Below are 57,671 nucleotides of genomic sequence, written 5' to 3' on the forward strand. Positions count from 1 at the left end.
TGTTTAACGGGATATGTACACCACTTTTTAGTTGCAGATACTGTTCTGTTACTGACCACACAGTAGTGTTGACCGTTTTAGGTCCTTCTTTGGTATTAAAAGTTATGTCTGCTTTTGACTTGAATTCATTACCTAACCTTTGGGCAGAATTTAATTTATTTCTCAATTCTTCGGTATGGTTCTGTTCTGCAGGTATGATTTTACTGATTTCGATAGATTCTTTGGCAATTAATTCCCCTAACATAAATATAATGGCTGTTCGTTTGCTTAAATATGCACTAAATTCCTAGATATATCAATATATAAAGAAAGAGTTACACAAATATGATGTTAAAAAAAAAGCCCGCTAGGCGGGCTTTAAGTTATTTTTTGATCTTGGGTTTATCTTCAATCATTCCTACAAATTCCTTGTCATTTTCGAAGTTTCCAAGTACTGAAAGGGTAAGGTTATTTTTAGTTCCTGTGGCACCAGATAATCGATTAGCAGAAATCACTCCTTTAATTCCAGGAGCAATAATATTTACTGCCTTGGCCAAATAGCCGTCTAAGGGATTGCCCCAATCGTAATCACCTAAATCTGTACCTCCATCAACATCTGGAACCATCCCTGTATAATATTCGCCCTGACCGGCAGAATTCTTACTTTCAAAAAGCGAGAGGTAAACATCATATTTGTTCTCTAAACGGAATGGAAAGAAACCTATTGGCTTACCGTAGGTGGTCTTACCCACAAGACTAACAGTCATTTTAGGTTTTAGATTATTGATGACCAGCTCGCTTGCAGAAGCTGTTCTTCCAGAAACGATAAATACAATATTAGTAACCGTTTTAAGATCGCCTTGTTTACTGAAAGAATTAGTATTGCCTGCAACAGAATAATCAAGATCAGCATAAGTGACAATTTTACCATCTGATCCGTATCGCAACTTGTCATTATCATCTAAAAGTGGCTGATTCTTTAAGATACTAGGATCTGTAGTCCTTCTGTTTCTAAGGTTATTATTGTAATATTCTACATACATGGTACCCGTTGCACTTGAAGGGGCTATAAGATTTGTTAAAGTTTCTGCTGTGCTCACATACCCCCCACCATTGTAACGAAGATCAACCACAAGATCTGTAACTCCCTTTGCAGCGAAGTCATTAAATACTGAAGTTAATGCAGCTATAGAATTGGAAGCGTTAGAAAAACGGGCATAAGCAATGTAGCCTATCTTGTGTGTGCCGGCAGTTAAAATATTACTTTTATAAATAGGACTGCTCTTATAGCTTGCTTTAGTTAGTGTTACATCGAAGGCCGTACCGTCAGTTTTAAAACCCTTTAGTGTAATAGTAGTCGGATTTGCGTAAATAGTTGAATTAATAAGCGTTCTTTCTGAGGAAGAAATATCGCCATTGTTTACTGTTCCTACTTGAGTACCATTAATTTCTGTGATATAGGCACCCCTTGTTAAGCCAGCCTTAAAAGCTGGAGAATTTTCAAAAACGGCCTGGATGTAAAGCTTGTAAGTTGTAGCGTTAATTCCAACTGCGCTAATGGCATAAATTCCAACATCATTGCCGTTACCCTCCAAATCAACAGATGCCTGAGTTTGTGGTACTGAAGCAATCGGCTTCGGATTAATAGTAGAGATATCTTGAATAAAAGAATATTTAGGATAGCTTGAAGTGCTCACATAATCTGGCTTTGCGGCTGCCTTAACCAAACTAAACAAATTACTTTCCAGGTTTAACAAAGTACTACCAGATGTATTGTACTTCCTGGGTTCAAAAGCATCATAAGTTGGTAGTGATTCATTCCAAAAGTAAATCTCTTTGGCATAAAGAAATAAGGAGTCATTGCTGAGCTCCATCCTATTGGTTGTAGGCGTTTGCTTTAGGTTAGATCCTATAGTGGGCATAGGCGGCGCTGTTGGGCCCGGTGTTTTATTCTTTTTACAGGCAGATAACATTACGAATAATGACATTGCAGTAAGAAGTACCCAGTTCTTGAAGTGTATGTTTTTCATTTTATGGTTGAGTTTTTTTTAGACTAAATGAGGAGGTAGTTAAATTAGTTATCCTAAGCAGATTAAAGTGTAATTTACAGGTTTGATTAGGTATAAACGTAATTAATTTATCAAAAGTTCGCTCACATTAGAATATTTTATTTCGGCGGTGAGTGCTGCATTAAGATCAACCTCATCTACTCCAATAAAAAAGGTACGTTTCTGATCAAGTTTATGCTTATTGATGATATTGATCAGGCCTGAAAAAGTAGACTGTTCTTCGGTTTCTTCGATGAAATATACCACCAGGCTCTCTGCTAATTCTTGCCAGTTTGTTTGCCTGATTTTGTTCAGCTGTTGCTCTGGATTACCATTTAACAGCAGGAATATTGATTTGCCGGAATTCTTTATTTCTATCAGAAAATCAAGCATTTGAGGAAACAACTCCAGTTTTAAAGGAAGGCGTGCGCCCGTAATCAAAAGATCAAAGTTTAACTTGTATTTTTCTGGGATGTCCCATTTAACTGCTGTTCGCTCAAAAATACCTTCCGCACCATATTTTTCGAAATCTGCTTTCATGAATTGAAGGATTTCGGTCGCTGGTTTCTGCTCAGCATATTCTATAAAGTTTGCAAACAAGTAGTACACTTGGAGTAGAAAATCCTTTTCTGGGTACAACACTTCATCAAAACCAAAGATAAAGGCATCACCTTTGGTTAGAAATCTCTCAAAAGTCATGTTTATTATTAAATTGTAAGGGGTTCAGGTGAGCTAATGATTTTAATATTAAACTCTTCAAACAGTATTTTAGACTTCTGCACTTCTTGTAGTTCAATAGCATTTAATGGTAATATGGCATCTGCTGCTTCGTCCAGGCAGCAGGTCAATAAGTTATGAGCAATTATGTCATTATTCTGGACGCCCAGTGAAATGAAGCGATATGCCTTGGAAGGAAAAGAAGGCATCTCGCCATAATCTGCAAGTACGATACTATCTTCAGGAAAAAACTTGATCAATTTTAGGGCTTTAGCTGATTTGCCAGCTGTAATTAATATTTTCAAATCTTAATAAGTATAATCAAATCTTAAATAATTAACCCGTCTTTCATGGTAACCACCCTATCGCTGATTTTTGCCAGTCCTTCGTTATGAGTTACGATTACGAATGTTTGATTAAAATCGTCACGCAGTTTTATAAAAAACTCGTGAAGAGCGTTTGCATTGGCAGAATCAAGGTTTCCGGATGGTTCATCTGCTAAAATAATGGCCGGCCTGTTTATTAATGCCCTAGCTACGGCTATCCGTTGCTGTTCGCCACCTGAGAGTTGGTTGGGCTTGTGATTTGCACGATCCCTTAATCCGAGCAGATTTAATAAGTCCATAGCCCGCTCTTCCGCTTCCTTTTTAGGAACACGGGCAATAAAAGCTGGTATGCAAATATTCTCCAACGCAGTAAATTCAGGAAGCAAATGGTGAAATTGAAATACAAAACCGATATTTGTATTTCTGAATAAACTTAGCAATTCGCCACTGAGCTTGTTAATTTTGGTACCATTCAATGAAACTTCCCCTTCATCTGGTTTATCCAGTGTTCCAAGTATGTGCAGCAGCGTACTCTTGCCTGCTCCTGAAGCACCAATTATGCTAACGATTTCTCCTTTTTCAACCGTAAAATCAACTCCTTTTAAAATGGGCAAATTCCCATAAGCTTTTTTAATACCCGTGGCTTTTAGCATAAATGCAAACTTAGTGTTTTTAAAACCAATCTGAAATTGTAGATTTGATCAAATTTTTTCAGCAAATGAATATCCACGAATATCAAGGTAAAGAAATACTTAAAAGTTTTGGTGTAGCCGTACAAGAAGGCATAGTTGCAAACACCGTTGAACAAGCTGTTGAAGCTGCTAAAAAAATGAAAACCGATTACAATTCGGACTGGGTGGTGATTAAAGCACAGATCCATGCTGGAGGTAGAGGTAAAGGCGGTGGTGTAAAACTAGCTAAAAACCTTGATGAGGTGAAGGAACGTGCAACTGCAATTCTAGGAATGCAATTGATAACTCCTCAAACTGGCCCTGAAGGTAAAAAAGTAAACAAAATATTGGTTGCACAGGATGTTTATTATCCAGGCCCTTCTGAAACTAAAGAATTTTATGTAAGTGTAGTTCTAAACCGTGCAAGCGGTAGAAACATCATTATGTATTCCACAGAAGGTGGGATGGATATTGAAGAAGTTGCAGAACATACTCCACACCTTATATTTAAAGAAGAGATTGATCCAAAAGGTGGGCTTCAGGCATTTCAGGCAAGAAAAATCGCCTTCAATTTAGGTTTAAGCGGTGGTGCATTTAAAGAAATGGTGAAGTTTATTACTGCATTATACAAAGCATACGACAATACAGATTCTGCAATGTTTGAGATCAATCCTGTATTGAAAACTTCGGACGATAAGATCATCGCTGTTGATGCTAAAGTAGATCTTGATGAGAATGCGTTGTTCCGTCATCCTGACTATGCTGCAATGCGTGATAAACTGGAAGAAGATCCAACTGATGTTGAAGCCAGCGAATCAAACCTAAACTATGTAAAGCTTGACGGGAACGTTGGCTGTATGGTAAATGGCGCCGGACTTGCTATGGCAACAATGGATATCATTAAAATTGCAGGTGGTGAGCCCGCTAACTTTTTAGATGTTGGTGGTACTGCTAATGCACAAACAGTTAAAGCCGGATTTAACATCATCCTTAAAGATACGAATGTAAAAGCCATCTTGATTAATATATTTGGTGGTATCGTTCGTTGCGACAGGGTTGCGCAAGGTGTAATTGATGCTTACAAAGAAATTGGTGATGTACCGGTTCCTATCATTTGTCGTCTACAGGGAACGAATGCAGTGGAAGCAAAGAAATTAATTGACGAGTCTGGCTTAAAAGTATTCTCTGCAATTGCTTTAAAGGACGCAGCTGCATTAGTTACTCAAGTTTTAGCCTAAAATTTTAAAATATTTAATAAATAAGCTGCCTTATGGCGGCTTTTTTTGTTAAATAGCCTTTTAAAAATAAGGGTTAAAAACAAAAGGCCTACAACTATCCAATTGTAGGCCTCTCTAACCAAATATAAATTAAACGAGCAATACAAACATAGGATTTTTTTTATAAAAAACACTTAAAACAATATTTATTTTAACAAATAACATTAATTATTTCAATTATAAACTTTAAATAGACATATAAATATATAATAACCATTTTATGTAGATATAATCTATGTTATTCCTTTGTTTATATTATAATAAAGTTATTATCAACATTAAATTATAAAATTATGCTACTATTAAATAAAAATATCAGTATAATTCACATTAAATTGAAATATAATCAAGTTTTATAAGATTTATTTGAATAATACCTAGCTTTAGTTATAATGCATAACGACTTAGGAGGATTGGCAAGGTAGATTTGCACTTTAAAATAAATAAATATGAAAACAGCATTAGTAACGGGAGCAAATAAGAGTATTGGCTTTGAAACCGCCAAACAACTATTAAAAAAAGGATATTATGTCTATCTGGGTTGTCGCGACCTTGACAAAGGCAAACAAGCAGTCGTCCAATTGCAGTCCGAAGGCTTGGGAAATGTAGAGCCTATTTTAATCGATGTTAACAACCCAGTATCCGTAAGGGCAGCGAAGAATTTTCTAGAAAGTAAAATCTCAGTGCTAGACGTGTTGATTAACAATGCGGGTATTGCAGGAAGCTTTCCACAGAATGCACTAGAAACAGATGTTGCAACGTATCGAAATGTGTTTGATACTAATGTATTTGGGGTGATAGAGGTAACTCAAGCCTTTATGGGTCTTCTTAAAAACTCAAGGGAACCTAGAATTGTAAATGTCACCTCAGGTCTGGGGTCACTTACGTTGCATTCAGATCCGTCATGGAAATATTATCCGATTAAGCCGGTTGCCTATTTGGCGTCCAAGGCAGCACTGAATGGTTATACAATTGCATTGGCCTATGAGCTTAGAGATACTTTATTTAAGGTTAATGCAGTTGATCCGGGTTATACTTCAACTGACTTCAATCATCATAGCGGTCCTGGAACAGTTGAAGATGCTGCCGCCAGAGTTGTTAAAGCAGCTACATTGGATATGAAAGGGCTGACTGGCCAGTTCTATAGTGACGACAATTCACCTGAAACAGGAATAAGTCCCTGGTAATTCGTTTGATTCGGGCTTACGCCGGTATTATATTTAACTCATAATGATCTTAAGGCAATCAGTACTAAACCAAGAACTGATTGTCTCAGAAAACACACCTAAAACACCAAAGCGAATAGTAAATAAATTGCTGCCATTTCTTATTTCAATTTCTTATTTTTGACCCGCTCCACTAAAAAGTTATGATTAAAAGAGAAAAAGTAAAGCACCTATTAGAGACTACAGAATTTGATAGAGAAGTTACCGTTATGGGGTGGGTTCGTACCTTCCGCAACAACCAATTCATTGCCATAAATGATGGTTCATGCATGGGCAATATTCAGATTGTGGTAGATTTTAATAATACCGCGGAAGAATTATTGAAACGCATTACAACAGGCGCTGCGATTTCAGTAAAAGGAATTGTTGTAGAATCCCTGGGTAAAGGACAACGTGTTGATATTAAAGCTACAGCTATTGAGATATTGGGCGACAGTGATCCAGAGAAATTCCCATTGCAGCCTAAAAAACATAGTCTCGAATTTTTAAGAGAGATTGCTCACTTACGTTTCCGCACCAATACATTTAATGCAGTATTTAAATTAAGGCATGCGCTCGCATTTGCCATTCACAAATTCTACAATGAGCGAGGATTTGTTTATATGCATACCCCTATCATCACGGCATCCGATGCGGAAGGTGCAGGTGAGATGTTTAAAGTGACCACGCTTGATTTTGATAACGTTCCGCGTACTGAAGATGGTAAAGTAGATTTTTCTGAAGATTTCTTTGCCCGAGCAAGCAACTTAACCGTTTCAGGACAACTGGAAGGTGAACTTGCAGCAATGGCTTTTGGACAGATTTATACATTCGGACCAACATTCAGGGCCGAAAACTCCAACACTACTCGTCACCTTGCCGAGTTTTGGATGATTGAACCGGAAGTAGCTTTTGCTGATCTGGAAGACAACATGCAGCTTGCAGAAGATATGCTGAAATATGTGATTGAGTATGCATTAGAAAACTGTAAAGATGAACTAGAGTTTTTAAATACTCGCCTACTAGAAGAAGAAAAATCTAAACCACAAGCAGAACGATCAGAACTTTCACTACTGGAGAAATTAAACTTCTGTCTCAACAATGATTTTGAACGCTTAACTTATACTGAAGCGATTGCGATCCTTAGGTCTTCTAAACCAAATCAAAAGAAACAATTCAAATACCTAATAGATGAATGGGGAGCAGACCTACAATCAGAACATGAGCGCTTTTTGGTAGAGAAGCATTTTAAAAAGCCTGTAATACTAACAGACTACCCGGCAGACATTAAATCGTTTTACATGCGCCAAAATGAGCCTGATGCCCAGGGAAGAAATACAGTAGCGGCTATGGACATCTTGTTTCCCGGTATTGGGGAAATTATTGGAGGTTCACAACGTGAAGAACGTTTAGATAGACTTACGAAAAGAATGGAAGAAATGCACATCCCTCAGGACGAGCTTTGGTGGTATTTGGATACCCGAAAATTTGGATCTGCACCTCATGCAGGATTCGGATTGGGATTTGAGCGTTTGGTGTTGTTTGTTAGCGGCATGACCAACATCAGAGACGTAATCGCTTTCCCACGTTTCCCTAAAAACGCTGAATTTTAAATATTAGATTTTTAAAGAACGTTATATCATGCGGCTTTCTCAATTTGAGGAGGCCGCATTGTTTTCAAGACTATCGTTAAAAGAATTGGCATGAGAATAGTCTATCAGCGATACCTTATAGTCTGTAGGTGCAAAACTTGCTGAGGTACTTAAAGCCATTCCCAACTCAAATCTTATTGGATAAGGAGATTGCAACAAACTACCTTCTGGTATATAGGGAAACGTTTCCATGTAAGACTGCATTACGTTGGTTGCCACCCTCCTGTTTATGTAAGCCCTTGTAAGCTCGTAGGTATGATGCAAACCCGCAGCACCCAATAGCTCTACGGCACTGGCCACAGTTAAGCGATGGAAATTAAATACCCTTACTTTTTTATCTTCTACAACCAGACCTTTCATTAAACTGGGATCTTGTGTTGCTACCCCGGTTGGACAAGTATTACTATTGCATTCCAAAGCCTGTATACAACCAAGTGCGAACATCATCCCCCTGGCAGAATTGCATAAATCAGCGCCAAGTGCAATGTTTTTTACCAGGTCGAATCCTGAAGCAACCTTACCCGAAGAGATAATTTTAATATGCCTTTTAATATTGAAGCCTGTAAGTACGTCAAAAACGAATGCAACAGCTTCTCTTAAAGGAATACCCACTGAATTGGAGAATTCCTGAGGAGATGCACCGGTACCACCTTCGCCCCCATCTACCGTAATAAAATCTACATGAATGTTACTCTCCACCATCGCTTTGCAAATGGCAAAAAACTCGCTGCGCCTGCCAATGCAAAGCTTAATACCTACCGGCTTTCCGCCAGATAAGTCTCTTAACTTTTTCACAAACCGCATCATTTCCATTGGCGTTTTAAACTCTGAATGTGAAGGTGGAGAGATTACATCAAAACCTTCTTTTACCAGTCGTATTCTTGCAATTTCAGGTGTTACTTTTTTGGCTGGTAAAATACCTCCGTGACCAGGTTTAGCGCCCTGAGATAATTTAATCTCGATCATTTTTATTTGTTCAGCTTTAGATTTATCTGCAAAGGCTTCATCATTAAAGCTTCCATCATGATGTCTGCAACCAAAATATCCTGTACCAATCTGCCAGATTAAATCACCACCCGGGTTTGAATGGTAATCACTAATTCCCCCCTCACCTGTATTGTGCGCAAAGCCGCCCATTTTTGCTCCTCCGTTTAAGGAAAGAATCGCATTCTGACTTAAAGAGCCAAAGCTCATTGCTGAAATATTATAGATACTGGCAGAATAGGGTTGTGAACAGTCCGGCCCACCTACCAAAACCCTCGGATTTTCATCTAATTCATGGTGACTAATTGCCGCTATGCTATGGCTTAGCCACTCGTACCCATTTTCGTATACATCAAGTTGGGTACCAAAAGGTATGGTGTCGTTTTCCATCTTTGCACGCTGATAGATCAATGACCGGGCTAGCCTGCTAAATGGCTTCCCATTGGTATCACTCTCTACAAAATATTGGTACACTTTAGGCCTCAGGTCTTCCGCAAAATACCGAAGTCGTCCAATTACAGGATAATTCCTAACAATACTATGTTTGGGTTGGTATAGATCGTAAATGCCTAGTAAAACTATTGGAAAGGTAAAAATAGCAATCCACCACAACGGTGGATAGATAAGTCCAAGTAAAATGGTAAGGGCGACTAAAAATGCAGCTATGGCGATAAATGCTTTTCTCATACTTGTTAATTTAATAAAAACATAGCAATAGCGCAATTATAATCCAGTTTCGGCTCAAGATTTGTGTAATTTTACATATGCTTATCAAAATCTATCCGGAGAATCCAAATCCTAAAGCAATTGAACAAATTGTAGAGGTATTAAAAAAGGGAGGAATCATTATCTACCCGACTGATACCGTGTATGGAATGGGTTGCGACATCACCAATCAAAAGGCGATAGAAAGGATTTGTAAGCTAAGGGGCATTAAACCAGAGAAAGCCAATTTCTCTTTCATTTGTTCAGACCTGAGGCACATTTCAGATTATATTAAACCAATAGATACCATAGTTTTCAGGGTATTAAAAAAAGCACTACCAGGCCCGTTCACTTTTATATTTAATGCCAATAACAACGTACCTAAGCTATTAAGCTCAAATAAGAAAACTGTAGGCATCAGAGTGCCTGACAACAACATCGCACGGGAGATTGTGCTGCAACTTGGTAATCCTATTCTATCAACCTCCATCCATGATGATGATGAGGTTATTGAGTACTCTACCGATCCGGAATTGATCCATGAAAAATATGAGAATAAAGTAGATCTAATTGTAGATGGCGGTTATGGAGATAACGAGCCATCTACTGTAGTCGATTGTACTTCAGGCGAATTTGAGATCATTAGACAAGGCAAAGGCGACCTCGAAAGTGTGATCGGTTAAGCCTCCCATCAAATTATCCCTTAAATTTCTTCATAAAGTCTTTAACGCTACCGCTTAAGTTATTTCCATCCAGGCTCTTTACAAAAGCACTCCCTACTATTGCGCCATGCGCAAACTTACATGCCTTATCAAAAGTTTCTTTGCTGCTGATACCGAAACCAATAATACTTGGGTTTTTAAGTTTCAGATCTGCAATTCTTGAAAAATAAGCCTCCGTTTGATCTGAAACCTGTAAATTCTGACCAGTTGTAGCGGATGAAGATAACAAATAAATGAAGGCATTGCTTATTCCATCTATCTTTTGAATACGTTCTGGCGAAGTCTGCGGAGTAACCAGAAAAATGTTACTTAAACCATATTTGGCAAATATTTCTGCATATAACTCCTCGTATTCCACCATAGGAAGATCAGGCACAATACATCCATCAACTCCTACTTCTGCACATGCTTTACAAAAATTTTCTACACCAAATTGCAGCATTGGGTTTACGTACCCCATTAAAAGCACAGGAATAGTAACTGTTTTGCGCAAGTCTTTTAGCTGTTCAAATAAAAGCTTTAAGTCCATTCCATTATCCAGCGCCTGCTTGCTGCTTGCCTGAATAACAGGTCCATCTGCAACAGGATCGGAATATGGGAAACCGATTTCCAGTAAATCTGCACCACTTTGTTCCAATTCCTCTGCAATAACCATTGTATCACCTAGATTAGGATAGCCTGCAGTATAATAAATGGAAAGTATATTTTTCTTCTGTTCGAATAAATCTTTTAATCTGCTCATTTTATAAGTTGAAATATTTCATGTAAGTATCCATATCCTTATCACCGCGGCCGGATAAACAAACGACTACGTTTTCATTGCCTGTAAAAGTCATCTTTTCCAGGTATGCCAATGCATGCGCACTCTCAATGGCAGGAATGATTCCCTCCATTTGCGTTAAAAGAAGACCTGCATGTAGCGATTCATCATCTGTGATAGATACGTATTGCCCGCGTCCGGTCTTGAATAAATGTGCGTGCTGAGGACCAATACCGGGATAATCCAACCCTGCGGAAACAGAATGTGGCTCAACCACTTGCCCGTCATGCGTTTGCATTAAAATACTTCTGCTACCGTGCAAGACACCCTCTTTACCCAGTGTAGTAGTTGCAGCAGAAAACCCACTACTAACGCCTCTGCCCGCTGCTTCAACAGCAATTAGTTTTACCTGCTCATCATCCAGGAAGTGATAGAACATACCCATCGCGTTGCTCCCGCCACCCACGCAAGCCAAAACATAATCAGGCTGGTCACTTCCAGTTTGTTCAATGAGCTGTTTTTTCGTTTCCTCAGAGATGATCGATTGGAAAATACCTACCATATCAGGATACGGATGCGGACCAACAACAGACCCAATAATATAGTGGGTATCTATAGGATTATTGATCCAGTCGCGCATGGCCTCATTAGTTGCATCTTTTAATGTTTTACTACCTGAAGTAGCTGGCACAACCGTAGCACCTAGCATTTTCATCCTGGCTACGTTAGGAGCCTGACGTTTGATGTCTACTTCACCCATATAAACCACACATTCAAGTCCTCTTAAAGCACACACCGTAGCTGTGGCTACACCATGCTGACCCGCCCCGGTTTCAGCAATGATCCTTTTCTTACCCAATCGCTCTGCAAGCAGAATCTGACCTACTGTATTATTAATCTTGTGGGCACCGGTATGGTTTAAATCTTCTCTTTTCAAGAATATATTTGCATTGTACTTTTTAGAAAGTCTTTTGGCCAGGTAAAGCGGCGAAGGCCTGCCTACATAGTCCTTTAACAATTGATGAAATTCCTTTTGGAAATCCTCATCCCTAATAATTTTCAGGTAGTTCTGTCTAAGTTCTTCTACGTTTGGATAAAGCATTTCAGGAATATATGCTCCGCCGAAATCCCCGTAATAACCCTTTTCATTTACAAAATAGCTCATAACTGTGTTTTAAAATACTTTAATTTATCAAAATCTTTTATCCCCGGCTCCAATTCAAACCTGCTGTTTACATCTATGGCATAAAAACGGGCATCATTTATATTGTTCAATTCGTTTACATGATCTTCACCGATGCCTCCACTCAGAAAATAGGGGACATCAAGTGTGTATTGCTGTAGCAAGCTCCAATTAAAAACCTTACCAGAACCCCCATGATCCGGCGTTTGTGTATCAAACAAGAAGTAGTCAACTACACCAACATAAGCTTCCAGGATTTTAAAATCGAACGATTCATCTATACCAAAGGCTTTTATTATGAGTAACTCTGGTATAGCTTTACTGCTTAGTTCTGCACAATAATTTATAGATTCTGATCCATGTAACTGAACACCTGTTAGCTTAAACAGCTCTACAATGCGCAATACCTCGTCCAAATCTTCATTCACAAATACGCCTATCCTATCTATATTTTGTGGCAGGCCCAATACCTCTGCAGATGATAAGTTCCCAGCGTATCTTTTTGATTGCTTGTAAAATATAAAACCCATAAAATCAGGCGCTAATCCTGATATTTCAAGAATATTAGCTGGGTCTTTCATCCCACATATTTTAAGCCTGGCCTTCACTATGCAATTAATTTTTTGAAACTATTTAAAGCCAGCTTATTCATTAGTGATTCTTCCGCTTCGTAGAAGCAGTCGCCAAAAGTTTTACTGCTATCAATTGTATTAATAGCCAGTGCGGCATTACATAACACTACATTTCGCTGTGCATCAGTAGCATTTCCATTTAAAACATTTTGGAATATGGCTGCAGAAGACTCAACCGTATCCCCTCCTTTAATCTCACTTTCATTAATCTCAGAAAAACCAAGATCTGCTACCGTCATCAGCGCTTCGCCAGATTTGCTGAATGTTTTAAAATCACAAGTCAAGGAAACCTCATCAAAACCATCAACAGCATGAAGAATCGTATAGTTTTTATCCGTATCCTGGTAGAGATAAGCATATTGCCTGGCCAGTTCCAGACTAAATACCCCTACAATTTGATTTTTTGGCTGTGCAGGATTAACCATTGGACCCAACATGTTAAAAAACGTTTTAACACCCAACTCTTTGCGAATTGGTGCAACCGTCTTCATTGCCGGATTAAACAAAGGCGCGTGGATAAAGCAGATTCCTGCGGTATCTAAGCTGCGCTTTAAGGTATCCTGATCATTTGTAAAGGTATACCCAAGATATTCAATAACGTTCGAAGAGCCACATCCAGAAGAAACACCATAATTGCCATGTTTAGCTACTTTATAACCAGCCCCTGCCACAACAAAGGAGGCAAGAGTAGAGATGTTGAATGTATCCTTACCATCACCACCAGTACCACAAAGATCAACCAACTCAAAGTCAGACAAGTCCAGTTTTAAACAAAGATCAAGCATGGCATCTCTAAAGCCCTGCAGTTCCTGCACGGTAATATTCCGCATACCATAGGCTGTAATAAAAGCAGCTATTTGAGAGTGGTTAAATTCGCCCTTGGCGATGGATGTTAATATTTTTTGCGCTTCTTCCCTGCTAAAGGTCTTGTTTTCAAATAGGTGATTGAGTATTTTTTTCATTGTCTGTCTGGTTCAATTGGTAACTTCTGTAGGAGGTTTTAAAATTCCTGTAAAATAAAAAAGGTTGCCTTAAAGCAACCCTCAAAATATTTTATATAAAATATAACGTTCAAAATAGGGTTACACTACGCTGCTGCGTTGTGCCACCACCAATTATTAAGTCCGTTTGTTAATTTCATCATTGGCAAATATGGAATTGTTTTTGCAAAGCAGCAAATCTTTCCTAAAAAAAATTAATAATTAACAGCGTTTTATAAAATCAAGTGTGTAATCATACAACTTATTACATCCAAAGATCATTTGGGTTATCATCCCTACATGCTTTTTACGAGGAATCACGTGCATTTCAACATTTACGTTGTTGGTATTAAGGATTTTATTTAACCGCTCAGATTGTATTTGTATGGCAGGATAGGTTTTTTCACCATAGAATATAATATGAGGATTATGAATATTGTTTACATAATTCAGCGGAGAACCTGCTGTCCAAACCTTAGGGTCTTTACTAAAGGTCCTTAAAAAATCATAATAGCTGTTATCCTTCTCTGCCATCGTCAGGTATTCATGCATATCCAGTCCGAATGGATCATCTAAAATAACTCCTTTGATCGGATTAGCTACTCCAGCTGTTTTAAAGTATTGCGGATCAGCATTGATTAGTTCCGCTAGCTGACCTCCTGCTGAGTGCCCCATAAGAAATATCCTTTTGGGGTTGCCACCATAATTACTAATGTTGTTGGTTACCCATTTTACCGCATTGGCACAATCGGCCGCCATCTGCTTATATTGATTATCAGGAGCCAAACCATAATTAATTGTTACGGTAACTACCCCTTTGCGTGCAAAATTTCTGCCCAACCACCAATAAATATCTTTTTTACCACTGCTCCAGGATCCTCCATGGATAAATATGATTACATCTTGTGCCGTATCTACTTTAGTTTTGTGATAGATATTTAACTGCCTTCTAATGTCATTGGTTGCGGAGGTGTAGCTGATGTTCTTTTCAACTTTCACCTTTGCCGATAAGGCCGATAGCTGACCCAAAAAGGCAAATAGCATAAACGTTAATGTAAGTTTCATTTATTATTTAATTAAAGCATTCTTCTCTTTACTGAAGTGATTGAATACCAACTTATCTGCCAGTGCAGGCAGCAGCTTATTTAGCCAAACAGTTAATTTGCCCTGTCCTGTAATTAACAGTGTACGTTTTCTGTTTACAATCCCTTCAGCAATAATAACAGCAACAGCTTCAGCTGTCATCATTTTACCTTCATCCATACTTGTTTCGCCATGCGAGGAGCCATCATTGGCCAACGCCGCAGAGCGGATATTAGAAGTGGTAAAACCAGGACAAGCCACCATTACATGCACACCAGTTTTTAAAAGTTCTGTCCTCAATGATTCCATGAAACCATTCATAGCAAACTTAGAAGCAGAATAACCAGTCCGGCCGGGCAACCCTCTGTAGCCAGCTATAGAAGATACGCCAATTATACTGCCTTTGGTTTTTAGAATTTCTGGTAAAGCATATTTTGTACAATAAACCGTACCCCAAAAGTTAACATCCATTAAATTTTTAAGCACACTAATGTCGGTATCATTGAACAGTGCACGCATAGACAAACCTGCATTATTTAAAAGAATATCAATGTGCCCAAAAGTATCAGTAGCCTGCTTAATCAGCAATGCACAATCGCTTTCTTTACTTACATCTACCTGTACAGCAATAGCTTTGATCTGGTATCTCTTTTCAAGATCGGCTGAAATTTCACAAAGGGTAACAAACTGACGTGCACCCAGTATTAGGTTTGCACCACGTTTTGCAAATTCTTCTGCGCATGCCTTACCAATACCTGATGATGCACCGGTAATGATGATTACTTTATTCTTAAAATTCATGCTCTTATTTAATTAATGAGTTTTCATAAGGAACCCTGGTAACAATAGATCTGCCCAGGGTAATCTCATCTGCATATTCCAGTTCGCCGCCAAAAGCGATTCCCCTGGCAATAGTGGTAATTGGTATTTGAAAATCTTTTAGTCGCTTGTACAAGTAAAACAGCGTAGTATCTCCTTCCATTGTGGCGCTAAGTGCCAGAATAACTTCTTTTACAGGTGTAGTGGCCACACGCTGAACCAGGGAATCTATAAAAAGATCTGACGGACCTACTCCATCCATTGGTGAGATCAACCCACCCAATACATGATACACTCCAAAGAACTGTGAAGTATTCTCTACCGCCATTACATCTCTCGTATCCTCTACCACGCAGATCAATTCTTTATCGCGCTTATTGGCGGTACAGATCTCACAGGTATTATGATCTGAGATGTTGTGGCAAACTACACAGTGCTTAATTTCCTGCCTAAGCCTGATCATCGTATTTCCAAAATGGGATACTTCTTCCTTGTCTTTACCCAACAGGTGCAGCACCAATCGAAGCGCAGTTTTTTGTCCCACACCCGGCAGCTTAGCAAATTCACTTACAGCGTCTTCAAGTAATTTAGAAGAAAAGTTCATCTTACAAACTTAAATAAAAGCACTTATTTAATAATATGATTTCTTACATTTAAAAGCTAACAGCATCCTATGAGTCCGGCTATACTATTATCATTCCTTATCGGGTATTTTTTGATATTGATTATCATTGCTTTTGCAACCTCAAAGAAATCATCTGATAACTCTACATTTTTTATCGCTAACAGGAACTCCAAATGGTATCTGGTTGCATTTGGGATGATTGGCACAGCATTATCAGGAGTCACATTTATCTCTGTACCTGGCGAAGTTGGTGCTCCTGCAGGAAACCAGTTCCAGTATTTCCAGTTCGTATTAGGCAATGCCATAGGTTTCATCATTATTGCTACCGTTCTATTGCCTCTATACTACAGGATGAAACTCACTTCAATATATAGCTACATTGAGCAACGATTGGGCTTTTACAGTTACAAAACCGCAGCCTCTATATTTTTAATTAGTCGCACTATAGGCTCTGCCTTCCGTTTATACCTGGTTGTGATCGTATTACAGCGCTTCATATTTGATAGTTATGGAGTTCCTTTCTGGGCCACGGTAATGATCTCTTTAATCTTGATCTGGTCATACACCTTTAAAGGAGGATTGAAAACAATTATTATAACTGATACATTGCAAACGTTCTTCCTTGTGCTATCTGTATTTTTAACCCTTTACTTTATTTGTAGCAGTCTGGACTTAGATATCCCAAGAACCTTTGAGACCATCAAGAACAGCGGGTATTCCAAGATTTTCTTTTATGAAGAATTCCTGACCAGCAATTTCCATTTCAGCAAGCAATTACTGGGTGGTATTTTTGTAACCATTGCCATGACGGGACTTGATCAGGATCTGATGCAAAAGAACCTGAGTATGAAGACCATTGGTGAAGCCCAAAAGAACATGTTTACTTTTACCGCTGTATTTGTTGTGCTCAATATCTTTTTTTTAAGCGTAGGTGCTTTGCTTTACATTTACGCAACAAAGAACGGAATTGCAATACCTCTTGATCACCTTACCGGAAAGCCCCGTACTGATTTTCTATTTCCTGAGATCGCTTTCAACCACCTGGCGCTAATACCAGGTGTGGTGTTTATGCTTGGCTTAACGGCAGCAACATTTGCGACAACAGATTCAGCCCTTACAGCCCTTACCACCTCTTTTTGTGTTGATTTTCTGCAAATGGATAAGGGAACGGATACCAATTCAAAAGCATCCGTAAACACCAGGCACTTGGTACATGTTGGGTTCTCCATACTGATGTTTTTAGTGATTATTGTATTTAACGTATTGAACGATGAGTCTGTAGTTAAAGGTATTTTTAAGGTAGCATCCTATACCTACGGACCGCTGCTTGGGCTTTACAGTTTTGGCCTTTTTGTAAGGAACCGGGGTCTGCATGATAAACTGGTACCTTTTATTTGTCTGGTTTCTCCAGCAATATGTTACGTATTAAATGAGTATTCGGCACAGTTATTAGGAGGATATAAGTTTAGTGTAGAACTGATTTTAGTAAATGGCCTTATCACCTTTATCGGATTATTACTGATCAGTAAGAAAACAGATCTGCAAACCAAATTTTAATTAGAAGTGTATAAGAATGACTAGTGAAGAGAAAATAAGAAGTGCATTTGAGAATAAGAACTGGCAGGAAATTAAAGTTACAGATTCCTGGCAAATCTTTAAAATAATGGCCGAATTTGTGGACGGCTTTGAGAAACTTGCCAAAATAGGACCATGTGTATCTATTTTCGGTTCTGCAAGAACAGCGGAAACAAGTAAGTACTATGAGATAGCGGTAGAATGTGGCAAGCTTTTAACCGATCGTGGTTATGGCGTAATTACTGGCGGCGGACCAGGGATTATGGAAGCTGGTAATAAGGGTGCGCATACTAATGGAGGTAAATCTGTCGGTTTAAATATTGAGCTTCCTTTTGAGCAGTTTCACAATAAATATATCGATCACAACAAGTTACTTGAGTTTGATTATTTCTTTATCCGTAAGGTCATGTTTATGAAATATTCTCAAGGGTTTATTGTACTGCCAGGTGGTATGGGTACCATGGATGAAATGTTTGAAGCCATTACATTAATTCAAACCGGAAAAATTGCACGCTTTCCAATCGTACTGGTGGGCAAAGATTACTGGGGCGGACTGGTAGACTGGATTACTAAAACCATGTTGCATACAGAGCACAACATCCATGAAGAAGATTTGAATCTTTTTAGACTGGTGGATACCGCAGAAGAGGCCACAGAGCACATCTTCAGGTTCTACGATAAGTATGTATTGAAACCTAACTTTTAAGCTAGAAATGTGTTACGCCACCCGATACTACCAGTTTCATGGCATCGGCAGCGCTCATTTCCAACATCTTAATCTTATCGTTTTTAACTACATACACCTGCCCGGCAAAGGAGTAGGAGAATGGAAAATAAACAATAGATTCGCCAGGCAAACCAATGGCGGTTAGGTCATTTTGTGTTAGAAAACCTATTCTTTTTAAATCGCCCTCCACTTCAACCAATACAGGAGTATTGAACTTTTTCTCATCGCCAACAAAGGCTTCAGTCAGGTCTTTTATGGAAGAATAGATAAACTTTAAAATAGGCAACCTGTCCAGCACACGCTGAAACCAGTTGTACATGGGTTCAGTAACAAAATTGGTTACAAAAATACCTGCTGCAAGTATAATGGAGATTACAAGCGCTAATCCCAGTCCGGGGATATTCCTGCTGGCACCGGTTTTTGGATCAACACCCAGAATGTTGTTTACATTTAACCAGCTATCAACTGTGGTAACTGCCCATATCACAATGAAAACACTTAATGCAATTGGCAGTACGATCAATAATCCCTTGATCAAATAATTCAATATTCCCCTCCCAATTCTGTTCATGCTGCAAACTTAGAAAAATTTAACTTGGCAGGGAAAGCCTATTCATAAAAATACACACGCTTTACGCGCTGAGATATATTGGTAAGAATTTCATAAGGAATGGTATCAATTTGTTTGGCCAGCTGTGCAATGGTCAGTTCTCTATTAAAAACAATAACCTCATCGCCAGTCCTCACCTCAATACCGGTTACATCCAGCATGCACATATCCATACAAATTACCCCTACGGTTTTGGCTGGCTTTCCGTTAATAAGCATATGCCCTACCCCATTACCAAACCTGCGGTTGTATCCGTCTGCATAACCAATCTTTACTGTTGCAATTTCACCGCCACCAGGAATCATGCCTTTGCGACTATACCCAACGCTTTCATTGGCATTAATGTGTTTAACTTGGGTAACTGTAGTTTTCAATACCGCCACGGTTTGTAAAGCACGGGCATTGGATAAGCCACCATCAAAGCCGTATAAACCAATCCCAATTCTTACCATATCAAGCTGCGCATCCGGATGTCTTGTTATGCCTGAAGTATTGGATATATGTCTGATAAAGGAATATTTCAGTTCTCCTTCGATGGTATTTGCCATAGCTGTAAACCGGGCTATCTGGTATTTGGAAAACTCATCATGCTCAAGACTTTCGCTGCCTACCAAGTGTGAAAATACAGAGGCTACCTTTAGCTTTTTACTCTCTTTAAGCGCATTAATTAAGTCAGATATGTCAAGCTCTTCGAAACCCAGTCTGTGCATTCCAGTATCCAATTTTATATGAATGGGGTAATCATATTCATTATCACCCAAATACCCGCTAAAGCTATTCAGGATATCCAGGCTATAGATTTCAGGTTCCAGTCGGTGTTTAATGATGGCATCAAAGCCTGAGGACTCCGGACTCATTACCATGATTGGCATAGTAATTCCGGCTTTCCGTAATGATACACCCTCATCTGCATAAGCAACGGCCAGGTAATCTACTTTGTGGTACTGTAGCAAATTGGCTATTTCGAAACTGCCACTCCCATAAGAGAACGCTTTAACCATTGCCATTACCTTAACACCCGGCTTTAATTTATTGCGGTAAAATTGCAGATTGCCAGATAAGGCATTTAAGTCTATTTCCAGAATGGTGTCATGTATTTTTTGAGATATAAGGGCACTTATCCTTTCAAACTCAAACCTCCTGGCCCCTTTTACTAAAATGGTTTCATTACTAAAATGAAGTGACGGGAAATTGTCTATAAAAGATTGTGTGCTATCAAAAAAAGTGGCATCTAATTCAAATAGCTCGGCACAAGCAGAAATATGCGGACCAATGCCAATTAACCTGCTTAGGTTCTTTTGTTTTAGCAAGGCTGCAATTTCCTTATATAACACCTCATCAGTCTTCCCCGTCTCTACCAGATCTGACAAGATCAATGTCTTTTTTACATGCTGATTTTGCAGATTTAAAAAATCTAGCGCAATGGCCAAAGAAGAAGTATCGGCACTATAAGAATCATCAATTAAAGAACACTGATTAATCCCGGTTTTAAGTTCCAGCCGCATGCTTACTAAAGAAAGTTTCTCCAGGCGTAGGTCTGCATCTTTAGGTGTATATCCAAGTGCAAGTAGTGTTGCCCAGCAAATGATACCGTTTTCAACAGATGCCTTATCTCTAAAAGGAATTAGGCATTCTATTTCATCGCCTTTAAAGTTTGCACGAATGTAAGTTCTGCCATCAATAGGCTCTAAAAAGAGAATCTGAAGATCTGCCTTTTGCTTCAGGCTCCATGAAAACTTCGTTTTACCCGGCAGGTCGGCTTCTTTAATTCCAATGGTATAATCCGGACTATAAATCAACAATTCAGCATTATCGAAAAGCTTTAGCTTTTCAGTAAGCTTTTCATAGTGAGAATTAAAGCCTTCAGCATGTGCTTCACCTATATTAGTTAAGATGCCGATAGTTGGTTGTATGATGCACGCAAGCGCTTCCATTTCGTTGGTCTTTGAAATCCCTGCTTCAAAAATGCCAAGGGTATGGTCTTCTTCTATTTGCCAGACAGAAAGTGGCACTCCTATTTGTGAATTAAAGCTTTTAGGACTTTTAACGATATTAAAATCAGTCGCCAGCAATTGGTATAGCCATTCCTTAACAATGGTTTTACCATTACTTCCGGTGATGGCGAAGGTTTTTAAGCTGTATTGCGATCTGTTATATGCAGCCAAAGTTTGCAGTGCATCCAATACGTTACTAACCAGGATTACATTTGCTTCAGGAAACTGACTTAAGTAAGCTGCATTACTGATTACAAAATTCTTAATGCCATTGGCGTAAGCATCTGCCAGGTATTCGTGCCCATCTCTTTTTGCTACAAGGGCAAAAAACAAGGACTCTTCAGGGTCTATCATACTCCTGGTGTCAATAACCAGCTGACTAATCACCGCATCTTTTACTAAATTAAATGACTTTGGTTTTAATAGCTCAGCAATCCGTTTAATGCTATACGTGGCGTGACTCATAGACCAAAATTAATCATTTTGCTTTTATTGTGAAGGTATACGATCCTGAAAGAATTTTAACAGCCTCCAAATATGGTTTCCCGGGAACCTGCTTTAAGGATATTCGTTTTCCATTGCTAGTGATGATTGGATTTCCTTCGCTAACCGGCAGATAAACATTGGCCACCATATTGGCAGGTATGTTAACCGCTAAACTATATTCTTTAGCCGTATTTTTAACCAGAACCTTTACCCCACCCCGTATTGTCGGTACCAGCGCTTCTACGTAACTTAACTTTCCGACCTGTGGCTTTATAGTTATTTCACTACAGCCAGGCGTAAGCGGCTCAACTCCAATCAATTTTCTTGATATAATATTGGCAGGCGCTGCCCCCCAGGCATGATTCCAGTCTTGATTGGGCTTAAATTTGTTATCCCATGCTTCTAGTGTAATGGTAGATCCAACCCTTATCATATTGTACCAGCTCCTGATATCGCCAGAGCAAAGCAAAGACAAAGCATAATCTGCAGATCCACCTTCATATAAAGATTCCATTAAAAAATGTGCACCATACACGCTGCTGGCCATCCCCCTGGATTTAATAAAATCCACCACTTTTTGCAGTTGCTGATCTGGTACTAAACCAAAATCCACAGCAAACATATTGGTGTGTAACGAAGAATGACCTGTTGTATCGCCATCCTTATACAAACCAGTTGCGACGTCAAAAAAGGTTTGGTTATAAATGAGTTTAAGCTTTTGGCTTGCAGCATGATAAAAATCAGCATCTGCTTTATGATTCAGTGTTACAGAAATCTGCTCCATTAAGGTTAATGCCTTATAATGAAACGCATTGGTAACTGCATTATAATTACTAAACTTAAAACCATCCGTTTCACTTATTGGCCAATCTACAATGTCTCTTATTTTACCATTAAACTTTATTGATGCAGAGAAGGCTGGGGTTTGCAGACCGGTTGTTGTAGAGATTAGCCCATTTTTCTCCATGAGCTGCATTAATGTTCTATTTTTTAGAACTTCATAATTCGCTGCAAGCGATCTGCTATCGCCAGTATACAGATAGTCATTCCAGGCTATGATTAGTGCCTGCAAAATCCACTCTGTTGGCCATGTAGGTTTTTGAAGTAAATATTCTGATGTGGTACGCGCCATACTAAATTCTTTATCGGCAGCATAATGGCCTAACTGATTGATCAGTGCATCTGCTTCATAAGGAATCCGCTCCCTATCGCCATCCACATAAACACCAGCAAAAGAAGTGGCTTTCATAGAATATTTTGAAAGCTCCCAAACCTGATTTAAGGTATCGTTATTACTTTTAAAATAAGCAGCCTTATCATTAAAAGGATAATGAACCATGTCTCGTGTTACATACTGACCAGGTATTTTGTTACTATAACCTTCAATTGCTACATACCTAAATGGTAAAACTTCTCCAATATAATCCGGCATTTTTATAGCCGCCGGACCAGCATTTCTTTGGTCGGGCTCAATTTTTACAGGATACAAATGAGTTCCTTTAGCTAAAACAACCACCTGACTGCGGTAACGTATGGTGCCACCGGGTTTTGCGCTCACTTTGTTGCCCAATAGATTCTCACCCATATGTATGATAACAGAATCTGATCCTTCTGCTGAAGATAACTTTACGGTTAACTGGCTAAACGCATCCTTTTTGAAATCAAATAACTGGTAATTTGTTTGTTTAGAAGCTATCGGTGTAGCGTATTGCCTGGTTTTAACCAACAGCTCTGACGAAGATTTGTAGTTTTCAATATTGGAGCCGGTAGAAAATGATTTTATATCAGACCACAGACTTTCTCCATCTTTATTGGTAAAAATTTTTACTTTAAAAAAGTAATTGGTTGAAGGTTTTAATGCTGATCCCGTATAAATAACAGAAACAGAGTTATTACCCATAACCCTCCCGCTATTCCACACATCATCTTTACCCTCCGATAAAGCTTCTTTAGAAGTTGATAAAATGATCTGATAAGCAATTTGTACAGTTCCTTGTTGCTTACCGGGAACAATCCAACTAAAAGAAGGATATTTTGATAGTACAGTTGGTTTAGGTAGTTCTTTATTGACAGTGGATGATGCATATAAAAGGTCTATTAATAGTCCATCAGGCTTACTCTGAGCGTATCCAGCATAAATCAGGCTAAAAATTAATAAGAAACTAGCAACAATTACTTTCATTCTAAATATTTGGTAAAGCAATGAATGTGATGAAAATTATGAAATTTAGCTATACGATCATCCCCAATTGTAGGTATTGATATCAAATCCTTCTAGATAGGATATCTTCCAAATTTGACCCACTTTAATTGCACTTGCTTTGTAAAAAAAAACATCACCCCAAGTCCAACTAAAAGTAACATGGTCTTTTTGCGATTTGATATCAGTTAGCGTTATTTTATCAAAGTAATTTTCTGGACTATCCTGGCAATTACACCAGTCATCAGCATCTTTACTGAAACTAGCGATCTCTCCATCTCTCCATGAAGATTTCCCAGACAGGAGTTGACTGTTCATTTTAACAGCAATAGCACGATAATTGGCAAGAAAAGATTCGCTAAAAAAGCCTGTTTTTCTCAACTCAATTATCGCTCTATCATTCTCTTTTAAATCGATATGTGAATATAATTCAGCTGAGGGTTTGGCTTTTAAAGGTTTAAACCCCTCAGCATGTATTTTCACCTCCTCATGCCACTTGTATAGTTTCCTAATTAGTTTTGTCAGTTCGACTTTAGCGTTTGGAGTAGTAGTTGTTTTAGTTTCTTTCGCACTACAAGAAAGTGCAACAAGTATTAGCAAAAAACAGGAGGTAAATAGCTTAAAATTCATAGGCGTTAATTTTAATGGCATTGTAAATAAATTTGTTGAGCTATAGCGACAGTTATTTTGTATAAAGATGGAAATTAAATTCATCAAATATTAATTTTTGCAGTCTTTCATATTCTTCTGAGGCGTTTTTTGGATAAGGATTATATGTATTGAATCTGAACTGGTTATATTTCTCGTTCTCTTTGACTTCTACAACGAACAATGTAAATGGTTGGTGCAAAGGAATTTCAAGACTCTCTTGGTCTTTTTGACCGAATAGTTTTAACGAGTCAATTTTACTTCTAAAAACAGCAAACCCACTTTTTGGATATAGCATGCTTTGAGCTACCTTAACTTTGCCTTTTTTTAAGCCAAATACTTCCAATAGCGTTGCTTGATTTCCAAATACACTATCAATGGAAACTGTTATTATTCTGTCGACGGAAGTAGATAAGTTGAAAGATACTTTAAAGGTGAAATCAGAATTCGATGACTTCACCGGAAAACCGCTATTGCTAGAGTATATAAAGTTTCTAAAAGGCATTACATGCTCCTTATATGAACTACACCCGAATAGCAAAATAACAGTCAATATGCTAATTAAGTGAATTATTGGTTGCTTCATGGAATAGGCATATTTGGTCTCAAATTTTACAGCAATTAGCAAAGAGAGAATTTCGAAGTATGAATGGAAAAACAGTTACTAATATAATAGTTAGTTGCGTATGTATCTTATCGCAAAATAAGAAATAATAACTCCAAGCTCCTACCAAATCAAAGTATAACTCTGAAATATTTTTTTTTATGTCTTTGGTTACGAAACCATATATTGATTGCCATTAATGAAATAACACTATGAAAAGAGCAATACTATTATTTGTTCATTCGGCTGAGATGTTGCAGGAGGTAGCCGAAAATGCATTGTTATTCTGATAATTCTACACCAATATGTCCTGTTAATTAGAAGAATGAAAGTTTTAAAGATTTTTCCTATTTTATTTTTACTTAATGCAGCCGTTTATGCGCAAGGTCTTCATTCTAATGCAGTAGATTCTATCAGAAATATCTTTTCTGAGGCAATTAATACAAAAGCGTTTACAGACACAATAGGGTAATATTATTTTCTTTGAAGGTCAATCCAGTAAATTCAAATGAAGCACAAATTTGTTTAGCGCTTCAGATTCTTTGTGGATTTAGTGTTACAGAAATTTCCAATGCATTTTTAACTAATAAAGAAACGATAAAAAAAAAGCTTCTAAGAGCGAGGGACAATTTACGCAAGGGGAATCTTAAACTTCATCATTTAAATTTAGATAAGATAGGAGCACGTATTGACAATGTTTTAATTACATTATATCTGCTTTTTAATGAAGGCTATTTCTCAAAATCAAATAACAATCTTATTAGAAAGGATCTTTGTGCAGAAGCGATAAGATTGACTTTAACATTAGTCGAAAATCCGTTAACAAATACTGCAAAAACAAATGCATTGCTTGCTTTAATGTGTTATCAGAGTTCCAGATTAGACGCAAGAATTAATGAAACGGATGAAATCATCTTATTTGATGAACAAGATCAAAAATTATGGAATAAAGAACTGATCGACAGAGGTAATTATTATTTGGTCATGGCTTGTTCTGGAAATGAAATATCTAGATATCACTTGGAAGCAAGAATTGCCTATTGGCATACAATTTCCATAGAAGCTGATAAGTGGGGAAATATTTTGGACCTTTATAACATATTACTTCAAATTGAATATTCCCCAATGGCCGCATTGAATAGAACTTTTGCTTTTTCGAAAGTATATGGAAAAAAGAAAGCAATTGCTGAAGCAGAAAAATTGGCTTTTGTTGACAATCTTTTTTATCATTCCTTATTGGGCAATCTTTATACAGATATTAATAATATAAAGGCTATACAACACTACCAAAAAGCTTTAGGACTTACGAAATCAATTTCAGACAAAGCTAATATTAGCAAAAACATTGAGCGACTAAAACAGGCCAGTTGATTTGTTATATATTGATCTTAAATAATCGGGATTTGGCCTAAAGGGCAACGAAAATCGAACCTCAATACTGCCTCTAAACTTACTTAAAGGTATATTCAAATTACACTAAAACAAAAAACCCTCTTTACAAGCTGTAAAAAGGGTTTGTACTCGGAGCGGGAATCGAACCCGCACGCCTGTTGAGGGCACAGGATTTTAAGTCCTGCGTGTCTACCAGTTCCACCATCCGAGCAGGTGTTAACCTTTAAAATAAATGCCTTCAGGTATGTGAAGGCATTTAGAGCGAAAGACGAGATTCGAACTCGCGACCCCGACCTTGGCAAGGTCGTGCTCTACCAACTGAGCTACTTTCGCATGGTATAAAATAACATCATCCGATGTTTCCAAACATTGGAAAGGCTTTGATTTGAATCCCTGTCTTTCCGTTTGGGAATGCAAATATAACCAGTTTTATTTTGTTGTCAAGTTATTTTTAATAAAAAAATCAACTGTCATGTTAAGTTATTGGATTTCAGCACATCTATTATTAAATCATTTTCAAACCCCTTACTCAATAAATAAGTAACGAGCTTATATTTCCTTTTATAGGGTTCTTTTTCTTTAATTAAAGGAAGCTTTTTCTCTGCAGTATTTAAAATTGTCTGCAAGTATTCATCATAGTCAATCGTTTTTAAAGCCGATGCAATCATTTTGTCGGTGATCTTTTTTAGCTTCAAGCCTTGCTTAATCTTTATCTTTCCCCAATGCTTGATTTTAAATTTACCCGACACGTAAGCATTGGCAAAACGCTCTTCATTTAAGAAATTACTTTCTATTAAATCAGAGATCACCTCTTCAACCTCGTTAGACCAAAGTCCCCAGTCGTAAAGCTTATTTCTTACTTCCTGTTGTGCACGTTCCTGGTATGCGCAATAATGTTCAGCCTTGATCAAAGCCTGCCTTTTGTCTAACTTTATTTTTTTCTGCTCTTCCAATATGCAATATTACTCATTCTGAAAGCGAGTTGGACACCCATCTCTACTGATTATTTAATCACCTTTGCAGTGGTGTTTTACCATCGTCTTAAATGGCTGGCACACATAAGGGTCCTAAAGGAATCACATTGGGGTTGAATAGGACTATACCTCCTTCTCAAGTCCTATGTAAGTCCTATGTAACTCCTTTCAGAGTCCTATTCTTATGCCACCCACATAAGAGCCTCGTAACCGGATTGTAAGAGCCCCGCCTAACAAGATCACCCATTTATTAATTTAACTTGAGATTGACTATACAAATCTGGTATTCCTATTTGAGTTATACAACAGCCATTTCTCTTTATTGCTTATTTTTATTTTTCCATCCTTTTGTTGACCATCCTTTTTTTAGATGGGCATGTAAAGGGATCAAATAATCACAGCTTGCATAAGATAAACTTGCCGAAACTATTAATATGAAAAAAATAACGTATTATCAATCATATAAAACTCCTTTATCAGCAAAAAGAAGTAAATTGTGGGCAATTAGGAACCATTTAATTGCCTTCTCCTCTAATGACTAAAAAAAAGGTTTTAAAAGTCGGACTAGATTCTGCAGCCCCATTTCCGATGCATTCTGATTACAACGCTGAGAATTTTGAAGGTTTTGAGGTAGACTTGCTAAAAGCGATAACAGATCAATTGGGCCTGGAGATTGAATACGAGGTCTCCCTTTGGTCTAACATTCTTGAAAAGCTTTTTAAAGGAGAACTTGACCTCATCTGTTCCGCAGTAACAGTTACCCCATCACGCCGCCATATCCTTGAGTTTACCAACCCGTACCTGCATTTTAGGCTATGTGCTGTGATTAACCAGGAGGATTCTTTAAAAGGTATTCAGGATCTTAAAAACAAAACAATAGGCATCCGGGAAGCAACAGAGGCTGAAAAATATGTACATACAAATTTCCCGGCAAATAATATGGTGCATGCGGAAACCAATAAAGACCTTTACAGAAAACTCCAGGCAGGCAAAATAGATTTGTTAATCGACGATTCTCCTATTGCAGGCGGTTTCTTACAGAAAAATAAAAAACTCAAAATAGGCATGTATTTGCCTGGCACCGATTCTCAATATGCCATTGCCATGAAAAAGGGCGATGTGGAGCTTAAAGATCAATTCAATGAGGTGTTGTCGCTGCTAAAAGAAAATGGCGTTTACCAGACCATTTACAAAAAGTGGTTTAACGACATTCAGTTTTAAACCTCTTAGATCCTGCATAAACAAGCAGGATCTAAGAGGTTTTTTTATTTCTATTTTCGCAGCTTGTCTGAAAGCATTTTAATGTAAAATCCGCCTACTACACTTCTGGCAGTAAAATTCATCCTTCTTGCATCTTTAGTTTCATGCCAGTCGCTCAAAGGCACCCTGTCAGGCGTTTCTAAAGCATAGGTATAAATTGGTGCTATTAGGGCTTCAAAGTCTTTCTTGCTATCGGCTAAAGTTGCAGACCAGGTAACCCAGTCAGACTTGGTATAGGTTTTACGGCTATCCAGTGGAATTCCGTACCTGGTTTGTTTGGTTAAGTAATATTTAATTTCCTTTTCATACACTTCTTTTGGAAACAAATTTAAGCTGAGCACTTTGTCCCAAACCATGTTGTATTTCTGGCTCCAGGTATTTTTGTCGTTGAAAGTTAAAGCATAATGATCACCAGCATCCGCCAACTGCATCCACTTAAGGGCCATTCCTTTAGCCATTGCCGTATATTTTGCACCAGTAGTTTTTTCGCCCATCATGGTGGCCATCATACCATAACCCCCTAATGCAACAATTGCTTTTACAGATAAATTTGCATTTCGGGCAAGGTGACCTGCAAAGTCGTCTGTAGACAATTGGTTTGCCGGGTCAAGACCATTTTTACTTAAATATTCTGCCCAAACGCTTAAGGTTTTCCAGTGCTGCTTTGCATAATTTGCATTTCCCTCTGCTTTAGCTATGGCCGCAGCTAGAATCATCATATTACCCGATTCTTCAATAGGCATATCTTCGCCATAGGTTTGCCCATTGGCAATCGGATAGGTACCCAGATCATGAGCAGAATAAGGTTTAGCCCATTTTCCGCTTTCGCTGAAATAGAAAATACCGTTCATCATGCCCTTTAGTAAATTGGGATTGTATACTAAAAATAATGGGGCTGACGGATAGGTTACATCTACAGTTCCTATAGAGCCGTTACTGAAGTTTTCTTTTGATAAGAATAAGATTTCTCCAGTTGGGCCCTTTACCAATTTATGGGCAGAGATTGCCTGACGATAAGCCAATACACAAAGATTAGCATAGTCTGCTCCACCACTTTTTACCGCATCAGCATATAACTGCTTATCAAAAGCAGCACATTTTTGCATAACAACTGCGTATTCTTTTGAAGCTAAAAGCATCTGATTCTCTATAGTTTCTTTACCTGTGCTATTCCACCAGGGTCTTAAATCTTTCTTAAAATAGGTAAGGGCATAAATATCATCGTATGCCAGCATAATAAACTGTTCTTTAGCAGTTGCACCTACTTTTCCCAAGGGAATGGTGGTATTAAGGATTAAATTATCTCCTTTCAACGCTGTAATTTCCTGCATGGTAGTCATCTTCCCTAAAAAACTTGCCGCAGGCCCAGGCAAGGTAGACAGTGTTTGCTGTGCTTTGTACTGCTGTGGAACAGCAACATACATGTAACCCCAATCTATACGTACATCATCGCCAGTTCTTTTTAGCATTGGTTGTTCTGTAGTACCAGCTTTTAAAATAGTCAATTGCGAAGTACTGTATTTTTTGGCTTCAACCTCTTGAAATGGTGTATGGGTAGCAATATTACTGGAGGCGCCGAAATATAATTTCACATCGTGAACTGCGCCATCGTTAGATTTTACCACACTTGAAATATAAGAAACAGGCCTGGCCAACAAATCCAGGTTGCTCATCAACAATGGAGAAGTGAAAGTAACTTTTAGATCAACCTTACCTGCTTTGAATGTGTAAATGGTTTGAGTGGCATTGAATGCAAGGCTTTTTTGCACTGCTTCATTCACTTTTATTTCATCCCTTTCATCAGGCTCCTCCACCAATCCGGCATCCAGATATGATGGTCCGCCCGTGTTCTTAGCATAGATTGCCAATACATTTTCACCTTTTTTTAAAAGTGCTTTGGTAGCATCATCAATAGGTATGTACACGAATTTACCTTCCAGTTTATCTTTACTATAAAACACTTTACCATTGAGGTAAACTGTCGCGTTATCATCATGTCTGATTTTAAGAAATAGTTTATTGGAACTTATTGCCGTAAGATTGAAGACCCTACGCACCCATATCTCATCCTTTTTCCAGGGTGTTTTTGCTTGAGATGGTTCACTACCTACAGGTCCTACTGCAGTACTCCATAATTTATCATTGTAATTTATTGTCGTCCAATCGGCACTGGGCTTATTTTCCGTGTAACTCAGCTGCATTGGTTTTTCATCTGCGGAAGGTAAAATGGCATGGTAAATTTTTTCCCGCTTGCCCAAAAAATTATAAATCTGCTCATCAACGCTAATCATTCCTGTTAAAGACTGGTTAGCTCCTGTCCAATGCTTAGTTGTACCGTTGTTTAAAGAATCGGAGGAAGACCATATACTAAAATATGGATCGTGCGTAATAAGTGGATATGCCGGAGCTGAGCGTTTTTGCGCAAAAGCAGTTGCAGAGCTCAAAAAAATGAGTAGTAGTATTCTTTTCATGTGTGCTAAACCGTTTTAAATGGTTCAGCAAATTAAGAACTTTATTTCACTAAGCGGTATAAATACCCTATCCAGTTTTGTAACAGCATTTTATAAAAGAAAAGGAGTGATACTGAAAACAATTAGAGGTATTTTAGGTTACACCTTCATGGAACCCTTCAATATCAAAATTGGTTATGGAGTAAATGAAGTTACCCTAACTATATTGCCTGCAGATAATGGTTGTTATAAAGTGATTTATTATGGCGGTATAATAGGTGCCGTTAAATTAGATTTTGATTGTTGGGAATCAGTTCTTGAAGAAGATATCGTTGCCGGCGACCTACCTTTTTACAAGCATGACTTAAGTTCCAGCAGACCTAATATCATTCTAAACGAAGCAACTGTTGATGAAATTGGTGATGAAATAGAGCACATTCTTCGAGGTGATGAGGATTGATGTTTAGATGTTTGGTTAGATCTAAGTTTTGTTTGATAAGCCAGGTTGGATGACCTGGCTTTATTATTTCTCGTAGAACTCCAGCGGTAGCTGATCGGGATCGGAAATAAAGGTAAAGCGCTTTCCTGTAAATTCATCAATTCTTATAGGCTCTGCCAAAACACCATATATGTATAACCCATCAACTACCTGATCAAGGTTATCAACCTCAAAAGCGAGGTGCCTTAAACCAGCAGCCTCCGGTCGAGATGGTCTTGAAGCAGGCTCCGGAAATGAGAATAGCTCTATTACGTACAAACCGTTTAATGCTAGATCGAGCTTATAAGATCTTCTTTCTTCGCGGTAAACTTCCCGCACAACTTCCAATCCAAGTATTTCTGTGTAGAACCTTTTAGAAACTTCATAATTAGTACAGATGATAGCAATATGATGAACTGAATTTAGTGATATGGCCATTAGTTTGCTGTTACTTTGTAAATCTGTCCTTTATTACCGGCTAACAATATTAGTTTACCAGTTTTAGATTTCTGGATTACATTAAAGTTTAGCGTAGAAATATTGTACCAACTAATTCCTGCATCTTTACTCACGTCTGTGCCTGACGAGCCAGTTGCCATCATCACTTTATCATTTACATATATCACTCCAGATCGGTATCCACTAACAGGCTTTAAAGGTTTGCTCCAGGTTTTACCTCCATTACTGGTTAGCAGGATGTTATTAAAATTTTCGTTGTCTTTGAGGTAGTTCCCCCCTACTACAACTCCGGTTTTTTTATCATCGAATGCCAAGGAAAATGGACCGGTGCTACTTTCACCCTGCAAGATTGGACATTTATAAAAATCCCAGGTAACGCCATAATTGCTAGAATAATAAAGGTTTGAGGTAGCTCCTCCTGTTGCAATATATACTTTACCTTTTCCTACAACCCGAATTGATGTGCCGCTTGCAGCAAAACCAGCTTCTCCGGTTAACAGGTTCCAACCCAGGTTTTTTGAAATATTTTGCCATGATATCCCCCCATCCTTTGTACTTAACAACTGCATTCTATTCAGTATAGGGTCACCAAAAATGATCCCACGCTTGGCATCCCAGAAATCCATACCATCTAGAAAAATTGCTGAATCTAGATTCTTATAGGTCTGTTTCCAGTTTTTACCTCCATCTGTTGTCAACAGCACGTAAGCAGGCGAACCAACATTAATTACAATGGCTTTATTGCCATCAAAAGCTTCAATATCTCGAAAATCCATCTTCTCATAACCTAAGGGCTTAACCCATTGCCAGGTAAGCCCACCGTCTATGGTCCTGCCAATACTTCCATTTGATCCACTTACCCATGCCACCTGATCTGAAACAATTGACATTCCGCGCAAACTGGTTATTGTCCCGCTTGTTAATGGCGTTAAATTATAGGCCTGTGAAAAACACACCGCCGGGATTAAAAGAAGAAAACAGATCCAGATCTTCATTATTTGACTCTTTTCCAGATTTCTGTTCTACCGATAATCGAGATTCCAATATACCCCCTCAAATTAAGGTCGCCATTGGATTTGATACTCATATTGCAACTATATGTTTTACCTGATTTAGGATCGTAGATATTGCCATCAGTCCATTTCCCATCTTCATAAACGAAATTTTTAATGATCTCCAATCCTATTATCGGCTTGGATCGAAGTGAAGTATTGGGATTTTGATAGTCCGTTTTTATATTACCTTTTCCATCCTTGGGATCTTTTAGCCAAACTATCTTTCCAAAATATTTTTCTCCTCTTTTAGTAATATCAATATGAGCTTCGTCAGTAGAATTAACCCATTTACCAAGCACGGCATCAGCCTTCTGTGCAAACAAGAAACTGCTCCACATCATCAACAACATTAAAACTGCGGTCTTTTTCATAAGTCTATTTGTAATAAAGTTAACGAATGGACGGGAGAAAAGAAATATTTAATCTGCAATACCACTAATTAATGTGGCTATCCCTTGATAATCTTTGTCATAGTGATGGTTTCCAGGTATGTTGATCACTTTAATACCTCCCTTTGAAAACCCAGCCTTATCTTCGTCATCCTCGTCTTTACCAAAAATACAAAATGGCTTAAGTCCCTTAATTTTCTTCATTTCAGAAACAACATTGTATTTTCCTTTTTCTTTACCAAAATTTAGCATATCAGAAATATGAATTTCAAAATCGGCCACCCCATCTGGTGATAGGGAAACGACACCTTTTAGATCCTTTTCAATGTCCGTGGATAATCTTGTTGCTAAAAATGGAACTACTGACGCCCCAAAAGAATAACCTGCAAGTATAAAATTCTTCTTCCCGAACTGCTCCTGGTATTTCATAATTACTCTGTTTATTTCAGCTGCGGTATTGTCTGGCGTTTTCTCATTCCAAAAATACTTTTGCGCATCAAGGCCTACAACATAAAGTCCTTTGTTAGCAAGCGCCTCGGCAAGGGACTGGTCAAAACTGGTCCATCCACCATCACCTGATATCATAAAAACAAAGGGTAAACTATTTTTTTTGGCTGCAGAAACTATCGTTAAAGGCAGACTTTCAGCAGCCGTATTCTTAGCTTCAGTTGAATTACCATCAACAATTCTTTTATATGCTGCGTTATAGTCGGCAAGCCAGTTATTTCCAACTTTAAAACCATGTCCCACTTTGTAAAGCGTAATCAACTCTGCCATTGGCATATCTTTTAGGAAAGTTGCTGTGGCATTAAACGGGCAGGTCAGGTCTTTTACGCCATTCAAAACAATAAATGGGGCGGTTAACGTTTTCGTAGCTTCCAAATAGTAAGATTTGCCGGGTTTCAACACATGCTGGGTCAAACCATTGCCTTTGCACATGGGTTTCACCATAGTAATATCAGGACAAAACCCCAGTGCAATTGCGCCTTTAAAAGTATTGGCCGGGGCCTGAGCTAAAATGCCATATACCAACACAGCACCGTAAGAATACCCCACCAATACGGGCTTGTGGTAAGTGGTTAACTTATATTTTTTTTGAATATCCATACTCAGGACTTCAAAATCTCCTGCTGGATACAAACAATCGTCCTTTACCTTCGATAAATAATACTCGTAATGTCTTGCATCTATACCCACTACCAGAGCACCTTGGTTGGCCAGATTTTTAGCCATTTCAAATACGCCACTATTCCAACCTCCAGAGCCAGACACAAATAGTGCAACCGAGGTGGGCACGCCCACAGGCTTATAAATGGTAATCTTTCCAAATTTACCATAGCTGATAGAATCAGTAACCTGAGAAAATGCCGGGGTACAAATAAATAATAATATAAAAATAATGAAATAGCCCTTCTTCATGTTTTGTTATGGTTTAATCACCTTAGCCAGTACATTAGGTACCTGGAGCAAGTCGTAATCATGATCATAGATTAGGTATTTGTTACTCCATACTGGAGAAAACTTTTCTTTTGCCGCCCTCAACCCTTTATAGTGAGAAAAGGAACTGATCTTCTCGTAAGCAAATTTCATCGATCGCTCTGGAAAATTCTCAGGACTCGCCAGCCCGGATAATGGTGCAAAGCCTAAGTTCACAGCACTAAACCCTACACCCTTAAGATAATTGAATAACGCAACCATAATAAAATCAATTACTCCATTAGGCGCATCATTAGTTTTACGGATTAAATCAAAAGTTCCTTCTCCCTTTACAAAATCTGGTATCACATTAAGAAAGGCAACTATCTTTTCTTCTGCATTTTCAATGGTTACAATGGTTTGTTGTTTCAGTTCAATGGTATTGAACATCCCCTGCGAGAATACAATTTCTTCACGCTCCGTATCGTCCAACCAATCATCAGACACCGATTTTAACTTTTGAAGCAAACCATCCGCTATAGGTGCCTCATAAACCTTACTTACAAAGCCCTGATCAGATACCTTTTTTAGTGCATTGCGAATGGACTTCCTGCTTCCTCCATCAAGCGAAAAGGTGCAAAGATCAACCGTTCCTTCCTGACCCAGGAATAGTCTCTTTTTACCAAGCGCATTAAAGCCGGGTAAACTTTCTTCGGAAACCCGGTAATAAATAATTTTTACGCCGCTTTCATAGCAATATTTATCGAATGCCTTTACCAGTTGTACCTTTTGATTTGGTACTGCTACAGGACCTTCCAGCGCCACCGCAAAATTACCTGCAATGCGATAGGCAATAAACCCTTCAATCCCATCTGCCTGATAGATCAGTTTATCAGCGTATGTCTTAAAATAATCTAAGGAAGAGTCGCCATACTTTTCTAATAATATTACTGCTTCCTTAAATTCCTCCGTATCTATTTCTGGCTTGGAAATATATGGCCTGACCAGGGTGTAAACAAGAAAGGCAAGAGACAAGAAACCACTGATGTTTATAGAATATAAAAAATCTCTGGCAAAAGAATCTGTTGGTTGCAGTTCTGAACTTCCAATCATGAAAAAATTCTGCAAAGTGAATCTGATAGACTGCAACCAGTTGAAATCAATATTAAAATACTTTTTATCAAGAAAATAAAACCCTATACAACCATATACAAATACACCCACCATCCCCAGCATAGTAGTTTGAATACCAAGGGTTCGTAATTTTGTATTATTCCTGATATAATATTCCTTTTTAGAACTGAACAAAATGACTAAAACCAGTACGGAGAACATTGCCTCTTCATAATCTATGGCTTTTCCAAGGTGGCCTAAAAGTGAAACAACACAAAGTATTACTGCAAAATACCAGGCCATTTTTAAACCTTTCAGCATAAAAGCGGAAGTAACCAGTAGAAACAAGCCTGCAACCAATACAAAATAATTAGATGCAGTTATGGCTGCTACAGGTAGAAAATCCTTTAAAAACAACAGCCTGTCCTGAATGGCAGGTGTAAGTACAGAGATAATATTTATCAAACCCAAAGCTAAAAGCAATAAAGCAGGCATAAGGCGCATGATCAACTTATTTACTTTGATCAGGAAACTCATACCGCCAAGTGCCATTGGAACCCAGAACTCCATAAAGCGGTAAACCAGGGTAATGGAAACTGCCTCCGGACTAGAATACCCAAGCTTGATCAGAATAAATGTCATGGATGCCTCAACGGCACCCAGCCCTCTTAAAAAAGGAGAGATAATGAGAAATATAACTGCTACAATGTAACCGATTATGGCAAAAATCCATGAGGGTTCTATGTTTAGCGCCAGCATTGCAATATAGATATGAACCACTCCTATAACTTCAATAAGCAGGCTATAATAAAGCGTAATCATAAAATGTTTGCGTTCGATATTATTGGCTGAAAATTCTGTAGCATACACTTCAGCCGCTGGAAAATATTTTATCAAAACCTTGTAAATCTTTCCCTTTTTAAAGACCGACATAAATAGAAAATACAGCACTGCAATAAGTATCAGCACAGCCATTAGCCCAAACCACTCTCCATAACCGATGGTCCCCTCTAGTATTCCGTAAATAAAAACAGGAATTGCGATAATAACCACGGATAGAATTCCAACAAAACCGTAAATAGAGGATGCAAAATTAATTTGCGACTTACCTGTTCCTTTTTTCTCAATACCCGCACTAAAAAATGCAAGTGATGATACCCCACCGGCCGGAAGGAAAACGCTAACAAAGTTTCTTTTAAGATATAATATTGTCCCATCCCAAACCGAAACCTTGGCAGAAACTGCAGCAAAAGCAGCCCGATACATTAGACCGTGTACAAAAACATAGCCTATACTAATGAGAATACCTAAACAAAGCCATGTCCATCTAGCAGTAAGTAATAAAGGTCTAACTTGTTTAAGTTCAGGACCTTCATGTTTAACAAACCAAATAGCCAGGGCTACAAAAAACAAAGTAAAAAGATAACTGGATACTATCTTCGCATTTTCCTTTATAAAGGGAACAATGAACTTCAGTTGCTGCATAGGCAAAGGTATTGTTTCTTACAGCATATAACTGATATTTGAATTACTAAGTTTTTATAGGAAATGAGAAAATCAAAGAAAAGGGAAAAATGCGTTTAAAATAAAAGAGATAGTCTCATCCAAGCACTATCTCTTTCTAACCAAATATAAACCCTGTATGAACGGGATCTTTTTCTTTAAGGTAATGAAATTACCTATCTTTTTTTTGTATAGTCAAACGCTATTGCTGTTTGTCTATACAAATGTAAGAATAATATTTATTAGTGTATAATTTACACTAAGTATTTTTTTATATCTAATGTATATTACATTTCTATGATAAAAGAGAATAATTGTAACAACAAGTCTTCTAAAAATTAAAGTGCATAAACATTATTTGTACAGGTATTATTTCTAAATTGGAATTCAAATACAAGTTTAGAATAACCAAATAAATAAAGACCACAGGTATGAAAAGATCTTTGCTATTAATCCTATTATGTATTACTACCTATATTTCTAATGCCCAAAAGTATGACGCCAACTGGAAGTCACTAAATCAAAGAAAAATACCAGCTTGGTTCCATCAGGATAAGTTCGGCATTTTTATCCACTGGGGAGTGTATGCTGTTCCCTCTTACGCACCTGTTATTGAAAATAGTGGCGATAGCTATTCTGAATGGTACTGGTGGCGCATTAATTCCAAACAAAAGAACTTTATGGATTTCCATATTAAAAATTACGGAGCAGATTTCCTGTACCCGCAATTTGAAAAGAGTTTTAAAGCAGAACTTTACGATCCAAAAGCCTGGGCTGATGTATTCAAAAAATCAGGTGCTAAATATGTAGTATTAACATCCAAACACCATGAAGGTTACGCCATGTGGGACAGTAAAGAGGCTGATAAAAGTTGGGGACGTCCATGGAATGCAGTGACCGGAACGCCTAAAAGAGACCTACTTGGAGACCTGACCAATGCTGTAAATGATGCAGGATTAAAGATGGGTTTCTATTACTCCTTATATGAATGGTTTAACCCACTATACCTGAAAGACAAAAAACGATATGTAAATGAACACCTCTTCCCTCAATTTAAAGACCTGGTTACTAAATACAAACCCCAGGTTATTTTTGCGGATGGAGAATGGGATATGACTGATGAGGAATGGCGTAGTCCAGAGCTCCTATCTTGGCTGTACAATGAATCTCCAGTGGGAAAAACTGTAGTAGTTAACGATCGTTGGGGTAAAAATACACGATCAAAGAACACAGAATCTACCTACACTACTTCAGAATATGGCAGTGGAATGAATCCGAGTGTCATTTGGGAAGAAAGTCGCGGTATTGGACATTCTTATGGTTACAATCGGAATGAAAAACTCGAAGACTATAAAACAGGTCATGATTTGACCTTAATGTTAATCGATATCGTATCAAGAGGTGGCAACCTACTGCTTGATATTGGTCCAACTGCAGACGGCCGAATTCCTGTGATCATGCAACAGCGACTAGCAGATATAGGTTCATGGCTTAAGATCAATGGAGAAGCCATTTATGGAACAGAAGCCTATAAAACTTCCTATCAATGGAGCGAGGGCAAAATGCCTGAAAAAAAAGGCGAGTCATATATGGCAGGGTATGACATTGCTAAAATGATTAAACCTGCTGGGGATAATGCACATGTAGAAGCCTTTTTTACGGTGAAAGGAAAAGATCTATATTGTATTTATCCAGCTTATAGCACGGAATTTAAAGTAAGGAATTTAAAATTGAAATCTGGAATGTTAGCGACAATATTAGGTAGCGATAAAACCTTTAAGATTAAGAAATCAGGAGCAGATTGCATTGTAGATGTATCCAGTTTAAAACCTGGAGAAGTCAACGGGGAATTAGTAGTTCTTAAACTGGTAAATGCATTATAAATTCAGTTCCTTTATTGACCTCGCTTTTGATAGCTATTTTTCCACCAAGTGTTTCAATTTGGGTCTTCACCATAAAAAGACCCATACCTTTTCCTTTTATATTCTCATGAAAGCGTTTGTAAAGACCAAATACCTGATCTCCCTTTTTAACTAAATCGATACCCAATCCATTGTCTTTAAAGCTTATAATCACATCTGACCCAGATAATTCAGACTTGATTTCGATTATAGGCACAACTCCTGGCTGTCGATATTTTATGCTGTTAGAAATTAGATTTATAAATATACTATGCAGGTAAGTTTTTAATGAATGGAGCTTATCTGCATTTTTAAAGTCGGTAAAAATCTGAGCTTTAGACTGCAAAATCATGTTTTGGATACTCATTTGAATATCCTTTAGTAATTGTGTTAGACTAATTTCCTCTCGATTTTCAGATATATCATTCTTTATGGCGAGAATGGCATTTAGATCCACTATTACATCGTTAAGTAATTTTACAGAGGTATCTAATGCTTCATGCAACTCCAGATTGGTTTCTGGACTATTTACTTCATCCTTTAAATAACCAGTAAGGGCCATAATATTTGCTACAGGCGATCGAAGGTTATGAGAAATGATATATGAAAATTGCTGCAACCCAGTATTGGTATTCACCAGTTCTTTAGTATATTCCCTAAGACTTTCATTGAGCTCTTCTAAACGTATCTCTGCCTTTTCGCTATGATCTTCGGCAAGCGTTCGTAACCTTTCTTTTTCAAAAACTTCTAGTGCAAAACAGAGGTCATTATTTGCCTCAACCAATAGCCTAACCTCATGCTTATTAAAAAAGCCGGCTTCGGTAGAATAAATGTTAAACGTGGCAATAAGCGCCCCTGATTTTCTCAATGCTAAAACCATTGCAGAGTTGTATCGTCTCATAGAAGCAATCTTATTCCAGGCCTCTTTATTTTCTTTTTCAACTTTGTCTACAATACAATAATCAAGACCTCTCACCACCTTATCAATAGGCCCACCCGAATCATATTGATAACATTTGAACAGGTTAAGTTCATCGGCAGAAGTTCCACTACTGGAAACCAACTTTATCATACCCGTATTGCGATCAGGAACACCAATCCAAGCCATCTCAAATTTCCCATATTCAATCGCAATCTTACAGGCCTCATCAAAAAGAGCCCGCTCAGTTTTAACGCGAAACATGGTTTGGTTTATCTGGCTGATAAATGAATATAGACGATTGGCATGCACTAGTTTTTTTGCCGTTTTTTTCGCTTGGGAAACGTTTCGTACGGCAACAACTATTTTACCAATTTGTGGCTCATTAAGCATGTTGCTAATAAATAGTTCCACCCATACTTTTTCAGTATCTGAATTTAAAAATCTAATTTCCAAACCCTTAATTGGTGCATTTGGAAACTGAATGCAAAGTTCCATTTCCCTAGTTAAAACAGGAAGATCATCTGGTAATAAAAGCTGATTAAGGTCAGAAATTTTAACCTGATGACCATATCCCAGAATTGAAATAAGCGAAGGGCTTAAAAATTCGATTGCCTTATTTTTATCCAGTAGTATTATTCCATCTGTACTATTCTCTAAAAGTAATAATTGAGGATTCATTTCAGGCTTAAACGGTAATTAGGCATTATTGTTTCAGGTATTCTATTTAATTACCTGTATAAAAGCGTAATATAGTAAAATTAAGAATAAACCATTACAATTATAATGACTGAAACCCTTTCTTAAAGTTTAAAAAGTCATTTTATAGATTGGAGATAATTGGAAGTGAAAAAGCAAAGGTACTTCCCTCTCCTAGGGCACTCTGCACCCAAATACGCCCACCTTCTGCTTCTATAAAATCTTTTGAGATGGCCAGGCCCAATCCAGATCCTGATTTGTTATTACCATCTGTAGGTACCTGAAAATAACGATCGAACAATCTTTTCTGATATTGCTCTTCTATTCCCTTACCAAAATCGCGGACAGAAAATTCAACCTGATCCCCTTTTACAAGAATCTGTACCACTACCTTAGCTTTCTCCGCGCTATATCGCAGTGCATTTGAAAGAAAATTAATCAAAACCCATGCAGTCTTTTCAATATCAACGTTAACCATAGGAAGGTTATTTTGGCTAATGAGCTCCAGTTCAATAATTCGCTGTTCAGCCTGGAAACGCACTGCATCCATCGCATAAACGGCTATTTTTACTGGATCTGTTTTCACAAATTTAAGCTGTAGGTTTCCGGTTTCCACCTGAGCAAGGTTAAGAAGTTCACTTGTAATCTTTAGTAACCTATCGCAATCTCCTTTAATATGGTGCACCAACTCTTTTTGCTCATCATTCATTGTCCCCACGCGTTCATCGTTCATTAGTTTTATACTCATTTTTATTGAAGCGATAGGCGTTTTAAGCTCATGTGAAACCGTAGCAATAAAATTAGTCTTTGCTTCATCAAGTTCTTTATATTGAGTTACATTCTTCAAAATATATACTTCTCCAGCGGTCCTGCTTGTAGTAAGTAAACTTTGCTCTATTTGATTGTCAAAATTATTCACAGTGATTTGCCTCCTTTCCAGCTGAAAGTAGGATTCCTTTTCATCAGCATAAATCTTCATCAATTTATCGATGCTATTGATCTGCAATATCTTGTTTAGCAGATCATTTCTTTTCATCAATTCTGAGGCGTTAGCACCAATAACATCCTTTTCATTCAAATTGAGCAGATTAGCAGCCACTTTATTCAGAAACAATATCTCATTTTTCTCATTCAAACCAATAATAGCATCCTGCATCTGCTCTATAATCGCTTCAATGCGCATTTTTTCCGATTGTAGTTTAGCCAGATTACTGCTTTCCCATTTATTTAATTGGGATGCCATTGCATTAAATTCTTCGGCAAGTTCTGAGAATTCATCGTGACCATGAAACTCCAGCCGTTGTTTATAGTTTTTCCGGCTAATCTCCTTTAGCGCAGCGGAGAACTCCCTTAATGGGTTAGCAACAAATCCGGGGAAATTGACCACGAATGAAAACAAGATCAGGAAAGACATGGAAGCAGCAAATATTAGATAAGTAGCTGCTTGCTCTACTCCATGCTGGGCGGCATCGTTCTTTCTTACAATAGCATTCATATTCAAATCATCAATAGATCTGAGTTGCTGGCGGGCATTGCCTAGTGCTGATTGAATTTCTGCAGGACTGCTAGACGGATCAGTTAATTTTTGATAAGCACTTTTAAGCAGCGCTACTACTTTTCCTTCACCAGGCTCCGTAATATTATTTTCCTCAAACTTCAACTGGGCCGAAAATGCTTTATCCGCAATAGCCGATAATGGAATACTATAGTCTTCTAAGATTGACCGCATCTTCCCGGCATATTTTAAACTCTTATAGTTATCCTTCAATACTACCTTCGCACTTTCAGAAATCCTGTTCATAAAATACATGGACATACCGCCAAAGATCAAAATAACCAAAAAGAGAAAGCCGAATCCCAGGCGTAATTTTGTTTTAATTTTCATTTCCTTATTTTTCTAAAAATATCTCAAGATAATATCACAAGGTCAATCTCCGTGTCTGCAATACTTTTCAATAATTGGTTAAATATAGCGGTCTGCATAAACACTTGAAATAAGCTCGCATGCGGCTTACCGATACAAATTGTGGTCACCTCTTTTTCAGTAGCAATTCTAGTAATTGTTTTTGCAATATCATCACTTTTTATCTTAACCACCTCTCCACCAAGTTCTGTTGCCAGCTTTAAATTATTAATCAGGTGTCTTTGAAGATCGAGCTTTATTCGATCGCCGTTCTCCGCACTGCTTTGAACATAAAGGACTACCCACGGCGACCTATAATAGGATGCCAATCTTGCTGTCTTGCGAATAATGATTTTAGCGGTCTTGTGATTCGTAGAAATGCAAGCCATAAATTTCTCCGGACGAAGTTTTATCTGTTTGGGAACTTCTATATTTATCTTTCTTTCCAGGTGATGCGCTACTTCTTTCAAAGCCAACTCCCTCAGCTGAAGAATTCTTTCAGGTTGAAAGAAATTATTCAACGCCCTTTCTATTTTCGTCTGGTCGTAAATCTTCCCTGCTTTTAAACGATCAATAAGCTCATCAGCCGTCAAATCTATGTTAACAATCTCGTCAGCAGACTCCAAGATTTTATCAGGAATACGTTCCGTAATTGGGATCCCGGTAATGATTTCAATCTCCCCGTTCATGCGCTCCAGATGCTGAATATTGACTGCTGAAATCACGCTGATGCCAGCTTCCAGAATATCAGAAACATCCTGCCAGCGCTTCGCATTCTTACTCCCTTCTACATTACTGTGTGCCAATTCATCTACAATGACCACTTCAGGATGAATATTTATAATGGCGTTTACGTCCATTTCTTCCAGTTCCTTCCCCTTGTAGAAAATCTTGCGTCTTGGGATCAGGTTAATTCCCTCAAGCAGCGCATGCGTCTCCGCCCTATTGTGCGTTTCGATATAGCCAATCCTTATATCTATCCCATTTTTCTTTAGGGCATGTGCCTCCTGGAGCATTCTGTACGTCTTGCCTACTCCGGCACTCATCCCTATGTAAACCTTGAATTTACCCCTTCTGGATTTCTTCACCAAATCAAGAAACTTCTTTACTGAACCAGATCTACTTTCCTCTTCCATACCTAAGTGTAACCTAATCCTTCAACGCATCTAGCGCGAGGTTAAGTTTTAATACGTTTACAGAGGAAGGACCAAACATGCCCATTAGCGGACCATTGGTATTCTCTACTACAAGTTCGGCTACTTTTCTCTCCTCAATTTTACGGTATGCAGCAATGCGTTTAATCTGGATAACAGCACCCTGCTCAGAAATATTTGGATCCAGTCCGCTTCCTGATGCAGTAACCATATCTGCAGGTATAGCAGATTTGATTAAGCCCGGGTTGTATTTCAACAAGGTGTCAATCCTATCGGATACTTGTTTAAGGTAATCAGGATTTGATGGGCCTTTATTAGAGCCTCCTGATCCGGCAGCATTATAACCAACTGCAGAGGGCCTTCCCCAGAAATATTCTGGCTTGGTAAACGATTGTCCCAATAAAGCATAGCCAACTACTTTACCATTCCTGTTGATTTTCTCTCCACCGCCATTACCTTTAGAAAAACCTCCGGCAAAAGCTACTATTAATGGGTACACTACGCAAAGCAATACCATTAGGACTGCAGTTAAGCGTAAGGATTGTATGATGTATTTTTTCATGATCTTATATTTTTAAAGCTTATACGAATAAGCCAACCAGCATGTCAATTAATTTAATTCCAATAAAGGGAGCCACTACTCCACCTACGCCATAAATCAGCAGGTTTCTTCTTAATAGTGCACTGGCGCCAATGGGCTTGTAGGCAACTCCTTTTAAGGCCAGCGGAATCAGTATTGGAATGATGATCGCGTTGAAAATCACGGCAGACATAATTGCACTTTCCGGACTATGTAATCCCATCACATTCAGACTTTGTAAAGCGGGGATAGATGCGATAAACAATGCCGGTACAATGGCAAAATACTTAGCCACGTCATTAGCAATTGAAAACGTTGTTAAAGTACCACGGGTAATTAAAAGTTGCTTACCAATCTCCACAATCTCGATAAGTTTGGTCGGGTCATTGTCCAGATCCACCATATTACCTGCTTCCTTGGCTGCCTGAGTTCCACTGTTCATGGCTACGCCAACATCAGCCTGTGCAAGTGCCGGAGCATCATTCGTACCATCACCCATCATCGCCACCAGTTTACCTAAAGCCTGCTCGTCTTTAATGTAGTTCATTTTATCTTCTGGCTTAGCCTCAGCAATAAAGTCGTCAACACCCGCCTTTTCTGCAATAAACTTCGCAGTTAGCGGATTGTCTCCTGTTACCATTACCGTTTTTACACCCATTTTACGTAAGCGTTCGAAACGTTCACTGATCCCAGGTTTAATGATATCCTGTAATTCAATTACTCCCCATGCTTTTTCATTGAAGGAGACTACCAATGGCGTTCCACCGTTATTAGCGATTGCTTTAACGTTATCCTCTGTCTCCATTGGGAAAGGATTTCCAGCCATCAGCACGATGTTACGGATGGAATCAAATGCACCTTTACGAATTCTTTTACCATCGGTAGTATCTAAACCGCTGGACCTGGTTTCTGCGGTAAACTTAATAAACGCTGATCCTTCCGGAGCGGGCATTACCGTATGTCCTTTTCCAATGGCCAGTTCTAAAATGGATTTACCTTCAGGAGTTTCATCAGTTAATGAGCCCATCACGCAAGCTTCTATAAATTCTTTAGCATCGATGCCCGGTGCAGGGTAAAAACTGGTGGCCTTTCGGTTACCAATAGTTATTGTTCCTGTCTTGTCCAACAACAATACGTCAATATCTCCAGCGGTTTCTACCGCCTTACCAGATTTGGTAATTACATTAGCTCTCAGTGCCCTATCCATCCCAGCAATACCGATCGCTGATAATAATCCGCCAATAGTAGTCGGAATCAAACACACGAACAATGAAATCAAGGCAGCAATAGTAATTGGCGTATTTGCATAGTCTGCAAATGGTTTTAAGGTTACACATACGATAATAAATACGAGTGTAAAACTGGCCAATAAGATCGTTAATGCAATCTCGTTTGGAGTTTTCTGGCGAGACGCACCTTCTACCAATGCAATCATTTTATCCAGGAAACTTTCTCCCGGTTGTGTGTTCACCTGAACTTTAATCTGGTCCGACAATACTTTTGTACCACCGGTAACGGATGATTTATCGCCGCCAGACTCACGGATTACTGGTGCTGATTCTCCGGTGATTGCCGATTCATCAATAGTGGCAATCCCTTCGATGATCTCGCCATCAGTTGGAATGGTATCTCCGGTTTCGCAAAGAAAGACATCACCTTTTTTAAGCAGGCTTGAAGAGCGCACTTCAATTTCGCCATTGCTTAATAATACTTTTGCGGGCGTTTCCTCGCGGGTTTTCCTTAAACTATCAGCTTGTGCCTTTCCTCTAGCTTCTGCAATTGCTTCTGCAAAATTGGCAAACAACACCGTTAACAGTAGAATTAGAAAAATAAAGAAGTTATATATTGCAGATCCCTGCCCGGTATTACTGATCGAGTACACGGTTACATACGCCATAATTAGCGTTCCAACCTCAACAGTAAACATCACCGGGTTTTTAATCATGACCCGTGGATCAAGTTTTATGAAAGACTGTTTAAATGCAGTTTGCACTAAAGCAGGTTCAAATAATTTATTTTGAGTTTTCATCTTTGTAATATCTATTTAAGCATGGAGAAGTATTCTGCCAATGGTCCGAGGGCCAGCGCAGGGAAATAAGAAAGGGCATTTAAGACAACAATCACCGCGAAGGTCATCAGTCCGAATGTTAGGGTATCCGCTTTCAGCGTACCTGCAGATTCCGGGATGAACTTCTTAGCACCAAGCATGCCTGCTATTGCAATTGGTCCGATGATCGGCAAGAAACGGCCAAGAATTAATACAAAACCTGTTGCAACGTTCCAGAATGTGTTGTTATCACCTAAGCCTTCAAAGCCAGAACCATTGTTTGCATTGGATGAGGTCATTTCGTATAATATCTCAGAAAAGCCGTGGAAGCTGGGGTTATTTAACCAGCTTTTGGGCTGTACTGCCCAAGCAGCATCCGCATGGTTTACCACAAAGTAACTGGCCAGTGCCGTTCCTGCCAATATCAGGAAGGGACTGAGCAAGGTGATTAATGCGGCAATCTTAATTTCCCGTGCTTCCACTTTATGACCGAGGAATTCCGGTGTACGACCTACCATCAGTCCGGAGATAAAAACTGCTATGATCAGGTAGATGAAATAATTCAGTATTCCAACCCCACAACCACCATAAAAGGAGTTGATCATCATACCCAACAACTGCCATGCGCCTGTTAATGGCATTGTACTATCATGCATACTATTTACAGATCCTGTAGAAATGATGGTAGTTACTGTACTCCAGTAGCCGGAAATAGCCGGCCCGAACCGAACCTCTTTTCCCTCCATAGCACCAGTAAGTTGCGAAACGCCCATTTTGGCAATTGCCGGACTTCCACCTAACTCAGAGCTGACGGTAGGGATGAGCAACAGCAACATACCAATAGTCATCACGCCAAATATGATCCATGAAAGTTTCCTTCTGCGAATAAAAATACCAAAAGCGACAACCATTGCAATCGGGATGATCACTTGTGCTACCAATTCAACCGTATTGGTTAGGTAATTGGGGTTTTCCAATGGATGTGCCGAATTGACGCCAAACCAACCCCCACCATTTGTACCTAAATGTTTAATGGCAATCATTGCCGCAGCAGGACCCCTAGATACATTTACCGTATCACCTTGTACTGAAATAAATTGGTCTTTCCCTGCATAACTAGTTGGGGTACCATTAAAAGCAAGAATTAATGCGATCACCAACGACAATGGCAATAACAATCTGGTGATAGATTTTACAAAGAACTCCCAAAAGTTACCCAGTTTGTCGGTTGATTTATCCCTAAACGCCTTAAAGAAGACCACTGCGGATGCGATACCAGTTGCTGCACTTACGAATTGCAGGAACATGATTACGAATTGCTGAGTTAGATAAGTTAGTCCGCTTTCTCCTGAGTAATGCTGCAGGTTACAGTTTACCACAAAACTGATGATGGTATTAAAAGCAAGATCCGGCGACATGCCTGGATTACCATCTGGATTTAAGGGTAGTTTATCCTGGTTCATCAATACAAAAAAGCCATAAATAAGCCATACCATATTAATGGTTATCAAGGCTTTCATGTGCTGTTTCCAGTTCATCTCTTCTTTAATATTAATACCGGAAAGTTTATAGATACCGGTTTCAAGAGGTTTCAAAAAGTCTGTCCAGACTTTCTCACCAGCAAATACCTTTGCCAGATATTTTCCAAGGGGAATAGCTATGACCAGCGTGAGCAGGTAGGTAGCAACAATTCCAAGTAATTCAGTGTTCATAATTTGATGTTAAAATTTTTCAGGTTTAATCAGCACGTAAATCATGTAGATAAATACTGCGACTGCGATAATGAATAATGCGATCATAATTGTTAGCATAATGTGTTTTTTGTTATGAGCCCTATGCCAATACAAATGCCATTTACTAACCACAAATAGTTACTATACTATATATCAAATGATTAATACAATAAAATAGCTAAAAGGAATTCTTATAAAAAAAGAAACCCTTCCATTATGGAAGGGTTTTTATCAAAATGAATAAGCAAAAAAGGGTTATCCTATTTTATATTCTTCTATTTTCCGATAGAGTGTGGTCAAACCAATACCCAGCAACCTAGCTGTTTCTGTTTTATTGTCGCGGGTATAATGGAGTACCTTAATAATTTGTTGCTTTTCTACTGCCTGTAAACTCATGGTACTATCCTGCCCTTCATCATGATGAAACTCGTACGGAAGCAGATTTGCAGTCAACAGGTTATCGTCTGCAAGTATAACAACACGTTCCATCATATTCTTAAGTTCACGGATGTTGCCTTTCCAACTGTGTTTTATCAATAAGTTAGCAAAGCTTTCCTCCATTATAAAATCAGGCTTGTTCACTTTTGCAGCAAACTCTTTAAGATAATGCTGGGCAATGGGTATAATATCTCCCTTTCGTTGTGAAAGACTTGGAAGCTCTAAAGAGAATACAGAAAGTCGGTAATATAAATCCAGCCTAAATTTACCTGCCTGGGCCTGATCTTTAAGATCTCTGTTCGTGGCCGCTATAATCCTCACGTTGACCTTAGTCGTTTGCGTATCACCAACTTTTATAAAGGTTTGATTTTCCAAAACCCGAAGCAGCTTTGCCTGCAAATCCAGGTTCATCTCGCCAATTTCATCAAGAAATAATGTACCCTCATTGGCCTCTTCCAACAATCCCCTTTTATCTTTTAATGCTCCGGTAAAAGCACCAATTTTATATCCAAACAATTCGCTTTCCAGCAATTCGGGATTGAAGCCACTACAATTTAAAGCCACAAATGGCTTCAATTTTCTTGGACCCTCATAATGGATGGATTGTGCAAAAACCTCTTTCCCAGTTCCTGTTTCGCCGAGTAAAAGGACGGTGGTATCTGTTGCAGCAACTCTGGCGGCAAGGTCTAACGCTTCTTTTAATTGACGGGATTGCCCTAGTATTGCATTGAAATTGTATTTCTTAACAATTTTATTCTCCAGATCATACACACGTTGCTGCAATTTGACCTTTTCCATTGCTTTATATACCAGCGGAATGATCTTATCGTTATCATCACCTTTGGTAATGTAATCGAATGCGCCATTGCGCATGGCCATAACGCCATCTTGAATGGTTCCAAAAGCGGTAAGATTGATCACCTCAACATATGATTTGATCCTTTTGATCTCTTTTACCAACTCAACCCCATTAACATCAGGTAACTTCACATCGCTGATGACCACTTTTACATCATGAATTGCCAGGGCTTTTAAGCCCTCTTTCCCAGTATTTGCTTGAAAAACTGTAAAGCCTTCCAGTTCTATAATGCGCGCCAGCAGGCTGCAAATCTTCTTTTCATCATCTATAATGAGGACTATGTCTTCCATGTCTAATGAGCCGTTTTGCTAAATTAAAATATTCGATTGCGATTTGGAAAATTTGCCGTAAAAATACTCCCCTTGCCTTCCACACTATTAATACTCAGGCTCCCCCCATTTTTTTCCAAAAATTCTAACGAGAATTTAAGTCCCAAACCGGTTCCCTTTTCCATACTTGTTCCGTCAGTAGAACTGATGTTTTGGAGATTAAGGATATTGTGGATCTTTTCCGGACTAAGTCCTGATCCACTATCCGCAATACTAATGGCTGTAAAATTCCCCGCTGCCGCAGTAGTAATGTCAATTGTACCTCCCTGCGGACTAAACTTTATGGCATTGCTAAGCAGGTTCCTGATAACAAGTTCAAACTGATTTGGATCAGCAAAAACTTGTAGCTCATTAACTTCTTCAACGTTAATTGTAATAGATTTCTGATTTGAAATCACTTTAAAATCTGCAGCAAGTTTTTGAATTGCATTGCGCACAAAAAACAATACGGGCTCCGATTCTATCCCATTAAACTGGCTTTTGCCCCAAATCAATAAAGAATCAATATTCTCCTGCAAGCCCGCTACATCTGCCGATAAGCGTTCAGCAAGATCAGCAAATTCATCCTGCGTTAACATCTCCTCCCTTGCGAGTTGTAAAATACTTGCCGTACTGGCAATTGGGCCCCTTATGTCATGTGCAATCATTGCAAACATCTTCTCTTTGTTGGCATTGATTGCTGTGAGTTTTGTATTCTGAGACTCTATTCTGGACTGATAAAGTGCATTTTGTTTTTTAAAAAAATAAAGAAAAAACAAATAAAGTGCGAAGCAGTTGAACAATACTATAAATCTATAATTTTTTGAAACGGGCTCCACCAAATCATAGTAATTAGGATTTAAGTATATCAACAGAAACAATGCCGCATTAAGTAAACTAAATACGGTAATAATAACTACGTTTTCAAGCAAGATAAAATATACTCCAATAAACAGAAGTAAGAAAAATTCCATGTTATTGTGGTACAGCACTGCACTTGCAGAACTGCAAATCGAGTAAATCAAACCGACGATTACTGCCGGATAGGAAGTCATTTTCTTATGGTTGAAGTATATGATGCTGTAACCAGCAATCAGTGTAACTGCATCTAATGATACGAGTATATAATTTTTAGAAAAAAGGTTGAATATGAGAAACAATATAGATGATGTCCCTCCCATTAAACCTGCAAGATTAATTACATATATTTTCCGGCAAACATAAAAGGACATTTCTGGCGTAATACCAGTATTCAGGAGGCGCTTAAGCAAGGGCATCTGCGAAGATAACAAAAAAAATACATTCGATTATTTAAGTCGCTGCTTCTGCTTTAAAAGCATTGTCTCCAATTGTTTATAAGGTACTTTTTGCACATTCAATTTGCCATCAATTGCTATCGAAGCTGCGGTAGCAGCAGATTCCCCTAAAATCATAAATACAGGTTCCATCCTAACAGAACCATACGCAATGTGCGAAACAGATAAGCAAACCGGCACCAATAGGTTTACACACTCCTTTTCCTTTGGAACTATTGCACCATAAGCTATACTGTAAGGCTTGGGCGCTTTGACCCCTATATCACCCTCATTTTGCACAAAACCATCATCAGTAACATAACGCTGTGTATTGTGGGAATCAAGCGCATACGATCCCATTCCAATAGGACTGGCTACGCTTCTGTCGCCTAAAACCTCATGCTCGGTCATTACGTAATCACTAACCATTCGCCTTGCCTCACGGATGTATAGCTGATGTGGCCAATTGCCGTTATCCTTAAACTCATCCTTTGCCAATCCCCAGGTATTTAATTTATCCTGAAAGGCTTTGGGTATCCGCTTGTCGTTAGCCATGAAATACATCAATCCCTTCTGATAGTCTTCATGATCTTTGATTATTTTTTTACGTTCAAGGTAAGAAGCTTCAGGATAGTTATAATTCATTCCAATATAATCAGTACTAAAGGGACCATGATTATTGGTATCTGTTTTATGGTTTGGAATGGGATCATATTTATTAAATAACTCATTCCATCCACTTTTAAAGACACGTACCAGCAATTCATATCGCTGTGCATTATAGTTATCTGGCTTTGGAAACACGATTCTATTCTCTGGATTATTGGATAAGCACATCCTGAAACAGTAGGCTTGTAGTTTATGATCACCCTGACCGTTAACTCCCGGACGCTCACTAGAAATACCATCAAGCAAGCCACTACTTTTATCGCCGGGTACTACATAAGGGTCAATCTTTTTGGCAAAAAAGTGGTTATGCTGAAACACACCCGTTTGCACACCGTTCCAATGCTCTCCATATACGCTGTTGGCCTCCCTTCCCACATGGAAGCTAACTTTTGCAGCTGCCATCAAATCACCCTCATAAGTGGCATCAATAAATACTTTCCCTTTGTAAGTTACCCCTCCCATTGTGGTGATAGAGATAATCTTACCACCCTGCATTTTTACACCATTTTCCCTATTTAACCAGGCATTGCGATGTACAGTCAGGTGATATTCCTGAACAAAACCCTCCATGACCTGCTCCGCAACATGCGGCTCAAATATCCACATGGTACGGTCCGATCCATCTATCGCGGGTGTACCCTGGCCTTTATTTCCGTATTCTGCCTTCTTTTGCCATTTCCAGGCAGAATCTGTATCGTAATGACTATAAATTCTATGGTAAAACTCCCTGGCCAATCCGCCAATCACTTCTTTATTTCCAGTATCCGTAAAGCCCAATCCACCTGAGGACAACCCGCCAAGATGAATATCTGGTGAAACCATGATGACAGTTTTACCAAGTTTGCTTGCCTGTACAGTAGCGGTAACGGCAGCAGAGGTACCTCCGTAGACAATGATATCGGCTTCATACAATTTCTTTTCTGACTGAGCAAAGCAAGCTGTATTAAGCAAGGCAACTAGCAGAATGACTATATATGAGCTGTTGAAATATACGTGTCTTTTCAAATTATATCTTTTAAAATTTCAGAAAAGCAAGATAGGGATTTTGATCAGGATTTTATATGTTTGAAGTCATGACCAACCAACCTGTTTCCGGAAATCCTGTACGCCGTGTACTTATGGCGAGCCTAATTGGCACCACCATAGAATTTTTCGACTTTTACATTTTTGCCACTGCCGCGGTATTGGTATTCCCCAAGTTATTTTTCTCGGCTTCTGATCCAAATTCGGCCATGTTGGAATCACTGGCTACTTTTGCACTGGCATTTTTTGCCAGGCCTCTGGGTGCGGCGTTATTTGGACATTTCGGCGATCGTAAGGGGCGTAAAGCTACTTTAGTTGCAGCGCTAATGACGATGGGACCATCTACAGTAGCCATCGGGTTATTGCCTGGTTATGCTTCCATTGGTATTACCGCTCCTATTTTGTTGGCCGTTTTTAGGTTTGGACAAGGTTTGGGCCTTGGCGGCGAATGGGGAGGTGCCGTATTGCTGGCTACAGAAAATGCCCCTGCCCATAAAAAAGCCTGGTACGGGATGTTCCCCCAACTAGGCGCACCTATTGGTTTCCTCCTATCCAGCGGTGCTTTTTTTATATTGAGCAAAACAATGAATGAAAGCGATTTTATCAATTATGGCTGGCGCATACCTTTTATCGCCAGTGCATTATTGGTTTGGCTGGGTCTATACGTGCGATTAAAAATATCAGAAACACCCGACTTTTTAAAGATCATAGACAACAACCAGCGATCGGCTATGCCAGTAGCTGACGTTTTTATTAAACATACCAAGGCCATCACTTTGGGTACATTAGCCACCATTACCACCTTTCTACTCTTTTATTTAATGACAGTATTTACATTAAGCTGGGGTACTACGGTGTTACATTATCCCAAAAGTCAGTTTTTGATAATACAAATGATCTCCATGCTTTTCTTTGGCATAGGTATTCCACTCTCGGCAATGCTTGCTGATAAGTATGGTCGCAGTAAAATGCTTATTGCGGCAACAATTTGCATCATGGTATTCGGCCTTATTTTCGCGCCCCTGTTTACCACTGGAAGCTCACTAATTACCACCCTATTTTTGTCGCTTGGTATGTTTTTAATGGGCCTAACCTATGGGCCTATAGGAACCGCGCTAGCGGGGATATTCCCAGCTTCAGTACGCTACACCGGCGCCTCTCTGGCCTTTACCCTTGCCGGCATATTGGGTGCTTCGCTAACGCCTTATTTGGCAACTACGCTAGCGCATAACTACGGACTTGCTTATGTGGGCTACTATTTAACCATAGCTGCAGCGGTAACACTCCTTGCTTTATTGGGCGCCAGGAAACTGATGAAGCAACAAGCGGAATAGTCTGCCTTCGGCCTGGCTTCGTCCTGCCTTCGGTACGGCTTCGTACGTCGGTTATCCATTCGATATCGGTTCGATATCCGTTCGTCATCCTTGGTATATCTAAAAGATGATTAAATAACCGTCGATGTGCCTTTAATGGATGTAAAATATACGAAGCCAGGTACTAGGTAAACGGATGCTAGAATTGAGCTATGTTCGGTATGGAATAAGCACAAATGGGTGTTTAATGGGTGTGTTCTCGGTGTTTGATGGGTGTTGGCTCGGTGTATTCACCCAGAACACACCCCTACAAGGCCGATTTGACCCAGAAACTAGAGTTTTTTCTGTGCAAGGCATATAAACCAATTGTCAATTTTTTGCTCGAAATGAGCTTAATTTTCTGTAGGATTGAACTACTTAAAGCTGCTGCAGGGCTTGTTTTACAGCCTCTTTATTGGGCTTTGAAATGGGTATTTTTTCTCCGGACATTAAGAGCAGGACACCACCATCTTCCTTTAACCAGCTTTTTACATATTTTGGATTTACTAAATGGCTCTGATGGGTTCTTAGAAATCCATTGGGTCGCAGTAAATCTGCGTACTCTTTAAGTGATTTAGAGACTAATAATTTTTCATCATTTGAAAGAAAGAAGTGGGTATAAGTATTGTCTGCTTCACAACGTACAATCTCAGATAAAGCAACATACCTTATTTCGGTTTGCATCTGTAAGGCAATTTTGCTGAGGTGGGTTACTGGCTTTTTTAATTGTTGCAGTAAAAAATCGAGCTGAGCAGTCTGCCTGTGTGTTGCCAATTTATTTTCGGCTTTATTTACTGCACTTATCAATTCGTCAATATCGATGGGTTTTAAAAGATAATCTAAGGCGGCAAACTTTACCGCTTGTATGCCATATTGATCGTAAGCAGTGACAAAAATAACTTCGAAATTCCTCGCTGGAATCAGTTTTAGCACCTCAAAACCTGTTTCCTTTCCCATTTGAATATCCAGAAATACCAGATGAGGTAAATATTTTTCAATGACATGAACCGCATCACTTACATTTTGTGCTGTTGCCATTACAGTTACCTGCGGACAATGCTTTTCTAGCAAAGTCCGCAGGTTTTCTAAGTTGGAAATTTCGTCGTCTATTAAAATTGCCCTCATTATGTTATAGCCAATCCGTTAATGACAAGCTGATCTTAGTACCATTAGGGTTTGATTGTAGCGTAAAAATAATGCGATTTTCTTTATAAATGCTATTCAAAAGCGCTATTCTACTCTCGCTTAAAGGAAGACCCAAACCAATGTTCTTTTTTTCCGGATCAAAACCATTTCCATTATCGGTAACAGTTAAGACCAAATCATTTGCCTGCTTAATAAATGAGATGATAATTTTTCCGCCGTTACCTTTTTCCGATACGCCATGCTTTACCGCATTTTCTACAAATGGTTGTAGCAGCATACTTGGTATTTCTATATTATCTAAGTCATCAGATCGGTTAATTTCGTATTTAAATCCGAACCGCAATTGCTCCATTTGAAGGTAATCGTCTAATAAAGTTTTTTCTTGGGACAAACTAATCAATTCTTTATCATCGAGTACGTTACGCGTTAATCTTGCAAATTTAGAAAGGTATTTATTGGCATTGTCTATTTCATTTTTGTTCATTAAATTCTGAATACCAGAGAGTGCATTAAACAAGAAATGAGGGTTTAGTTGGGAACGAATAGAAGTAAGTTTAAGCTTTGCCATATTCTTTTGCTGCTCTTTTTCTGCAAGCTTTTTTTTGCTTCTCTTTTTATTGAAGTACAGGACCACGAGAAATACTAATGCAATAGAAAATGCGGCTACAAGGGTATATGTTATAAGTTCCTTTTTGGTATAGTTTTCTTCCTCTAAAGTTACTGAAAGCGTATGTCTGGTGATGTATTTTTCAATGTCCTTTGCTGAAAAATCGCAATCATGGCATCCTTCCCATTTAATCAATGGCTGAATTACAATTTCATACGTTCCAGATTTTTTGAATACACTTTTATCGATCCTTACAACAGGTAGGTACTCATGGTCTTCAACAATGCCGTTATATTGCCAGGAAGTTGATTCGAAAATTACTTTGTTCGTGTGCTTGTCTTTTATTGATGTGGAATAGAGATAATCTATATCTGACTTGTCCTTTATGAGTGTTAATTCGTCGTCCTTTTCGGTGAAGCGAAGGTCTGTTTTTTCTTTAGGGTCGGTTATCCAACTGTAGTCAACGCCTTTGTCAGTTTTGAAGCGTTTTGAAAAACCTTTAATCCTTGCTTTCGGTATCGGTTTTCCATAAAAAATGGTGGTGTAAACATCCTGTGGTTTTTCGGTGTCATAAGATATTATGGTAATGACTTTATCTTTTACCAGGAAAGTACCAAAAGTTGTAGAGCGGAATACTTCTTCATCACCTCTATCAACATCTTTCAATGTTGTTGTGTCGATAGACTTGTTCAGCGCTACTGGCTTATTATCCACCAAAATAGTGTAACGGTAGTTCTTCACATTGATATTCTTTCTGAAATAAATCTGGATGTTTACATTATTGACTTCAGGCAAGAAATTAAACGATGTATGCGGTTGGTTGGGAAATATATTGGCATAAAACACATTTTTGGCTGAACTATCTACACTCATCAGCATTTTTCCACCAGCAGCACTTTTTCGAAAAAAGTCAATGCCTTTTTGCGCGTTTGATGTAGATAGCGTAAAAATGAAGCTGAGAAATATAAGGATTGTCTTTTTCATGATGTTAAGTCTAATTTTCATCAAACTTGTAGCAATAATAGCAAAACTACAACCATAAAACAGGAAAGACCATGTTTGAAATAGTAAATGTAGTGTTTCGTGCAGTATTTGAATATTTGTACTAGAGCCGGATTTACAGCTTTATCAGGTGCATACTCTTCATCCAATAAATACATCTGCCAAACCACTCTTCAAAAGAAGGTTGCGACAGAAATCCATGTTCGCCCTTAGCATATAAATGCATACCAACGGCAATTCCATGCTTTCTAAGTGCCTGGTAAAATCTAAGGCTATTCTCAACACTTACTACCTGGTCTTCGTTGGAATGAACCAAAAAAGTGGGTGGAGTAGCA

At 38.6% G+C, this 57,671-nt stretch carries 49 protein-coding genes and 2 tRNA genes (2 of these 51 running past the window's edge); 11 read left to right on the forward strand and 40 right to left on the reverse strand.

The window, feature by feature from the left end:
• The 5 genes from ACVWYN_RS05430 to ACVWYN_RS05450 all read right to left on the reverse strand — a co-directional run.
• Positions 1-244, reverse strand: the 5' portion of a protein-coding gene (locus ACVWYN_RS05430; protein ID WP_457287815.1) for a hypothetical protein. It extends 23 nt beyond the left edge of the window; 244 of the gene's 267 nt are visible here — the first part of the coding sequence; the start codon lies at positions 242-244; its stop codon lies beyond the left edge, outside the window.
• 118 nt (positions 245-362) lie between these two features.
• A complete protein-coding gene (locus ACVWYN_RS05435) occupies positions 363-2,009 on the reverse strand; it encodes a S41 family peptidase (RefSeq protein ID WP_457287816.1) in 1,647 nt (548 codons plus the stop codon).
• A gap of 102 nt (positions 2,010-2,111) precedes the next feature.
• The gene (locus ACVWYN_RS05440; protein WP_457287817.1) at positions 2,112-2,726 is read right to left on the reverse strand and encodes an HAD hydrolase-like protein; all 615 of its coding nucleotides are present in this window, start codon (positions 2,724-2,726) and stop codon (positions 2,112-2,114) included.
• 8 nt (positions 2,727-2,734) lie between these two features.
• Positions 2,735-3,049 carry a hypothetical protein gene (locus tag ACVWYN_RS05445; protein ID WP_457287818.1) on the reverse strand — a complete coding sequence of 105 codons (315 nt, stop codon included), beginning with the start codon at positions 3,047-3,049 and terminating at the stop codon, positions 2,735-2,737.
• 23 nt (positions 3,050-3,072) lie between these two features.
• A complete protein-coding gene (locus ACVWYN_RS05450) occupies positions 3,073-3,723 on the reverse strand; it encodes an ABC transporter ATP-binding protein (RefSeq protein ID WP_457287819.1) in 651 nt (216 codons plus the stop codon).
• Positions 3,724-3,788: 65 nt separating this feature from the next.
• Between ACVWYN_RS05450 and sucC the strand changes: the two genes are divergently transcribed.
• The 3 genes from sucC (at position 3,789) to asnS (ending at position 7,836) form a co-directional block, all read left to right on the forward strand.
• A complete protein-coding gene (sucC, locus tag ACVWYN_RS05455; RefSeq protein ID WP_457287820.1) occupies positions 3,789-4,979 on the forward strand; it encodes an ADP-forming succinate--CoA ligase subunit beta in 1,191 nt (396 codons plus the stop codon).
• A gap of 488 nt (positions 4,980-5,467) precedes the next feature.
• On the forward strand, positions 5,468-6,205 hold the full coding sequence (locus ACVWYN_RS05460; protein WP_457287821.1) for an SDR family oxidoreductase: 738 nt from the start codon (positions 5,468-5,470) through the stop codon (positions 6,203-6,205).
• A 182-nt stretch (positions 6,206-6,387) separates the two neighbouring features.
• Complete coding sequence (gene asnS / locus ACVWYN_RS05465; protein WP_457287822.1) at positions 6,388-7,836, forward strand: asparagine--tRNA ligase; 1,449 nt, start codon at positions 6,388-6,390, stop codon at positions 7,834-7,836.
• A gap of 39 nt (positions 7,837-7,875) precedes the next feature.
• On the opposite strand, the gene ACVWYN_RS05470 is transcribed toward asnS, so the two are convergent.
• Positions 7,876-9,546, reverse strand: a complete 1,671-nt coding sequence (locus ACVWYN_RS05470) for an FMN-binding glutamate synthase family protein (RefSeq protein WP_457287823.1) — start codon at positions 9,544-9,546, stop codon at positions 7,876-7,878.
• Positions 9,547-9,623: 77 nt separating this feature from the next.
• On the opposite strand from ACVWYN_RS05470, the gene ACVWYN_RS05475 reads away from it, so the two are divergent.
• Positions 9,624-10,247 (forward strand): L-threonylcarbamoyladenylate synthase, encoded by a 624-nt coding sequence (locus tag ACVWYN_RS05475; protein ID WP_457287824.1) that lies wholly within the window; start codon positions 9,624-9,626, stop codon positions 10,245-10,247.
• Positions 10,248-10,260: 13 nt separating this feature from the next.
• On the opposite strand, the gene trpA is transcribed toward ACVWYN_RS05475, so the two are convergent.
• The 7 genes from trpA to recR all read right to left on the reverse strand — a co-directional run bounded on the left by trpA (position 10,261) and on the right by recR (position 16,347).
• Positions 10,261-11,028, reverse strand: coding sequence for a tryptophan synthase subunit alpha (gene trpA, locus ACVWYN_RS05480; protein ID WP_457287825.1), 768 nt, complete (start codon positions 11,026-11,028; stop codon positions 10,261-10,263).
• A gap of 1 nt (position 11,029) precedes the next feature.
• On the reverse strand, positions 11,030-12,211 hold the full coding sequence (gene trpB, locus ACVWYN_RS05485) for a tryptophan synthase subunit beta (protein ID WP_457287826.1): 1,182 nt from the start codon (positions 12,209-12,211) through the stop codon (positions 11,030-11,032).
• Entirely contained in the window at positions 12,208-12,810 is a 603-nt protein-coding gene (locus ACVWYN_RS05490) for a phosphoribosylanthranilate isomerase (RefSeq protein WP_457287827.1), read from the reverse strand. The genes trpB and ACVWYN_RS05490 overlap by 4 nt, the downstream gene beginning before the upstream one ends.
• Before the next feature lie 26 nt (positions 12,811-12,836).
• Positions 12,837-13,823, reverse strand: a complete 987-nt coding sequence (trpD, locus tag ACVWYN_RS05495) for an anthranilate phosphoribosyltransferase (RefSeq protein ID WP_457287828.1) — start codon at positions 13,821-13,823, stop codon at positions 12,837-12,839.
• A 240-nt stretch (positions 13,824-14,063) separates the two neighbouring features.
• The gene (locus tag ACVWYN_RS05500) at positions 14,064-14,906 is read right to left on the reverse strand and encodes an alpha/beta hydrolase (RefSeq protein ID WP_457287829.1); all 843 of its coding nucleotides are present in this window, start codon (positions 14,904-14,906) and stop codon (positions 14,064-14,066) included.
• A 3-nt stretch (positions 14,907-14,909) separates the two neighbouring features.
• A complete protein-coding gene (locus ACVWYN_RS05505) occupies positions 14,910-15,725 on the reverse strand; it encodes an SDR family oxidoreductase (RefSeq protein WP_457287830.1) in 816 nt (271 codons plus the stop codon).
• A 4-nt stretch (positions 15,726-15,729) separates the two neighbouring features.
• The gene (gene recR, locus ACVWYN_RS05510) at positions 15,730-16,347 is read right to left on the reverse strand and encodes a recombination mediator RecR (RefSeq protein WP_457287831.1); all 618 of its coding nucleotides are present in this window, start codon (positions 16,345-16,347) and stop codon (positions 15,730-15,732) included.
• Positions 16,348-16,416: 69 nt separating this feature from the next.
• Here recR and ACVWYN_RS05515 point away from each other — a divergent pair, with 69 nt between their 5' ends.
• Together ACVWYN_RS05515 and ACVWYN_RS05520 are read left to right on the forward strand one after the other, a co-directional pair.
• Positions 16,417-17,925: a sodium:solute symporter gene (locus ACVWYN_RS05515; RefSeq protein WP_457287832.1), complete on the forward strand. Its 1,509-nt coding sequence runs from the start codon at positions 16,417-16,419 to the stop codon at positions 17,923-17,925.
• Between the two features lie 16 nt (positions 17,926-17,941).
• Entirely contained in the window at positions 17,942-18,649 is a 708-nt protein-coding gene (locus ACVWYN_RS05520) for an LOG family protein (RefSeq protein WP_457287833.1), read from the forward strand.
• A 1-nt stretch (position 18,650) separates the two neighbouring features.
• Here the strand turns inward: ACVWYN_RS05520 and ACVWYN_RS05525 are convergent, their stop codons facing one another.
• Genes ACVWYN_RS05525 through ACVWYN_RS05545 form a run of 5 tightly spaced genes read right to left on the reverse strand, consistent with a single transcriptional unit; the run spans position 18,651 to position 25,113 of the window.
• Complete coding sequence (locus ACVWYN_RS05525) at positions 18,651-19,241, reverse strand: DUF502 domain-containing protein (protein ID WP_457287834.1); 591 nt, start codon at positions 19,239-19,241, stop codon at positions 18,651-18,653.
• A 38-nt stretch (positions 19,242-19,279) separates the two neighbouring features.
• On the reverse strand, positions 19,280-21,739 hold the full coding sequence (locus tag ACVWYN_RS05530; protein ID WP_457287835.1) for a bifunctional UDP-N-acetylmuramoyl-tripeptide:D-alanyl-D-alanine ligase/alanine racemase: 2,460 nt from the start codon (positions 21,737-21,739) through the stop codon (positions 19,280-19,282).
• 13 nt (positions 21,740-21,752) lie between these two features.
• On the reverse strand, positions 21,753-23,942 hold the full coding sequence (locus ACVWYN_RS05535) for an alpha-L-rhamnosidase-related protein (protein ID WP_457287836.1): 2,190 nt from the start codon (positions 23,940-23,942) through the stop codon (positions 21,753-21,755).
• A gap of 57 nt (positions 23,943-23,999) precedes the next feature.
• Entirely contained in the window at positions 24,000-24,590 is a 591-nt protein-coding gene (locus ACVWYN_RS05540) for a hypothetical protein (protein ID WP_457287837.1), read from the reverse strand.
• Positions 24,591-24,642: 52 nt separating this feature from the next.
• A complete protein-coding gene (locus ACVWYN_RS05545) occupies positions 24,643-25,113 on the reverse strand; it encodes a hypothetical protein (RefSeq protein ID WP_457287838.1) in 471 nt (156 codons plus the stop codon).
• Positions 25,114-25,695: 582 nt separating this feature from the next.
• On the opposite strand from ACVWYN_RS05545, the gene ACVWYN_RS05550 reads away from it, so the two are divergent.
• Positions 25,696-26,583: an RNA polymerase sigma factor gene (locus ACVWYN_RS05550; protein WP_457287839.1), complete on the forward strand. Its 888-nt coding sequence runs from the start codon at positions 25,696-25,698 to the stop codon at positions 26,581-26,583.
• A 147-nt stretch (positions 26,584-26,730) separates the two neighbouring features.
• Here ACVWYN_RS05550 and ACVWYN_RS05555 read toward each other — a convergent pair.
• The 3 genes from ACVWYN_RS05555 to ACVWYN_RS05565 form a co-directional block, all read right to left on the reverse strand.
• Positions 26,731-26,815 (reverse strand) — tRNA-Leu (locus tag ACVWYN_RS05555).
• A 49-nt stretch (positions 26,816-26,864) separates the two neighbouring features.
• Positions 26,865-26,937: transfer RNA gene (locus ACVWYN_RS05560), tRNA-Gly, on the reverse strand.
• 137 nt (positions 26,938-27,074) lie between these two features.
• Positions 27,075-27,557 (reverse strand): regulatory protein RecX, encoded by a 483-nt coding sequence (locus tag ACVWYN_RS05565; protein ID WP_457287840.1) that lies wholly within the window; start codon positions 27,555-27,557, stop codon positions 27,075-27,077.
• 555 nt (positions 27,558-28,112) lie between these two features.
• On the opposite strand from ACVWYN_RS05565, the gene ACVWYN_RS05570 reads away from it, so the two are divergent.
• Positions 28,113-28,799 carry a substrate-binding periplasmic protein gene (locus ACVWYN_RS05570; RefSeq protein ID WP_457287841.1) on the forward strand — a complete coding sequence of 229 codons (687 nt, stop codon included), beginning with the start codon at positions 28,113-28,115 and terminating at the stop codon, positions 28,797-28,799.
• A 50-nt stretch (positions 28,800-28,849) separates the two neighbouring features.
• Here the strand turns inward: ACVWYN_RS05570 and ACVWYN_RS05575 are convergent, their stop codons facing one another.
• Positions 28,850-31,309 carry a glutaminase domain-containing protein gene (locus tag ACVWYN_RS05575; protein WP_457287842.1) on the reverse strand — a complete coding sequence of 820 codons (2,460 nt, stop codon included), beginning with the start codon at positions 31,307-31,309 and terminating at the stop codon, positions 28,850-28,852.
• 19 nt (positions 31,310-31,328) lie between these two features.
• Between ACVWYN_RS05575 and ACVWYN_RS05580 the strand changes: the two genes are divergently transcribed.
• The gene (locus ACVWYN_RS05580) at positions 31,329-31,748 is read left to right on the forward strand and encodes a hypothetical protein (RefSeq protein WP_457287843.1); all 420 of its coding nucleotides are present in this window, start codon (positions 31,329-31,331) and stop codon (positions 31,746-31,748) included.
• Between the two features lie 63 nt (positions 31,749-31,811).
• Here the strand turns inward: ACVWYN_RS05580 and gloA2 are convergent, their stop codons facing one another.
• From gloA2 to ACVWYN_RS05605, 5 genes are read right to left on the reverse strand one after another with little or no spacing between them, the layout of a single operon-like run.
• The gene (gloA2, locus tag ACVWYN_RS05585; protein ID WP_457287844.1) at positions 31,812-32,204 is read right to left on the reverse strand and encodes an SMU1112c/YaeR family gloxylase I-like metalloprotein; all 393 of its coding nucleotides are present in this window, start codon (positions 32,202-32,204) and stop codon (positions 31,812-31,814) included.
• On the reverse strand, positions 32,204-33,220 hold the full coding sequence (locus tag ACVWYN_RS05590; protein WP_457287845.1) for a WD40/YVTN/BNR-like repeat-containing protein: 1,017 nt from the start codon (positions 33,218-33,220) through the stop codon (positions 32,204-32,206). Before ACVWYN_RS05590 ends, gloA2 begins: the two co-directional genes overlap by 1 nt.
• Positions 33,220-33,651, reverse strand: a complete 432-nt coding sequence (locus ACVWYN_RS05595; RefSeq protein WP_457287846.1) for a DUF2147 domain-containing protein — start codon at positions 33,649-33,651, stop codon at positions 33,220-33,222. Before ACVWYN_RS05595 ends, ACVWYN_RS05590 begins: the two co-directional genes overlap by 1 nt.
• Before the next feature lie 48 nt (positions 33,652-33,699).
• A complete protein-coding gene (locus ACVWYN_RS05600) occupies positions 33,700-35,088 on the reverse strand; it encodes an AcvB/VirJ family lysyl-phosphatidylglycerol hydrolase (RefSeq protein WP_457287847.1) in 1,389 nt (462 codons plus the stop codon).
• A gap of 6 nt (positions 35,089-35,094) precedes the next feature.
• Positions 35,095-37,683: a phosphatidylglycerol lysyltransferase domain-containing protein gene (locus tag ACVWYN_RS05605; RefSeq protein ID WP_457287848.1), complete on the reverse strand. Its 2,589-nt coding sequence runs from the start codon at positions 37,681-37,683 to the stop codon at positions 35,095-35,097.
• 449 nt (positions 37,684-38,132) lie between these two features.
• Between ACVWYN_RS05605 and ACVWYN_RS05610 the strand changes: the two genes are divergently transcribed.
• Positions 38,133-39,584 (forward strand): alpha-L-fucosidase, encoded by a 1,452-nt coding sequence (locus tag ACVWYN_RS05610; RefSeq protein WP_457287849.1) that lies wholly within the window; start codon positions 38,133-38,135, stop codon positions 39,582-39,584.
• Here the strand turns inward: ACVWYN_RS05610 and ACVWYN_RS05615 are convergent.
• The 10 genes from ACVWYN_RS05615 to ACVWYN_RS05660 all read right to left on the reverse strand — a co-directional run bounded on the left by ACVWYN_RS05615 (position 39,562) and on the right by ACVWYN_RS05660 (position 53,211).
• Positions 39,562-41,202, reverse strand: a complete 1,641-nt coding sequence (locus ACVWYN_RS05615) for an ATP-binding protein (protein ID WP_457287850.1) — start codon at positions 41,200-41,202, stop codon at positions 39,562-39,564. The genes ACVWYN_RS05610 and ACVWYN_RS05615 overlap by 23 nt on opposite strands.
• 142 nt (positions 41,203-41,344) lie before the next feature.
• Positions 41,345-43,105: an ATP-binding protein gene (locus ACVWYN_RS05620; protein WP_457287851.1), complete on the reverse strand. Its 1,761-nt coding sequence runs from the start codon at positions 43,103-43,105 to the stop codon at positions 41,345-41,347.
• 23 nt (positions 43,106-43,128) lie between these two features.
• Positions 43,129-44,259 carry a sensor protein KdpD gene (locus ACVWYN_RS05625; protein ID WP_457287852.1) on the reverse strand — a complete coding sequence of 377 codons (1,131 nt, stop codon included), beginning with the start codon at positions 44,257-44,259 and terminating at the stop codon, positions 43,129-43,131.
• Positions 44,260-44,272: 13 nt separating this feature from the next.
• Positions 44,273-44,839 carry a K(+)-transporting ATPase subunit C gene (locus ACVWYN_RS05630; RefSeq protein ID WP_457287853.1) on the reverse strand — a complete coding sequence of 189 codons (567 nt, stop codon included), beginning with the start codon at positions 44,837-44,839 and terminating at the stop codon, positions 44,273-44,275.
• Between the two features lie 19 nt (positions 44,840-44,858).
• Positions 44,859-46,886: a potassium-transporting ATPase subunit KdpB gene (gene kdpB, locus ACVWYN_RS05635; protein ID WP_457287854.1), complete on the reverse strand. Its 2,028-nt coding sequence runs from the start codon at positions 46,884-46,886 to the stop codon at positions 44,859-44,861.
• A gap of 11 nt (positions 46,887-46,897) precedes the next feature.
• On the reverse strand, positions 46,898-48,616 hold the full coding sequence (kdpA, locus tag ACVWYN_RS05640) for a potassium-transporting ATPase subunit KdpA (protein ID WP_457287855.1): 1,719 nt from the start codon (positions 48,614-48,616) through the stop codon (positions 46,898-46,900).
• Positions 48,617-48,625: 9 nt separating this feature from the next.
• Complete coding sequence (gene kdpF / locus ACVWYN_RS05645; protein ID WP_457287856.1) at positions 48,626-48,715, reverse strand: K(+)-transporting ATPase subunit F; 90 nt, start codon at positions 48,713-48,715, stop codon at positions 48,626-48,628.
• 177 nt (positions 48,716-48,892) lie between these two features.
• Positions 48,893-50,224, reverse strand: a complete 1,332-nt coding sequence (locus ACVWYN_RS05650) for a sigma-54-dependent transcriptional regulator (RefSeq protein ID WP_457287857.1) — start codon at positions 50,222-50,224, stop codon at positions 48,893-48,895.
• Between the two features lie 23 nt (positions 50,225-50,247).
• Positions 50,248-51,519 carry a sensor histidine kinase gene (locus tag ACVWYN_RS05655; RefSeq protein WP_457287858.1) on the reverse strand — a complete coding sequence of 424 codons (1,272 nt, stop codon included), beginning with the start codon at positions 51,517-51,519 and terminating at the stop codon, positions 50,248-50,250.
• A gap of 30 nt (positions 51,520-51,549) precedes the next feature.
• Positions 51,550-53,211 carry an FAD-dependent oxidoreductase gene (locus ACVWYN_RS05660; RefSeq protein WP_457287859.1) on the reverse strand — a complete coding sequence of 554 codons (1,662 nt, stop codon included), beginning with the start codon at positions 53,209-53,211 and terminating at the stop codon, positions 51,550-51,552.
• A 68-nt stretch (positions 53,212-53,279) separates the two neighbouring features.
• Between ACVWYN_RS05660 and ACVWYN_RS05665 the strand changes: the two genes are divergently transcribed.
• Complete coding sequence (locus tag ACVWYN_RS05665; RefSeq protein WP_457287860.1) at positions 53,280-54,563, forward strand: MFS transporter; 1,284 nt, start codon at positions 53,280-53,282, stop codon at positions 54,561-54,563.
• A 396-nt stretch (positions 54,564-54,959) separates the two neighbouring features.
• Here the strand turns inward: ACVWYN_RS05665 and ACVWYN_RS05670 are convergent, their stop codons facing one another.
• From ACVWYN_RS05670 to ACVWYN_RS05680, 3 genes are all read right to left on the reverse strand, one after another.
• On the reverse strand, positions 54,960-55,706 hold the full coding sequence (locus ACVWYN_RS05670) for a LytR/AlgR family response regulator transcription factor (protein ID WP_457287861.1): 747 nt from the start codon (positions 55,704-55,706) through the stop codon (positions 54,960-54,962).
• Between the two features lie 4 nt (positions 55,707-55,710).
• Positions 55,711-57,318, reverse strand: a complete 1,608-nt coding sequence (locus ACVWYN_RS05675) for a sensor histidine kinase (protein ID WP_457287862.1) — start codon at positions 57,316-57,318, stop codon at positions 55,711-55,713.
• Between the two features lie 133 nt (positions 57,319-57,451).
• Positions 57,452-57,671 carry the 3' portion of an alpha/beta hydrolase gene (locus ACVWYN_RS05680; protein ID WP_457287863.1) on the reverse strand. Its footprint extends 725 nt past the window's final position, so the window shows 220 of its 945 coding nt (coding positions 726-945); the start codon falls outside the window, past its right edge — the gene reads right to left on this strand; the stop codon is at positions 57,452-57,454.

The organism is Pedobacter sp. UYP24 (assembly GCF_054057295.1).

What these genes read in the sequence shown, in the direction of transcription:
- ACVWYN_RS05435 (WP_457287816.1), bottom strand. Translation starts at nt 2,009, where the DNA reads ATGAAAAACATACACTTCAAGAACTGGGTACTTCTTACTGCAATGTCA.
- ACVWYN_RS05440 (WP_457287817.1), bottom strand. Translation starts at nt 2,726, where the DNA reads ATGACTTTTGAGAGATTTCTAACCAAAGGTGATGCCTTTATCTTTGGT.
- ACVWYN_RS05450 (WP_457287819.1), bottom strand. Translation starts at nt 3,723, where the DNA reads ATGCTAAAAGCCACGGGTATTAAAAAAGCTTATGGGAATTTGCCCATT.
- sucC (WP_457287820.1), top strand. Translation starts at nt 3,789, where the DNA reads ATGAATATCCACGAATATCAAGGTAAAGAAATACTTAAAAGTTTTGGT.
- ACVWYN_RS05460 (WP_457287821.1), top strand. Translation starts at nt 5,468, where the DNA reads ATGAAAACAGCATTAGTAACGGGAGCAAATAAGAGTATTGGCTTTGAA.
- asnS (WP_457287822.1), top strand. Translation starts at nt 6,388, where the DNA reads ATGATTAAAAGAGAAAAAGTAAAGCACCTATTAGAGACTACAGAATTT.
- ACVWYN_RS05470 (WP_457287823.1), bottom strand. Translation starts at nt 9,546, where the DNA reads ATGAGAAAAGCATTTATCGCCATAGCTGCATTTTTAGTCGCCCTTACC.
- ACVWYN_RS05475 (WP_457287824.1), top strand. Translation starts at nt 9,624, where the DNA reads ATGCTTATCAAAATCTATCCGGAGAATCCAAATCCTAAAGCAATTGAA.
- trpA (WP_457287825.1), bottom strand. Translation starts at nt 11,028, where the DNA reads ATGAGCAGATTAAAAGATTTATTCGAACAGAAGAAAAATATACTTTCC.
- trpB (WP_457287826.1), bottom strand. Translation starts at nt 12,211, where the DNA reads ATGAGCTATTTTGTAAATGAAAAGGGTTATTACGGGGATTTCGGCGGA.
- ACVWYN_RS05490 (WP_457287827.1), bottom strand. Translation starts at nt 12,810, where the DNA reads ATGAAAGACCCAGCTAATATTCTTGAAATATCAGGATTAGCGCCTGAT.
- trpD (WP_457287828.1), bottom strand. Translation starts at nt 13,823, where the DNA reads ATGAAAAAAATACTCAATCACCTATTTGAAAACAAGACCTTTAGCAGG.
- ACVWYN_RS05500 (WP_457287829.1), bottom strand. Translation starts at nt 14,906, where the DNA reads ATGAAACTTACATTAACGTTTATGCTATTTGCCTTTTTGGGTCAGCTA.
- ACVWYN_RS05505 (WP_457287830.1), bottom strand. Translation starts at nt 15,725, where the DNA reads ATGAATTTTAAGAATAAAGTAATCATCATTACCGGTGCATCATCAGGT.
- recR (WP_457287831.1), bottom strand. Translation starts at nt 16,347, where the DNA reads ATGAACTTTTCTTCTAAATTACTTGAAGACGCTGTAAGTGAATTTGCT.
- ACVWYN_RS05515 (WP_457287832.1), top strand. Translation starts at nt 16,417, where the DNA reads ATGAGTCCGGCTATACTATTATCATTCCTTATCGGGTATTTTTTGATA.
- ACVWYN_RS05520 (WP_457287833.1), top strand. Translation starts at nt 17,942, where the DNA reads ATGACTAGTGAAGAGAAAATAAGAAGTGCATTTGAGAATAAGAACTGG.
- ACVWYN_RS05525 (WP_457287834.1), bottom strand. Translation starts at nt 19,241, where the DNA reads ATGAACAGAATTGGGAGGGGAATATTGAATTATTTGATCAAGGGATTA.
- ACVWYN_RS05530 (WP_457287835.1), bottom strand. Translation starts at nt 21,739, where the DNA reads ATGAGTCACGCCACGTATAGCATTAAACGGATTGCTGAGCTATTAAAA.
- ACVWYN_RS05535 (WP_457287836.1), bottom strand. Translation starts at nt 23,942, where the DNA reads ATGAAAGTAATTGTTGCTAGTTTCTTATTAATTTTTAGCCTGATTTAT.
- ACVWYN_RS05540 (WP_457287837.1), bottom strand. Translation starts at nt 24,590, where the DNA reads ATGAATTTTAAGCTATTTACCTCCTGTTTTTTGCTAATACTTGTTGCA.
- ACVWYN_RS05545 (WP_457287838.1), bottom strand. Translation starts at nt 25,113, where the DNA reads ATGCCTTTTAGAAACTTTATATACTCTAGCAATAGCGGTTTTCCGGTG.
- ACVWYN_RS05570 (WP_457287841.1), top strand. Translation starts at nt 28,113, where the DNA reads ATGACTAAAAAAAAGGTTTTAAAAGTCGGACTAGATTCTGCAGCCCCA.
- ACVWYN_RS05575 (WP_457287842.1), bottom strand. Translation starts at nt 31,309, where the DNA reads ATGAAAAGAATACTACTACTCATTTTTTTGAGCTCTGCAACTGCTTTT.
- ACVWYN_RS05580 (WP_457287843.1), top strand. Translation starts at nt 31,329, where the DNA reads ATGGTTCAGCAAATTAAGAACTTTATTTCACTAAGCGGTATAAATACC.
- gloA2 (WP_457287844.1), bottom strand. Translation starts at nt 32,204, where the DNA reads ATGGCCATATCACTAAATTCAGTTCATCATATTGCTATCATCTGTACT.
- ACVWYN_RS05590 (WP_457287845.1), bottom strand. Translation starts at nt 33,220, where the DNA reads ATGAAGATCTGGATCTGTTTTCTTCTTTTAATCCCGGCGGTGTGTTTT.
- ACVWYN_RS05595 (WP_457287846.1), bottom strand. Translation starts at nt 33,651, where the DNA reads ATGAAAAAGACCGCAGTTTTAATGTTGTTGATGATGTGGAGCAGTTTC.
- ACVWYN_RS05600 (WP_457287847.1), bottom strand. Translation starts at nt 35,088, where the DNA reads ATGAAGAAGGGCTATTTCATTATTTTTATATTATTATTTATTTGTACC.
- ACVWYN_RS05605 (WP_457287848.1), bottom strand. Translation starts at nt 37,683, where the DNA reads ATGCAGCAACTGAAGTTCATTGTTCCCTTTATAAAGGAAAATGCGAAG.
- ACVWYN_RS05610 (WP_457287849.1), top strand. Translation starts at nt 38,133, where the DNA reads ATGAAAAGATCTTTGCTATTAATCCTATTATGTATTACTACCTATATT.
- ACVWYN_RS05615 (WP_457287850.1), bottom strand. Translation starts at nt 41,202, where the DNA reads ATGAATCCTCAATTATTACTTTTAGAGAATAGTACAGATGGAATAATA.
- ACVWYN_RS05620 (WP_457287851.1), bottom strand. Translation starts at nt 43,105, where the DNA reads ATGAAAATTAAAACAAAATTACGCCTGGGATTCGGCTTTCTCTTTTTG.
- ACVWYN_RS05625 (WP_457287852.1), bottom strand. Translation starts at nt 44,259, where the DNA reads ATGGAAGAGGAAAGTAGATCTGGTTCAGTAAAGAAGTTTCTTGATTTG.
- ACVWYN_RS05630 (WP_457287853.1), bottom strand. Translation starts at nt 44,839, where the DNA reads ATGAAAAAATACATCATACAATCCTTACGCTTAACTGCAGTCCTAATG.
- kdpB (WP_457287854.1), bottom strand. Translation starts at nt 46,886, where the DNA reads ATGAAAACTCAAAATAAATTATTTGAACCTGCTTTAGTGCAAACTGCA.
- kdpA (WP_457287855.1), bottom strand. Translation starts at nt 48,616, where the DNA reads ATGAACACTGAATTACTTGGAATTGTTGCTACCTACCTGCTCACGCTG.
- kdpF (WP_457287856.1), bottom strand. Translation starts at nt 48,715, where the DNA reads ATGCTAACAATTATGATCGCATTATTCATTATCGCAGTCGCAGTATTT.
- ACVWYN_RS05650 (WP_457287857.1), bottom strand. Translation starts at nt 50,224, where the DNA reads ATGGAAGACATAGTCCTCATTATAGATGATGAAAAGAAGATTTGCAGC.
- ACVWYN_RS05655 (WP_457287858.1), bottom strand. Translation starts at nt 51,519, where the DNA reads ATGCCCTTGCTTAAGCGCCTCCTGAATACTGGTATTACGCCAGAAATG.
- ACVWYN_RS05665 (WP_457287860.1), top strand. Translation starts at nt 53,280, where the DNA reads ATGACCAACCAACCTGTTTCCGGAAATCCTGTACGCCGTGTACTTATG.
- ACVWYN_RS05670 (WP_457287861.1), bottom strand. Translation starts at nt 55,706, where the DNA reads ATGAGGGCAATTTTAATAGACGACGAAATTTCCAACTTAGAAAACCTG.
- ACVWYN_RS05675 (WP_457287862.1), bottom strand. Translation starts at nt 57,318, where the DNA reads ATGAAAAAGACAATCCTTATATTTCTCAGCTTCATTTTTACGCTATCT.